This window comes from Vibrio sp. 947, assembly GCF_033339115.1.
Classification (GTDB): Bacteria; Pseudomonadota; Gammaproteobacteria; order Enterobacterales; family Vibrionaceae; genus Vibrio; species Vibrio alginolyticus.
The window spans coordinates 257471-315141 of the sequence record NZ_JAWOTX010000005.1 but is presented as its reverse complement, the minus strand read 5'-3'; the positions used below and the strand labels follow the sequence as shown (position 1 = coordinate 315141).

The following is a 57671-nucleotide window of genomic DNA, read 5'->3' as shown; positions in this document are numbered from 1 at the left end:
GATTTTCGTCGTAAAACTCAGCCAATTATTCGTTATCAGCTCGACGATATTATTGAGAATAAACAGGATAATGGCGTATTTGAACCTCTTGGCGCGATTGCCGGACGATGTGGTGATCGCCTCACGCTAAACGCAAACCAGGTCCCAGTGACGGTGTTACCAGATCTCATCTACCGCGCTATAACACTATCCGCCCAAAGTCGCGTGGATTACCGAATCACCCAAACAGGGTCACAAGCCATTCAAATTGAAGCGGATGTTCACCACCATCGGGTTATACATCAAGCCTTGATAAAGTTGTTTGACCAATTGCGGCTTGATCCTGTCAGATTTAGTTACCGCCCTGCGCCTATTTGGACGCCAATGAATAAACAACGACGTGTGGTGAACATATGCGGGTCTTAATCACCGGAGCCCGAGCACCAGTTGCACTAGAGTGGGCAACCATGTGTATGCATCATGGACATGACGTAATTCTCACCGATTCGCTAAAAAAACCTCTAGGATCGTTTTTGCGAGGCATTGAGTCTTATATACCCACCGCTTCGCCTCGATTTGCGTTTCCCACCTATCAACAGCAGATCCTAAAAATCATTACTCAGATGCGTATTGATATGGTGATACCCACTTGTGAAGAAGTGTATTACTTGGCTCATGTTGCCAAACAATGCCCAGAAGTAGATTTTTTTCTGCCCAATGTAGGACTACTCAATGCCCTGCACAACAAGTTGACCGTCTTTGAACAGCTTCAAGATTTGCCAGAAATTACACTTCCCAAAACTCGTTTGGTCGCTGATAAAAGTGAGATTGAAATTAATAAGAGAACCGTTCTAAAGCCCGTTTACTCTCGGTTTGGCGGGCAAGTCATAAGAGATGTGACGACTCAGTCTATTTCTGCCGCCACGATATCGCCCCTTTACCCTTGGGTTCAGCAACAAAAAGTCCATGGGACTCCGGTGTGTAACTATGCCATTTTTGAACATGGTGACCTTAAAGCACACCAAGCTTATGTGCCGAAATACTGTGTAAACGGCTCGGCCGCCAGTGCTTTTCAGCCGATCTCATGCAAACGACTAGATACATTTATCGCAGCTTTTGGTAAACGTCATACTTATCATGGGCAAGTGTCGTTTGACTTCATCAAATCACAAGATGAACTCTACGTGATTGAATGTAACCCAAGAGCCACCAGTGGTTTGCACCTACTCTCGTCTCGATGCAACCAACTGCTTCCTAATATGGAGTTTACCAGTCCTTCCAAGCAGCGATTGCATCATTTAGGTCCAATAACACTCATCGCGGAAGGTGGATTATCCCTGTTCAAGGCTCAAACTTGGCAAGATTGGTGGTCTGGAGTGAATGTGATGCAACAGCATAACTTACCGGCCGGGAGCCAAATCCGGAGTATGTTTGAATTACTCCGGTTAGCTAGGCAGAACAAGACGAAGTGGAGCGACGCTTCTACCGTTGACATTGAGTGGAATGGAGAGGCATTGAACTCATGACACTTTCCTCTCAAGAATGGCATAAAACTTTTTTCACTCTTATGCAGTCGAATCCCATTGATGAATGCACAGCAAGCTTTGGTTGCTACTATATCGATGATGTTGCCATTCCCTACTCCGTAACACCAAAAATACCAAACAACTGTTATGCCGTGTCCCCTATGACACTGCTTAGTGGCTACGCCGAAGAAGAGCTTCACAAAGTCAAAAATGTGGCTGTTCGATGGGTATGTAAGCGACTTATTAATATGAATAAACCAGTCTTATCATTGGCTGGATTGGATCAAGTCCAAACGCTCAACAATCAGTGCTTGTCCACCAATATGTATAGCGAACAATGGGAATCCTTAAATCTCGATAAACTGCGCCGCGTCGCACTCGATCAATACCCCACCTTTCCCTTGGTGCTTCGCTCCCTCAACCAGCGTCAGCATTCACACTTAATTCAGCGATTGAAGCAGCCAAAATGGCAAAGCTTGGTAACACGACAAGTGTATTTACTTGATGATTGGCAAGCGTTCAGCTTCAACCGAGATTTAACGAAAGACTTCAAACTGCTTAATGATAAAGATTGGCAGTTTAGGCCACTGACCACTGATGAAGAGTTTCAGCGTGCCAAAGAGTTATATGACATGCTTTACCTTGATAAATACAGCCTCAATAACATCCAGTTTTCAACCCAATATTTAAAACAGGTGAGCCAGAACAAATTAGTACATTTAGTGGGACTGTTTTATCAAGAAGAGATGCTGGCTACGTTGGGCATTGTAGAAATTGATAATGATATGACTTGCCCAATTTTTGGCTACGATACCAATAAGCCACAACGCCTCGCATTGTATCGTCGAATATCGGCCTATACCATCCGCCATGCAATGATATACCAGCGTCGCTTTAATATGAGCTCAGGCGCTCCGGCTTTTAAACGCAACAGAAAAGCCCGGCCAGAAATTGAATTTAGCTATGTTTATATTGCGCACTTACCTTGGTACAAACGCATAATTTGGAAAAGCTTGTGCTGGCTCACTCAGCACTTTTATCGCCCTTTGTTGATGCGTTTTCAGCTATAAACCGACATCTATAATCAGGTAAGCCTGCGTACACAGTCTCAATCGATAAAAAAGCCTGCGACGTTCGCAGGCTTTTTATAATGGAGCTGTGTGAGGTAACCGTTTTCTACGGTGTGTAGTATGTTGCTGCGCCAGGGCCTACTGGTAAACCAAATACGAATACCCATAGGTAGAACAGCACACTCCAACCTACAATGAAGCAGATTGAGTAAGGTAGCATGGTCGCGATCAGCGTACCGATACCTAAGTTCTTCATGTAACGAGTCGCTACGGCAAGAATCAAACCAAAGTAGCTCATCATTGGAGTAATGATGTTTGTCGTCGAGTCACCAATTCGGTAAGCAGCCTGAATCGTTTCCGGTGCATAACCAACAAGCATCAACATAGGAACAAAAATCGGAGCCGTTACTGCCCACTGTGCCGATGCCGAACCAATCATTAGGTTGATAAAGCCACACATCAGGATGAAGGCAAAGAACAACATTGGGCCAGTTAAGCCAATTTCTTGCAGGAAGCTAGCGCCAGCAACCGCGAATACCTGACCGAAGTTAGTCCATTTAAAGAAAGCAACGAACTGAGCCGCAAAGAAAACTAATACAATGTACATGCCCATAGAAGACATAGATTTCGCCATTGCATCAATTACATCGCGATCCGTCTTCATCGTGCCAACAACTTTACCAAACACAAAGCCTGGAATAGCAAAGAACACAAAGATGAATGCCACGATACTTTTCAGGAATGGTGAACCTGCAATTGTACCTGCATCAGAACGTAGAATGCCGTCTTCTGGAACAACCGTCCAAGCAAGCAGCGCTGAAACAACCAGTACAGCAACACCTGCTAGTTTTAGGCCTTTCTTCTCAATGTCTGTTAAGCCACCCATTTTGTCGTTCGACAAATCTTCTGAGGCTTCTTCTTCACTGTATTTGCCAAGCTTTGGCTCAACAATTTTTTCAGTAACAAACGCACCTGTGATTGCAATGAAGAATGTCGACACAAACATGAAGTACCAGTTAACTTCTGGACCAACAGTGTAAGTTGGGTCAATCATTTGCGCCGCCGTTTCAGTAATGCCTGACAACAGCGGGTCAACCGTACCAATAAGTAGGTTTGCTGAGTAACCACCAGATACACCAGCGAACGCCGCAGCAAGACCGGCAAGTGGATGACGACCTAAAGAATGGAACAGCATTGCAGCCAGTGGAATAAGTACCACATAGCCAAGCTCTGATGCCGTATTTGAAATGATACCCGCGAAAACGACCGTCACTGTTACCATGCGTTGTGATGCACCCATGACTAAGCCACGCATTGCTGCAGATAGCAAGCCTGAGTATTCAGCAATAGCAACACCCAACATCGCAACCAATACCGTACCCAAAGGTGCAAAGCCGACAAAGTTTTTCACTAGATTGGTAACGATTAGTTCAAGGCCATCAGCGTTAAGCAAGCTAACGACATGAATCATGCCATCCGCGGCACGACCTTTTGCACCCTCAGGACGAGGATCAACTACGGAAACTTCGAAGTATCCTGCAATACCCGACATCACCAGAATGGCTAAACAGAAAATGGCAAATAGTGTGATCGGGTGGGGTAATAAGTTCCCCAAATATTCGACAGTATCCAAAAAGCGCGTAAACAGCGGCTTCTTAGGCGAGTTTTGTTTAATTGAATCAGATGAACTCATCTGTTCCCTCCTTGTTTTTATTCCTATGCAAATGTGACAAAAATGTCAAAAAGCGTGCGAAGGGTACTTGAGTAGAAGGTCAAATAAAAGCCCTAAATGTTACAAACTGTGACGAATGGAGGTATTTATAACCAACATTGAATAAAAATGTAGATATTTCATCCATGTAAGATAATTAACTCAACATTATCAATTAAACAAAACCATAAGTTAGATATATGCAGGTTGATTACTTTTGCACAGCTTTGAATCTCGGGTTCGTTTTACAAATGACATAAAGACGCCCTCTCCGTTTTACAATCTGGCAATCCGGATGACGACTTTTTGCACTTTTTAATGATTTTACTACCTTCATGATTTATTCCTTTTCGCTCTTAAATTGACCAAAACGACGGTTGAAGTTCGCAATGCGACCTTCGGTTTGTACAACGCGCTGTTTACCGGTGTAGTACGGGTGAGAAGCTGACGACACATCTAACGTAAAGTAAGGGTAAGTTTTGCCATCTTTCCATTCGATGGTTCTCTCCGTTTTCAACGTAGAACCAACGACAAAGTACTTATCTGCACTGGTGTCGTGGAACACCACAGGACGATATTCAGGGTGGATTCCTGGTTTCATAATACTTTTCCTTTCAATTAAATTGTTATGTTATAACATTTTAATTAATAATCATTATCAACAAGAAAAGCAAGAGAAATTTGTGATACTTTTCATCTCAATGAATTCTTAGAGATGTCCACCATGTATTCCATCGAACCCATCGGCGTCATTGAGACACCGTACAAAGAAAAGTTTGCAGTTCCGCGCCAACCACGCTTAGTACCAGAGGCTAAAGCACGCGTAAAACTGTTAGGTGCAGCAAATAGCCCTGAAGCAGTGCGTGGGCTAGAACAGTTCTCTCACGTTTGGTTGTTGTTTCTATTTGATCAGAATCTGGAAGCTGGTTGGAAACCAACTGTACGTCCGCCACGATTAGGCGGCAATGAACGAATTGGTGTCTTTGCCTCGCGCTCGACTTTCCGTCCAAACGGAATCGGAATGTCAGCCGTTGAAGTGAAAGGAGTCACTAAGCAAGGCGATCATATCTATCTTGATTTAGGCAGTGTAGATCTCGTGGATGGGACACCGATTGTGGATATTAAGCCTTATATCCCCTATTCGGATTCTATTTCGGAAGCACAAGGCGGATACGCAGACCAAGAGCCAGAAAAGTCACAAGTCACCTTTTCTGCTCAAGCATTAGCAACGATAGAAAATCGATCCGATACTGACTATGTAAGATCAGTCATTGAACAAGTTCTGGCACAAGATCCTCGCCCTGCATATAAGAAAAACAAGCCGGACGACAAAGAATATGCGGTAAATTTGTTCGACTTGAACGTAAAGTTCACAGCAACAAGCAACTTAATAACGGTTACCGCTATTGAAAGCTTTTGACAAACGCAATTGGCTGATATTATAGACGGCTAACAAATTTCCCTTTAGGGAACTCCCATACTCCTGCTTATTCAAGCTTGAGTATCTAACTTAAATAAACGGATAAATTTAATGCGTACCAGTAATTATCTTCTTTCTACTCTGAAGGAGACTCCAAACGACGCTGAAGTAGTGAGCCACCAGCTCATGCTACGTGCAGGTATGATCCGTAAGCTGGCTTCAGGTTTATACACCTGGCTACCTACTGGTCTACGTGTACTGCGTAAAGTCGAAAACATCGTTCGTCAAGAAATCGACAATGCAGGCGCAGTCGAAACTTTGATGCCCGTTGTTCAGCCGTTTGAACTATGGGAAGAGACAGGCCGCAGCGAAAAGATGGGTCCTGAGCTACTTCGCTTTACTGACCGTCATGTTCGTCCGTTTGTACTTAGCCCAACCGCTGAAGAAGTGATCACTAGCCTTGTTCGCAATGAAGTGAGCTCTTACAAACAGCTTCCGCTAAACCTGTACCAAATCCAAACCAAATTCCGTGACGAACGACGCCCACGTTTTGGCGTAATGCGTTCACGTGAATTCTCAATGATGGATGCGTACAGCTTTGACATTGATAAAGACGGCCTACAAAAGTCATACGACGCAATGCACGATGCTTACTGTAAAGCATTCGATCGCATGGGTCTGGATTACCGTCCTGTACTTGCAGATAGCGGTGCTATCGGTGGTAGCGGCTCTCAAGAGTTCCACGTACTGGCTGAAAGCGGCGAGGATATCATCGCATTTTCTAGCGAGTCAGATTACGCGGCAAACATTGAAAAAGCAGAAGCACTAGCTCCAGCCTCTGAGGCTGCGGCACCAACACAAGAAATGACGTTGGTTGATACGCCAAACGCGAAAACAATCGCTGAATTGGTTGAGCAGTTCGAACTACCAATTGAAAAAACAGTGAAAACACTGTTTGTGAAAGCATCTAACGAAGTTGATGCGCCAATCATCGCGCTTATTATTCGTGGTGATCATGAACTGAACGAAGTGAAAGCAGAAAACCTTCCTCAGGTTGCAGCTCCGCTGGAAATGGCATCTGAAGAAGAAATTCGTGCGCTTATCGGTGCAGGCCCTGGTTCACTAGGCCCTGTTGGCCTTAAACTGCCGTTCATTGTTGACCGCAGCGTTGCGGTAATGAGCGACTTCGGTGCGGGCGCGAACATCGATGGCAAACACTACTTCGGTATTAACTGGGGTCGTGATGTAGAGCTTGGTCAAGTTGAAGACCTACGTAACGTTGTGGAAGGTGACCCAAGCCCATGTGGCAAGGGCATTATCCAGCTTAAGCGTGGTATCGAAGTTGGCCATATCTTCCAACTAGGTAACGCTTACTCCGCAGCGATGAACTGTGGTGTACTGGGTCCTGATGGTAAGAACGTCATCCTAGAAATGGGTTGTTACGGTATCGGTATCACTCGCGTAGTAGCGGCTGCTATTGAACAAAACCACGACAAATACGGCATCATCTGGCCAGATGCAATCGCACCATTCCAGGTAGCGATCGTTCCAATGAACATGCACAAGTCAGAAGAAGTGAAAGAAGCCGCTGAGAAATTGTACGCTGAGCTAACAGCAATGGGCATCGAAGTGCTATTTGACGACCGTAAAGAACGCCCAGGCGTAATGTTCTCTGACATGGAGCTTATTGGTGTACCGCATACCATTATTATCGGTGACCGCTCAATGAAAGAAGGCAACTTCGAATACAAGAACCGTGCTACTGGTGAGAAAACAGCAGTCGCAATGACTGACATTGTTGAGCACGTAAAAGCTCAACTAAAGTAAGCACTCGACGAGTTCGCATTTGAAGTAGTTTCAAATAGTTAAAAAGGGTTGGCTTCGGTCAGCCCTTTTTTATTACAGCTCAACATCCTCCCTCCACCTTTTTCGAACTATTCACTTTGTTAATCTTTGGTTCAGCTTCTTGCTATTAAACTGATTTCATCATCTAAAGGAGGTCAGTTATGGATTTAAAAAGTCTTCTAAACCAAGCACTCAAATCAGACTTACTTAAGCAAGGTGCAGATGCATTGGGCAAACAAACCAACAACATCAAATCCTCATCAAATTCAAGTAGCCTAAAAACGCTAGGAACAGGTGCTGTAGTCGGAGGCCTCATCGGTATGCTGATGGGCTCGAAGAAAAGTAAAAAAATGACCAAGAAAATAGGCTCGGGTGCATTAAAAGTCGGTGGCGCTGCTGCGCTTGGAGCATTAGCCTACAAAGTTTATAACGACTGGCAAGCCAAACAGTCCGGTCAAGGTGTTCAAGAAACCTTTGACCCCGATGACAGTAAACACAGTGTCTTAATTTTAAAAGCAATGATTGGAGCTGCAAAAGCTGATGGTCACGTTGATGAAGAGGAAATGGCGCGCATTGAACAAGCTCTCGCGGGTATGGGCGTAGATGAGCACGTTCGTCACCTCGTTCAGCAAGAGTTAAACAAACCGCTTGATCCTGCTGAAATTGCTAATCAGGCGACCTCTCCTCAACAAGCGTCAGAAATTTACCTAGCGTCTTTGATCGTCGCTGATGAACAAAACTTTATGGAAAAAGCGTATCTGCAAGAACTAGCAAAACAACTTCAACTTTCACCAGAAGTCACTCAGCAGTTAGAAGCACAAATGCAGTGATTAAATCTCGCTCAAGCAAACCTTCAACTTGAGCCAAAACAACTCTGTACTTTGAGTTTCAAATCCGCTGTGTGTATATTGAGATAAGTTATCATTTAGTGGAAAGAAAACATGCAAGTATACGGCTGTTGTGAACTGGTTCGTGAGCTTTATGCTCAGATTGGTAGTGGCGATCAAGCTTATATTCCCCAAGCAATTTCATGTGCAGTTAAAGCACTGAACGATGTTGCAGCGGATGAGTCCCTGCCTAAAGAAGTGCGTGAAAAAGCGGCATTTGCTGCGGCAAACCTACTGATTTCAGATTTTGAGGATAAGTAATGAATCTAGCGAACTTTGAATCCATGGATCCTGTCATGCTGATGAGCATTGTGAATATGAAGCTACGCGACGACTTCGGTGGTGACTTAGATAAACTGGTGGCTTTCTTCGATATCGAACGCACAGCACTGGAGACAAAACTGGCTTCTGCTGGTTTTGACTTTCTTCCAGAAGCAGGACAATTCCGTTAATCAACACCATTCTTGGCGGATAACCGAAACGAGAATAACCAATATCAAAAAGGGCTTGATGAGTTACCATCAAGCCCTTTTCTTTTATTCGATAGGCGTCTCGGTTAGCCAAATGAAGCCCAGATGACTGTCGCCACAAGAATTGGACATACAAACTTCACATACGCAGGCCATAACTTACCAAACCAACCTTGCGTAAACTCCGGGCAACCTTGCTCAAGTTCTTTGATTTTTGAGTTGCGATTCCATACCCAACCACCAAATAAGCAGAATAAGAGCGCAGCGGTTGGTTGTAGATATTGAGTAGCAACCGTCGCGACCATACCAAACAGAGCGCCAAAGTTATAAACAATCACCACACTGAACAAGGCAATGAGACCACCTAAAACCCAGCTCGTTGCGCTGCGCTTAGTATTGAAGCGCTCACTCACTAAAGCCACTGGACACTCTAACATTGAAATGGAGGACGTTAGCGCCGCAATCGTCAGTAATAAGAAGAACACAATAGAGAACAATTGACCAAGCAAACCTAAGCTATCAAACATCAATGGCAATACGGTAAATACCAACGTATCAGAGCTTAATAGAGAGCCATCTTCTGCATAGATCTGAACGCCCTTTTGCATTGCCACAAACATCGCTGGCATCACCACTAATCCTGCAATGAAAGCAACGGCAGTATCTACCATGGTCACGTTCATCGCCATCTTTGGTAGGTTCTCTTTCTTACTCAAGTAAGAGCCATAAATCAGCATTGAACAGCCACCGATCGTAAGCGAGAAGAAGCCCTGCCCCATTGCGGCAAGAATCAACTTGCGGTCCCATACCTTTTCGAAATCCGGTACCAAGTAATGCTTTAGCCCTTCCATCGCACCGTTTTGCGTCATGATGTAAGCAAACAGTAGAGCAAACAGAACAAACAATGCTGGCATCAAACGTGTGGACCACTTCTCAATACCTTGTTTTACGCCACCTTGTACGATGAGAATCGTCAGTACATAAAAAGTAATGGTTCCGAACAAGTTACGTTCAACACTAAAGCCCTTTAGCCATTGAGTTGCAGCTTCTAACCCCATTAGATCTGTGATTGCACCCAGTAAAAAGCAGATCAACCAACCACCAACAATTGAATAAAACGCTAAGACAGCGCTTGGTACGCTTAAACCAATCCAACCCACAATGCCGCCGAGCTTTTTACCGGTAGGGTTATCTGTGATTGCACGCATACTGTCTACAGGGTTGGCTTGACCATGGCGACCAATCGCCATTTCAACCACCAGCATCGGAAATGCGACGATAAGAATCATCACCAAATAAACTAACAGGAAAGCACCGCCACCATTACTGGCTGCTTGAGTTGGGAAGCCCCAAATATTGCCAAGGCCAACTGCGGCACCTGCGGCAGCTAAGATGAACCCGAGACGAGAGCCAAAATGCTCGCGAGGCTGAGAAGAGGTTTGCTGTGTCATACTACTCACACAAAAATATCATTGAACTAGCTAACTAGTACACTATAGCAATATTCACTATTCAACAAGAGCACCTCGGTTAAATCCTCGACAGTTGAAACAATTTGTAGTCATTCAGCTTGTAAATTTTAACGTACATCTCATATTCATCATCCCATCATCCCATCATCAAACCGTTATTTGCCATCAAATCGACTGTATCACCACGCAAAAACCACTGATTCATTCATCGTGAAGTGAGCCGAAAAATAATGAGCTCGACTGTAAGAGGCGAATAGTTCCTCGTGATATTGTGTCAAAAAGCAGAATATTGTTCTTCGCTTTTTCCCCATTATGTCTATTTATCAGCTAGTTATTACTCTGTTCTCATTTATATCCATGACTCAAGGAGAGAAAAATGAAGGTCACTCTACTTCACGGAGCTGTGGTTGCTGCACTCAGTGTTAGCTATCAAGCTCAAGCCTACAACTGTCAAAGCCTACCCGACTGGGACAGCACTGCGACTTATACATCGGGCGCTTTAGTAAAAACGCAAGGAGCCGCTTATGAGGCTGCATATTGGACGCAAGGCAATGATCCCGTGACCAACTCAGGATCTTGGGAAGCATGGAAAGCGTTAGGGCAATGTGATGGTGGAAGCAACAATTTATCACCAACGGTGTCGTTCTCCTCTCCAATAAACAACGCACAAATTCCCGAAGGCAGTGCGATCACTTTGTTAGCCAACGCGGCAGACGAAGATGGCCAAATCACACAAGTTGAGTTTGTCGCAGGCAACCAAACGGTTGCTGTGGTAACTCAAGCACCATTCGAAGCTTCTTGGACTGCTATTGAAGGGATCTCGCAATTGACCGCAATTGCGACAGATAATGAGGGAGCCGTTAGCACCACGACGATTTCTATCCAAATTCAACCACAAGTCGAATTACCACCACCAAGCATTTCATTGACCAGCCCAGTAGGCACAGAAGTGCTTAATGTAGGCGATAACCTAACCGTAGCCGCTCAAGCTGACGATATTGATGGTGTGGTCACACAAGTTGAGTTCTTCGTAAACAATCAATCTGTCGCCATTGATACTAGTGCACCTTACGAATATCAATGGACCGCGAGTCCAGGTACATACTCGTTCAAAGCACAAGCGACTGATGATACAAACCTCGCAACGATGAGCCAAGAAGTAGCGCTGGTTATTAGTAATGCAGAAACCGGAACAGGCGGATGTGCAGATGCAGTACCTTATGTGGCAGGCACAAGTTATCAAGCTGGCGACCTGGTTTCTCACTTCAACCAAAAATATCGTTGTGATGTTGCTGGTTGGTGCTCCTCGGATGCGACATGGGCTTACGAGCCTGGTGAAGGGCTATACTGGCAAGATGCTTGGAGTGGCCTAGGTGCTTGTTCGACACCACCGCAAGTTACCATTACGGCACCAACGGATGGACAAGTCGTGCTCGCTGGCAGCAATAACGAAATCACGGCAAATGCAAGCGATGCTGATGGCACAGTCACGCAAGTTGAGTTTTTTGCGAACAACACTAGCTTAGGGGTCACCACTCAAGCACCATATTCCGTTACTTGGAACGCCACACTTATTGGCGCTAACCAGCTTAAAGCCGTTGCAACCGATAACGACAACAATACGTCAGAATCTGTTGTGAACGTAAATGTCAGTGATAAAGATTTAGTCATTTCCCTTACTTCGCCTAGCTCAGGTCAAACGGTTGGCTTAGGCAAAAATCTCGCATTGAGCGCCGATGCAACGTCTTTAACTTCAGGTATTAAGCAAGTTGACTTTATGGTCAACGGCGCCGTTGTCGCCACAGATACGACTGCACCTTACTCTGCGAACTGGACACCAGCCGCAATCGGACAGTTTAACGTAAGCGCTCAAGCCGTCGATCTTGCTGGAAGCACCGCATTATCTGACGCAGCAGCGGTGACAGTTGTAGAGCAGACAGAAAAACGTCATAAACTGATTGGTTACTGGCACAACTTCGTGAACGGTGCGGGTTGCCCAATCAGACTGGCAGACATGGCTGATGCTTGGGATGTGATTGATATTGCCTTTGCTGAAAACGACCGAAACAGCGATGGCACAGTGCACTTCAACCTGTATTCTGGCGATATTTACAGTGATTGTCCTGCACTCGACCCAACGCAATTCAAACAAGATATGGCAGCATTGCAGGCGAAAGGTAAGAAGTTCGTTCTATCTCTTGGAGGCGCTGAAGGCACTATCACTCTAAACACTGACCAAGACGAAGCGAACTTTGTTTCTAGTCTAACTGGCCTTATCGCTGAATGGGGCTTTGATGGTCTCGATGTGGATTTAGAGAGTGGATCTAACCTAGTGCACGGTTCACAAATTCAAGCTCGTCTTGGTCGTGCTTTGCTGCAAATTGAGCAAAACATGGGGGGCGATATGTACCTAACCATGGCACCTGAACACCCTTATGTTCAAGGCGGTTACGTCGCTTACAGCGGAATTTGGGGAGCGTACATTCCAGTGATCAACGATACTCGCAGCACGCTCGACTTGCTTCATGTTCAGCTATACAACAACGGCGGTCTACCAAACCCGTACCTACCAGGCAGTGCACCAGAAGGCTCTGTTGATATGATGGTCGCTCAATCTAAGATGCTTATCGAAGGTTTTGAACTAGCCGACGGCACTCAGTTTGCGCCATTGCGTGATGATCAAGTCGCGATCGGTTTACCTTCAGGCCCAAGCTCGGCAAACTCAGGTCAGGCTCCGACACAAAATATTCTTAGTGCGCTAGACTGTTTAACCAAAGGCACATCCTGTGGCACCGTTAAACCAGCGTTCAACTACCCGAATTATGCTGGCGTAATGACGTGGTCTATCAACTGGGATCAGCATGATGGTTTTAACTTCTCAAAACCTGTCGGCGATAAGCTCACCAAGATGAACGCGCAATAAGCAACCAAAGAACAAGCGAGTAAAACGCAAATATCGTCTTGTTTCCATTACTTATTCAAGTATGTAAAAACGAAAAGAGAGCACAATCGTGCTCTCTTTCTTTATCTCATCGAGTTTTTACTTTTTAATGAGTAATTAAATCGTAAATACTCGGTAATCTTTTAGCTCAGGGATTTTCTTCAACAAATCGTCTTCTTGCCCTGCCATGTCATCCAACGAGTCACACAAGTCTTCTGCTTGTTGCTCTACCTCTTTCGAATGCTCAGCTAAACGCTCTTCTACTTTCGCGCTGAGTTCAGCCATACTCTCTGATAATGCAGTGAGGTTTATCCCTCCCTCTTCCTTCATTTTTTTCGATAAAGCATCCAACGAACTGGCTAAAAACTCTTTATTGAAGATCTCTTGTGCTTTTGCAAAGTCTTTAGTCCACCCTTGTGTCATAGACTCAAAACTCTCCGCCGGCAGGATGAAATCACCATCTTTGTAGTAACGTGATTCAACATCAGCGAAAAAGTCCTTTACTGCGACTTTTACATTATCAAACGCACCAGGTGCATCGAGGCTTTCCGCAACATCATCAATAATATCATTCGCAAGCGCTAAACCATCACTCGCCAATTGCTTTGCTTGTGGAATATACGCGTTCATTTTTTCGCGATAGTCTTCAATTGCCGCTTTCTGGTCAGAATTGAGTTCAATTAGCTCACCTTTGATGAAGAGGTTGTTATCCTCATCCACGACGGCTTTATCACCTGTCGTTTGGCGAATTTCCAAGCTTTGCCCATCCATACGGACTTCATTATTGATGTCCACACGACACTGCGCTGCATAACCAGTAGCACTGACCATCAGCAATGAGAGTGTAAAAAGCTTTTTCATGTCATTCTCTTTTATTTAACATTACTCGTGTTAAACATAACACTGAGTGATACATGAGATGTCAGCAAATCGTCACGACTTCGTAACAAGTTGTTTTATCTCCTATTTTTACGTCAACCTCATCACCTTCTTCTTTTCCGAACAACGCTCGACCAAGAGGAGATTTTGCTGTTAAGACAAAGACTTCCTGAGCCTGATATTGAACAGTCAAACCACCAGAGCAAGGGCCTACAAAGAAGTGCTTTTCAAGCAAATTCTCATCTGCGAGAACAACGTAAGCGCCAACACCAACAGGCGCATTCTTAAAGTCGCGAGTCACTAAAGAACGATATTGACGCAATTCCTCTTCACTATCTTGGATTCGCATGGCTTGTCCATGAGCAAGATACGCGGCTTCAAGTGCCAATGTATCGTACTTGTGCTCGGGAACAGTTTCTTCATCTGTCGCGGCATCGATCGCTCGCTGAGCCGATGCATGGGCAACTTGAAGTTTTTCTTCCAGATGTTGGATGATAATTTGGACTAAGTCAGCTTTGTTCATACTTTTAGGACGCGCGTTTAGTATTCGGGGTGTGTTAATGTAGCCAAGTTTACCATCAAAGAAAGGTTTCCCTATTATGCAAAGTGACTCGCTGCATCAAACACTTCAATCTGTATTTGGTTTTGACTCATTACGCCAAGGTCAGCAACCCGTTATTGAAGCCGTTATGAATGGTTACTCTGCTGCGGCAATCTTTCCTACAGGCTCGGGGAAGTCACTCTGTTATCAACTACCTGCAACCATATTACCCAACCTTACGTTGGTGATCTCTCCGTTGTTGGCGTTAATGAAGGATCAACTGAGCTTTTTACAAAGTAAAGGAATCGCTGCCGCTTCTATCGATAGCAGTCAAAGTAGAGAAGAAGCACAAAAGGTCATGGCTGGCGTGAAGAATGGACAAATCAAAATCTTGATGATTTCTGTTGAGCGACTAAAAAATGAGCGTTTTCGTGAATTCATTCGCCAAATACCGATTTCTTTGATGGTCATTGATGAAGCGCACTGTATTTCCGAATGGGGGCATAACTTTCGTCCAGATTATCTCAAACTACCGCAATATCAACGTGAACTGAACATCCCACAGTCTTTACTTCTCACCGCAACGGCAACGCCTGCAGTTATTGAAGACATGCAAAAAAAGTTCGATATTTCCAGTGAACATATTACCGTTACAGGCTTCTACCGCTCTAATCTGGATATCTCGGTGATCCCGTGTGAGGAAACAAAGAAACAAGAACAGCTCAGTGAGATCATCGCCTCTTCACCTAAGCTTCCGACCATCGTATACGTGACGCAGCAGCAAACAGCAGAACGAGTAGCAAAGTCATTAATCCATATTGGCATTAACGCTCACGCATACCACGCTGGCATGAAAAGCGACGTTCGTGAACAAATCCAACAGCAGTTCATGGATGGCCAAATTGACTGTATTGTTGCAACGATTGCATTTGGTATGGGGGTCGATAAATCTGATATTCGACGCGTCATTCACTTCGACTTACCCAAATCAATCGAGAACTACGCACAAGAGATTGGACGTGCAGGCAGGGACGGGCAACGCTCGGAGTGCATTCTGCTAGGCAATACGTCCGGCCTAACGGTGTTGGAGAATTTTGTCTATGGTGACACACCAGAATTTACGTCAATTAACTATGTAGTCGAGCAAGCGAAAGAACATGCTCCACAATGGGAGGTAGTGCCACTGCGTTTGTCGCGTGAAAGTAATATCCGCCAATTGCCACTCAAAACCTTGTTGGTTTATTTGGAGCTACATAACGTCATTGAAGCAAAGTACAGTTACTTTGCGGAATATCGGTTTAAGTTTTTGCACGATCAGCAATTTATTGTGAATCAATTTCAAGGCGAGCGACGTCAATTTGTGGAGGCTATTTTTTCCTGCTCACAAAAAGCCAAAGTGTGGTGCCAAGTTGATCTAGAAGCGCTATGGATGAACTATCAATCGGAACGCAGCCGAGTTGTCGCAGCGCTCGACTATTTTCACCAGAACGGCTGGATAGAACTAGAGAGCAAACAACTGACGGACGTGTACTCAGTTATGCCAACCAAACAGAGCTCGGATGTTTTAATCCAACAACTGTATGAACTGTTCCAATCCAAAGAAAGCAAAGATATCGAAAGAATCCACACCATGCTGCACTTGTTCCAGTCCGAGCACTGTTTGAGCTCACAATTGGCGAACTACTTTGCGGATCACGATGCACCAAAGCAATGTGGTCACTGCTCCGTGTGTCGTGGTCACGTCGCCACATTCACAGCACCAGAACCTGAAGATATTGAACAATCTCAAGTATCGATATGGGCGCGGGAGTTTATTCAGCTTTCCCCATCGGCCATCAGTAATGATGCCGTTGCTCGCTTCTTGTGCGGAATCAGCACTCCTTTGATTAGCCAGCTAAAAGCCTCAAAGCTAGCAGGTTATGGTGCAATGGCAAATGTAAGTTTTGAGCAGGTATTAACGCAGGTAGAAACGGTAAGGGCCTAAAAAAAGCTCAATTGACGCGCTTGGTCTTCGGGCTTGAGCATCACGTTCAAGCCTAAAAGGCGAATTTCCCGTCCATTTTGGCGTTTAAGAATATCTCTTAGCAAGATCTTGAAGTCCTCAAGCTCTAATTGCGGATGGATGTGCTCAATTGTTGTCAGTTGAAAGTCGGCAAATTTGACTTTAATACCTTGTTTAATAATCGACTTATCTGGGCTTGCACGCTCTAAACGTTTCTCGAGTTCAGGATAAAGTTTCTCCTCAATCACTTGCCAACATTCATCATAGGTTGCGATGTTCTGGCTGAATGTCCTTTCCACACCGACGGACTTTCTCTCGCGCTCAACAACGACTTCTCGATTATCAATTCCATGGCTTCGCTGCCATAAGGAGGCACCCTGACGACCAAACTGCCTCAACAACTCTCGATAGTCACTGTTTTTAATGTCCTCACATCGATAAAAACCGGCTTGGTGGAGCTTCTCAAGACTGACCTTCCCCACACCAGGAATGTTCTCTAGCGGAAGACTATCGATAACCTCTTGGACTTTCTCTGGCGGAATCACAAACTGACCGTTGGGCTTGTTCATGTCTGACGCGACCTTGGCAAGAAACTTTATCGGAGCAATGCCCGCCGATGCCGTCAACCCAAGTTCACTCCAGATATCGCGGCGAATTGACTCTGCGATCAACGTAGCGGAGCCACGGCAAGCTGTCGAGTCCGTGACATCGAGGTATGCTTCATCCAATGAGAGAGGTTCAATGATAGGCGTATAACGCTCAAAAATAGCACGAATCTGCTGAGAGACTTGCTTATATACATGCATTCTACCGGGCACAACCAACAAATGAGGACAGAGTTGCAGCGCGCGCGCCGTTGACATTGCACTGCGAACACCATATTTACGCGCATCATAATTACAGGTGCTAATCACTCCACGCTGCTTTTCATGTCCGCCAACAGCGAGTGCAATGCCACGGTAACTGGGGTTATCTCTCATCTCTACGGCAGCATAAAAACAATCCATATCGACATGAATAATTTTTCTAATTCGATCTGACATAGCCATCAAAGCACTGTTCAAAAAAACAGTATAAATCAAATCTACCTGAAGAGAAATGGGCGTGTTTAAGCGAACGTCAATCTCGAAGCATTACGTCCAATTGATCGACTAATTCGGCCCAATCTGCATCTTCTTCGATGGCTTGTTTTAGAAAGTTCGCCTGTGACATCGTCCAAAAGCTAGCTTCATGTAAAGGCGCAGAATCTCTTTTGTGTCGATGTTGATTAATAAAATCTTTCATTTCTTGAGGAGAGCTACCGAGGCCCAGTTGTTGAAATAGCTCAGCCATACCATGTTGATGCATTTCCATACTACTTTCTCCCTACGTTAGCTAAACATAATTATATAACTAAGACAGGAATAATGATGTGATGTTAACGGATGCGTGTCAAACATTTGAGTAGTTGTTCTACTTTTGGTTGACATGTGTTTTTTGATGGCGATAAGTTTAATTTTAGTTATCATTGATTTTAAACAATTAATTTTGGGGACTGCGCTTGAGTAATAAGATTCTGGTTGTTGAAGATAGTCGTGCATTTAAAAACTTTCTTTGCCAAACAATAAGCCAAGCTGGTTATGAGGTCATCGCAGCGGAAAGCTACGCGGAGGCAAAGAACTTGTTATCTTCAGCACAGGACCTCTTCTGTGCGGTTTTAGACTATTGTTTACCGGATGCTCAAGATGGCGAGATTATTGACCTCGTTTTGGAACATGGTCATCGTGTCATTGTTTTAACGGCTCGATTTCAAGAAGACACTCGCGAAAAGATGCTTGCAAAAGGTGTCCTCGACTATATTTTGAAAGACAGCATGGCGTCCGTTTCCTATCTATTACCACTCCTCAAGCGACTAACCAACAATCAACAACACAAATGTTTAGTCGTTGATGATTCACACACCGTAAGAAGACACATTGCCCAACTTTTGGAGCATCAATATATTCAGACGTTGGAAGCTGACAATGGGCAAAAAGCCCTAGAGCTTGTCGAGCAAAATCCAGATATCACTCTCGTTTTAACCGACCATGATATGCCCGTTAAAGATGGCATTACTATGGTGCGTGAATTACGTCGGAAGTGGGATAAAAATCAATTAGCCATTCTCGGCTTGTCGGGTAGTAACTCTAAGACCATGACGGCTAGGTTTCTAAAAGCAGGGGCCAATGACTTTTTATACAAGCCATTTAATCAAGAAGAATTTTTTTGCCGTATTCACCAACTGTTAGATATCAAAGACGCAACATCTGAACTGTTTAAAATGGCAAATCAAGATGCGCTAACGGGCTTATGGAACCGCCGCTTTCTGTTTGAGCAACCCCATGTAGAAAACGCTCAAAGAAACATCGCGATGCTTGATATCGATTTCTTTAAGCAAGTAAATGATACACACGGACATGAGGGCGGCGATGCAGTGTTAGTCATGATAGCGAATATTCTAAAAATCTATTTTCCAAATGATATTGTCGCTAGGCTTGGTGGCGAGGAGTTTTGTATTCAAGCCAGTGGCGACTATGACGGCTTTCTAACACGCTTAGAACAAATGAGACAGCGCATAGAAAAAACGCCAATAACTTATTTGGACAAAAACATTCTTGTGACCGCGAGTATTGGTGTAAGCAACATCGAGGGGGAGCTGGAACAACAAATAAAAGTGGCGGATGAGCGACTTTACATGGCCAAAGAGAACGGACGTAACCAAATCATTTCTTCGTCCTAATGACTATCAGTGTGGTCTTGCTCTGTAACATGAGAGAAAGAAACAACAAAACACGGTATTGGGCTCTTTCTCGGACATCTGAGCTTTGGTTAGCTGCCTAAAAATAAAGCTCAGCAGAACGCTGAGCTTTATCACTTTCTTAGTACGATTAACCAATACTAAGCAATTCTATCTTTTTCCCACGCCGCCAATTTCTCAGCACGCGCAGCCTCGCGCGCTTCACGTTTTTTACGCGCATCGCAGGGTTCTGGACAATTACACACTTTTTCGATGCCAACTGCCCCTAAGCCACCACAGCTACCTTTCACGACTTTCTTTTGGAAAATGTATCCGACAGCCATTGCAGTGATTACCGCGACAAACACAGCAAAGGTAATTAGAAATGTATTCATAAAAACATGCTCACTTCTGTTGTTATTTCTTCATGAATGGCTTGTATGCTTCCGAAGCCAACTCTTTAAAACCATCTTCCGTTTTCACAATCATGAAAACAGGAATATTATTTTCGTTCGCAATTGCCATGCCTTTGTCTTCACCTAGCACCATAAGACCAGTTGCAAGACCATCAGCAGTCATCGACGATTTATCTAATACCGTTACAGACACCACTTTATGATGAATTGGTTTGCCTGTTCGTGGATTAATAATATGAGAGTATCTCACACCATTACTCTCAAAGTAATTACGATAGTCACCACTTGTTGCAATTGCCATGTCGCCTGGTTCAATAATTTCTTGAATTGAACGTTCATCAACGGTCGGTTTTTCAATTGCGATACGCCAAGGCACACCTTCACGATTGACACCTTTGAGACGCATTTCACCGCCAACTTCGACCATAAAGTTCTGTACCCCTTCAGATTGAAGGTAGTCAGCAACCACGTCAACCCCCCAACCTTTCGCAATCGTCGATAGGTCGACGTACAAGTTAGGAAGGTCTTTGGACAGTGTATTACCATCAACAGATAGGTGGTGAATACCGGTATTTGCTTTGCGAGCAGCGAGTTCTTCATCGGTTGGAACTACATCTGGACGAGCTTCTGGACCAAACCCCCACAGGTTAACTAGAGGGCCGACCGTCACATCCAATGCACCTAAAGTAAGACCGTTAAGGCGAATTGCTTCTTTCACTACCGTTGCAGTTTGTGTCGAAACTGTAAATGGCTCGCTCGTTTGATGCTGATTAAAACGACTTAACTCTGAGTCGTCACGATAGGTCGACATTTGGTCATTAACCTCTTCCAATAAGCGATCAATTTCTGTCTGCATCGCTTTTGGCGTTGGAATACCATCTTGCTCGATATACTTGATGTTGTAAGAAGTCCCCATGGTAGGGCCACTTAAATGAATTTGATCGGCAGGCTGCTCACAGCCAGCCAAAATCAATAGAGAAGCAAATGCAACAAGCCACTTTTTCACTTGTTAACTCCCAATGTTGTTGAATTGATATGGGAAATAGGATCAATCCTTTCAATCCGATTACCTATATCAACTGTTGAGTATCAGTTTTATGTCTATAAAAAATAATGGCTAGCTCTCTTGGAGAGCTAGCCATAGATTCAATCACTTGGAGGAATTAACCACCGAAGTCATCTAGTAGGATGTTTTCATCCTCTACACCTAGATCTTTTAGCATGCCGATTACAGCAGCGTTCATCATAGGTGGACCACACATGTAGTATTCACAGTCTTCTGGCGCTTCGTGATCACGTAGGTAGTTCTCGTAAAGAACGTTGTGAATAAAGCCAGTGTAACCATCCCAGTTATCTTCTGGAAGTGGATCAGACAGTGCACAGTGCCATACGAAGTTGTCATTCTCAGCTTGTAGCATATCGAAGTCTTCTACGTAGAACATTTCACGCTTAGAACGTGCGCCGTACCAGAAAGACATCTTACGCTTAGAGTGCAGACGCTTAAGTTGGTCGAAGATGTGTGAGCGCATTGGAGCCATACCAGCACCACCACCAACGAATACCATTTCTGCATCTGTATCTTTCGCAAAGAACTCACCAAATGGACCAGAAATAGTACACTTGTCGCCTTCTTTTAGAGACCAGATGTACGAAGACATGATGCCTGGTGGTACGTCTGGGTTGTTCGGCGGCGGAGTTGCGATACGAACGTTAAGCATGATGATACCGTGCTCTTCTGGGTAGTTAGCCATAGAGTATGCACGAATGGTCTCTTCATTAACTTTAGACTCGTAACGGAAAAGGTTGAACTTCTCCCAGTCTTCACGGTATTCCTCAGGAATATCGTAGTCTGCGTATTTCACGTGGTGAGCAGGAGCTTCAATCTGGATGTAACCACCAGCACGGAAAGGTACTGATTCGCCATCTGGAATTTGTAGCTTAAGCTCTTTGATGAATGTCGCTTTGTTATCGTTAGAGATAACAGTACATTCCCACTTCTTAACGCCGAAGATTTCTTCAGGAAGCTCGATATCCATGTCAGTTTTCATTGCAACCTGACACGCTAGACGCTCACCTTCACGCGCTTCACCTTTAGTAATATGGTCAAGCTCGGTTGGTAGGATGTCGCCACCACCTGATTTAACTTTTACGCGACACTGACCACATGAGCCACCGCCACCACAAGCAGAAGATACGAATACGCCAGCACCTGCTAGAGCACTCAGTAGCTTACCACCTGGTTGTGTAACGATCGCCAGAGAAGGGTCATCGTTCACAGAAATTGTAATGTCACCTGTTGGTACAAGCTTAGACTTAGCGAAAAGAATCACTAGTACTAGTGCTAGTACGATCAGAGTAAACATCACTACACCAAGAATAATGTCCATTGACTATTCCTTAATTGTTGCGGTTTACCCGACTTACAGTTGAACACCAGAGAAAGACATAAAGCCTAACGCCATAAGACCTACAGTGATAAATGTGATACCAAGACCACGTAGACCTGGAGGTACGTCAGAGTACTTCATCTTCTCACGGATACCTGCAAGAGCAACGATTGCTAGCATCCAGCCCACACCAGAGCCGAAACCGTAAACGATCGATTCAGCAAAGTTGTAGTCACGTTGTACCATGAAAGATACACCACCGAAGATTGCACAGTTTACTGTGATCAGCGGTAGGAAGATGCCTAGCGCGTTGTACAAAGGTGGGAAGAAACGGTCTAGGACCATCTCTAGAATCTGTACAAGTGCTGCAATTACACCGATAAAGGTGATGAAGTTTAGGAAGCTAAGGTCCACGCCCTCAACTAACGCGTTCTCTCTCAGAACTAGGTTGTATACCAGGTTGTTCACAGGAACAGCGATAGTCAGAACTACCACAACTGCAACACCTAGGCCGAAAGAGGTCTTAACCTTCTTAGATACGGCAAGGAAAGTACACATACCTAGGAAGAAAGACAGAGCCATGTTTTCGATGAAAATCGATTTAACTAACAGACTAATGTAATGTTCCATGACGTCCTTACTCCTTCGCTTCTACTTGTTCTGGTTTCAGAATACGGATTACCCAGATAAGGAAGCCGATTAGGAAGAATGCTGATGGTGCTAGTAGCATTAGGCCGTTAGGCTGGTACCAACCACCGTTGCTCACTAGAGGTAGAACTTCTAGACCAAATAGTTTGCCTGAGCCAAATAGCTCACGGAAGAAACCTACAGTGATAAGAACGAAGCCGTAACCTAGACCGTTACCAATACCGTCAATAAGAGATGGTACTGGCGCAGACTTCATTGCGAATGCTTCAGCACGACCCATTACGATACAGTTAGTGATAATCAGACCAACGAATACAGATAGCTGTTTAGAGATATCGTATAGGTAAGCTTTTAGCACTTGGTCTACCACGATTACTAACGATGCGATGATTGCCATCTGAACGATGATACGCACACTGTTAGGAATGTGGTTACGGATCAATGAAACAGAGAAGTTAGACAACGCAGTTACAAATGTTACCGCTAGTGTCATTACAAAAGCTGTTTCTAGTTTAGTTGTTACTGCAAGAGCAGAACATACACCAAGAACTTGTAGCGCGATTGGGTTGTTATCCAATACTGGCGCTAGAATGCTCTTTTTAACGTTTTGTGCACTAGACATTAGTTAAGTTCTCCGTCACGAACTTTTGCTAGGAAAGGACCAAAGCCCATATCACCTAACCAGAAGTCAAATGTGTGTTGAACACCATTACTAGTGAGCGTCGCTCCTGATAGGCCATCAACACCGTGCTCAGAACCTTGCGGTGCGCCGCCTTTCACGACCTTAATCGCTGGCTGGTGATCTTCATTGTACAATTTCTTGCCAATGAATTGATCGCGCCATGAAGGGTTCTCTACTTCACCACCAAGTCCAGGAGTTTCACCTTGCTCGTAGTAAGTAATAGCAGACACAGTGTTACCATCAGTTTCAACGGCTACAAAGGCATACATCATCGACCATAGTCCTTTACCGTGCATAGGCAGGATAACTTTTTGGACTTCATCTTGATCTTTTACAAGGTACACCACTGCTGTATTCGCGCGACGACGGATATCAGCTACGTCTTCTTCTGGTGTCAATGCGATTGAACGTTCTGCATCTTTTGATGCTTCACGTTGATCGTACGTAGATGCATTACCCTCAGTAAAGTTACCTGTTTCAAGGTCTACTAGACGAGGTTCGATGTACTCAGCAAATAGCTCTGGTACTTTCTTACCGTTTGCGTCAATGCCTGCAACTTCAACGATCTTTGATTGCTTATCTAGGACAGCGTTAGCTTTTTGCTTATCACGCAGACCTACTGCTGCTGTTGATACGATGATTGAACAAACAAGGCTCAACCCGATAACAACACCCAGCGTCTTTTTAATGCTGTCGTTATTACTTGCCATAGCGTGCTAGTCTCCGCTTGATGTTCTTCTCAATCACTACATGGTCGAACAGAGGTGCGAATAGGTTCGCGAATAGAATCGCCAGCATCATACCTTCTGGGTACGCTGGGTTAACTACACGGATCATCACACACATTGCACCAATCAGGATGCCGTACCACCATTTACCTTTGCTAGTAAATGACGCTGATACTGGGTCCGTTGCCATGAAGAACATACCGAATGCAAAACCACCTAGAACTAGGTGCCAGTGCCATGGCATATTAAACATTGGATTAGTGTCAGAACCGATCACGTTAAACAGAGTCGATACTGCGATCATACCGATCATTACACCCGCAATGATGCGCCATGAAGCGATTCGCATGTAAACGATCATCGCTGCACCGATCATTAGAGCTAGAGTCGATACTTCACCAATTGAACCAGGGATGTTACCGATGAACGCATCCATCCAAGTGATAGGAGCGCCAGTTACTGTGTTAACTAGAGCACCGTTACCACCTTGAGCCCATTGGCTAAGAGCAGTTGCACCAGAGAAGCCGTCAGCTGCAGTCCATACTACGTCACCCGAAATTTGCGCTGGGTAAGCGAAGAATAGAAATGCACGACCTGCAAGTGCAGGGTTAAGGAAGTTACGACCTGTACCACCGAAGATCTCTTTTGCTACAACAACACCAAATGTGATACCTAGCGCCGCTTGCCATAGAGGTAGCGTTGGTGGAACGATAAGTGCGAATAAGATAGAAGTTACAAAGAAACCTTCGTTAACTTCGTGCTTACGCACCATACAGAACAACACTTCCCAGAAACCACCAACAATAAATACTGTTGCGTAGATTGGCAGGAAGTAAGTCGCACCTAGTAGCATCTTACTGCCAACACCCGCTTCCGCACCGATAGTGCCGCCAAGCATTTCTGTTAGCCAGTAGTGCCAGTTACCTGCGATAACTGTCGCTAGTTGGTCACCAGCGTACATGTGGTTAAGTGCTGCAATAGCTTGGCCACCTGCGTTGTACATACCCCAGAACATTGCTGGGAATACCGCAAACCAAACCATGATCATGATACGTTTTAGGTCAACGCTATCACGAACGTGCGAGCTTTTATTTGTTACGATACCTGGCGTGTAAAAAACTGTTGCTACAGCTTCGTACAGGGCAAACCATTTTTCGTGTTTGCCACCAGGCTCAAAATGATGCTCGATGTCTTCAAGAAACTTTTTAAGAGCCATGAAAATTACCCTTCCTTCTCGATAGTATCTAGGCATTCACGAAGTAACGTACCGTACTCGTACTTACCTGGACATACAAAGGTACACAATGCTAGATCTTCTTCATCCAGTTCAAGCGCACCCAGTGCTTGAGCACTGTCTGTGTCGCCGGCACATAGATCACGAAGCAGCAAAGTAGGCTCCATATCTAGAGGCATTACGCGTTCGTAGTTGCCAATTGGAACCATTGAACGATCACTACCATTGGTCGTCGTTGTCATATTGAACAACTGACCTTTGAATACGTGACCAAGGAAAGAGCGAGTTACCGAGAACTTATTCTTACCAGGCATTGCCCAGCCAAATAGTTCTTTTTCACGGCCTTCACGTAATACAGAAACCTGTTGATGGTAACGGCCAAGGTATGCGTGTGGACCAGTTGCATGTGTACCTGTTAGTACTGAACCAGAGATCACACGAACTTCGCCAGGCATCAGCTCGTTATCTGTTAGGTCATCTAAGCTTGCACCCATTACGGTACGAACTAGACGAGGGTTATTCACAACTGGGCCAGCTAGAGACACAACACGATCTGTGCATAGCTCACCAGTTAGGAACAGCTTACCGAACGCGATAACGTCTTGGTAGTTGATGCTCCATGCCACATTCTCTGCATTTACTGGGTATAGGAAATGCATGTGGGTGCCAGCAAGACCTGCTGGGTGAGGGCCATCGAAGACGTGTTCTTCTACGTTAGACTGTGAAGAACGTGGCAAGCTAGTGCCAGATTTACATACGTAAACCTTGCCTTCTGTCAGGGCTGAAAGAATGTCTAGACCAGCAATGAATGCTTCTTGTTGCTCATTAATGATCAACTCAGGCTTAGCTGCTAGTGGATTAGTATCCATTGCAGTTACGAAAATAGCCTTAGTAGAAGACTCGATTGCAGGAACCTTGCTAAACGGACGAGTACGTAAAGCGGTCCATAAGCCAGAGTCAACCAACTGAGTCTTGATCACTTCACGATCTAGACCTGAAAGTTGAGCGGCTTCGAACTTATCAAATGTCACCTGCTCTTCACCTGCCACTTCAATCACTACAGATTGAAGGACACGTTTAGCGCCACGGTTAACTTCGATCACTTTACCGGCTGCTGGTGCAGTAAATTTCACGCCTGGGTTCTTTTTATCTTCAAAAAGAACTTGCGCTTTTTTCACTTCATCACCAACGCGGACATGCATGGTAGGTCGCATGCCAACGTACTCTTCGCCAAGCAAGGCGACTTTTTTGATGGTCTTACCATCATTAATCACCTGGGATGGAGTTCCTGCGATAGGAAGATCCAAGCCCTTCTTTATTGTAATCATACGCACTTGCACTACTTTTATCGGGAAAAAGATTCTTTTGATTGCGTAACTTTTAGACACGACATCAGTGTCCGGTTTTGATGTTGTTTTAAACATCAAAATCGCAACATCCTATTAAAAATCTCGTCACAAGGAATACGCGAGATTTATCAGGTGCCGTAGTCTAGCATTTTTTAGGAACTTGATGCCATGATCAATCATTAGAATAGAGGGGTTATTTCGGTAGAATCAGGTCTAAAAGGTCAAAGAATAGTCATAACTTTGACCCATCGCACAAATGCCATATTCCATACATATCTTATGGAAAAGTGATATTCATCACCTGAAATATTCTGCAATTTCCATTCATTTGTTGAAACACTGTTAACACACTTTTTAACCAGAATTTGTTCCACGTTAACGTCCCTTAAGAAGGTAAAACGAAAAAAGATGGCCTTAAGCCACCTTTTCTCTGCACCTTTATATCTTGCGTTTTTAGTGACCACCACCCATACACATCGGGCTATCAGGGGCGCCATCTTGTTCACGCTTCCACTCTTCATCAGTGTATGTATGAATAGCTAATGCATGAATGTGGTTATCCAGTTCATCTGCCAAAATTTGATGAACTTGACGATGGCGCCCAATCAAACGCTGTCCCGCGAACGAATCACTCACAACAATCACTTTGAAATGACTCTCTGAGCCTGGTGGCACATTATGCATGTAGCTCTCATTAATGACTTTGAGATAGCTGGGTTGCAGCTCACTGTGTAGTTTCTTCTCTATGATTTCTTGGATCATATTCGTTCCTCATTGATGCGAATTCCATAAGTATATACCTAAGTAAAGCAGACATGCATCACTCAAACGTCACTCTCATTATTGACGCACTTTGTAGACATATTGTCTCAAGGCGCTCGACTCCATGAACATGCCTAGAGAGCAGCCATCACTGAACTCGTAAAATTTGACAGCTTTTTGTATCTCGACACGTCATCATTTGCGACAATAACACTTAATTTCTAAATCAACTTACATTTAGCTATGAAAACCGAACTGAACCTTCACGAGCGAAGCTTAACACTTCATCGTTTCCCAAAACGTAGTAACGAAACGCTACAAGCGTGGGATGCCGGTGATGAGTATCTTATTAATCATGTTGAAGAGCTTGCTTTGCCAGACAATCAAAACATCCTCGTGATTAATGACAGCTTTGGTGCCCTCTCCTGCTGGTTTTCGGAAAAACACCATGTAACGCTAATGAGTGATTCATTCATCTCACATAAAGGTGCACAGCAAAATCTCGAGCAAAACCAGTGCAATAAAGTAGCGTTTGCCACCACGATGGACCTCGTTCCTGCCAATATTGATCTCGTCTTGCTGCAACTGCCCAAAAGTAACCGCCATCTAGTGTGGATACTAAGCCAATTAAGAAAGGCGCTACCGGCTTCTTGCCCCGTCATTGCAGTCAATAAAGCGAAAGACATTCATACTTCGACGCTAAAACTGTTTGAAAAATACTTAGGCGAAACAAAAACATCTTTGGCCTGGAAAAAGCACAGATTGGTGTTTTCTCAAGCAACAGTTGAGCCTCCGATTGAAGTAATGCCTTTCACGACTTGGCGCGTTGATGGCGAAGATATCGAACTCAAGAACATGCCAAATGTCTATTCAGGAGAAAGTTTAGATTTAGGTGCACGCTTTATGCTGCAGCACCTGCCTCAAGACCCTTCGATAGACAATGTCATCGACCTCGGCTGCGGCAATGGTGTTCTGTCTGTTAAATTTGGTCAGTTGAATCCAAATGCTCGGCTAACATGTGTTGATGAAAGCTTTATGGCGCTTGAATCAGCAAAACAGAACCTACGCGACAACCTTGGTGAAAATAGAGACATACAGTGCATAGCGAACAATTGCTTGGACGGTTTTAAACACAGCAGCAGCTCTATGGTTATGTGTAATCCACCGTTTCATCAACAACAGGCAATCACCGATCATATTGCTTGGCAAATGTTCTGCGATGCTAAACAAGTATTAAGTGAAAATGGCCGTTTACTGGTTATCGGAAATCGTCACCTCGGGTACGACGCAAAACTCAAACGTCTGTTTGGCGATAAAAATGTGAAACTTATCGCTTCCAACAATAAGTTTGTGATTTTACAGGCTACAAAAAATCCTGCTAAATTAAGCGCAAAATAAGCTTTAGCAAAATAGTTAAAAGGAATAATAAAATGAGAAAATTGGTACTTGCGGCTTCGGTTGCGTTGCTTGCTGCGTGTTCAGCCCCTCAACAACCTCAGCTGAACCTGATGCCAGAAAGCACATTGAGCACCAATCCAATTGTTCAAGGCAAGACTTACAGTTTGACCAGCAAAGATGTACGTGCAGCGCAGTACGTGGCGTTGGTGGATAACGGCCGTTCGAACATTCTTCCTCTTCATGCTAAACAGAATTTACGTATTGCGTTAGAAGAAGCATTAGAGAAGCAATTCTCATCTCAAGGTTTCCATGCGGATCTAAACAGCAACAACGCGATTGAATTGAGCGTTCAAGAAGCGTTGGTCAACGTGAAGCATTCGGTGATGGAAAATGAGATGGATGCTAAAGTTGTGCTGGAAATCACAGCAGAGACACCTGAGGGCAAGCTAGTCAAAACTTATACAGGTACAGCAAAGCGCTCTGGCACATTGAGTGCTTCTGATGCCGATATTGAAGAGACATTGAATGATGTGGTGACATTGACGCTTAAAGAGATTGCCAATGACCCTGAGCTTCGTCAATACATGCAGGAGCGTTTCTAATGTTACGCAAAGCGATTCTGTCTTTAGCATTACTCAGCTGCAGCGTTTGGGCTGGACCAAAAGTAGCGTTTGAAACGACACTTGGTTCATTTACGGTTGAGTTAAACGAAGAGAAAGCACCTATCACTGTCGCTAATTTTCTGAAATATGTAGAAGATGGGAGCTACGAAGGTACTATTTTTCATCGTATTATCCCAGGCTTCATGGCACAAGGTGGCGGCTTTAACCAAGATATGCAGATGGTGAAAACATACGCGCCAATCAAAAACGAAGGAAATAATGGTCTAAACAATGACCGTGCTACCATCGCCATGGCACGAACTAATGCACCAAACTCTGCAACTCGTCAGTTTTTCGTCAACTTAGTCGACAATGACTTTCTCAACTATGGCGCTCGACCACCAGGTTATGCTGTATTTGGTGAGGTTACTGAGGGGTTCGACGTTATCCAGAAAATGGCTCAGCAGCCGACCACGACGGTAGGCCGAATGCGTGATGTACCAGAGACGCAAATCGTCATCACCAAAGCTACACTACTTAAATAGCCAAAACGATAAGCCCTTTGAATAATCGAAGGGCTTTCTCTTTCAACGGCTTCATTTTATTGGATTGATTTATGTCTTCATTACCTTCCATCACTTGGTTGGAAACGGTAAAAAGTTACCTCGATAAACGACTCATGTGGGTTTTCATGCTGGGCTGCTCTAGCGGCTTTCCGTGGGTTCTTATCGGCTCAAACATGTCAGGTTGGCTAAAAGATGCCGGCTTGACCCTCTCCGCAATTGGCTATTTTGGTAGCGTTTTTGCGGTCTATGCGATCAACTTTCTGTGGGCACCTCTGGTTGACCGCGTGAAGCTGCCAGTCCTCTTTAGACTGCTGGGGCAAAGACGTAGCTGGATTTTCTTTTGCCAAAGTATCGTACTCGTCGCTACCCTATTTATTGCCGGCGTTAATCCAGCGGAAAACTTGGTGTTTGCGTCACTACTCGCCTTGTGCATTGCAACGGCTTCAGCGACACAAGACATCGCAATTGATGCTTTTCGTATTGATACTTTCCCAAAGTCAGAAGAGTCTAAACTGCCTCAAGCTTCTGCAATGGCGGTCATTGGCTGGTGGACAGGTTATTCACTACCGGGTTATTTAGCGTTTGTTAATGCTGACAGTGTCGGTTGGAATGGTGTGTATTACGGGATGGCGGTGATAGTCGGCATTCTAATGGTCTTTACGATTTTAGTCGGTGAACCTAAGACTCAACGCGAACAACTTCAGTCTGCCGCTGAACAACGCCACAAAGAAGTGGTTGGTTCGAAAGTCGTAGCTTGGTTTACCGTGACTGTTGTGGAACCTTTCCTTGATTTCTTTAATCGCAATGGTGTCCGTGTCGCGATTACTCTGTTGCTGTTCGTTTTCCTATTTAAAATTGGCGAAGCGTTTTTGGGCAGGATGTCGATCGCGTTCTACAAAGATATTGGTTTTAGCAATGAACAAATTGGCTATTACTCCAAACTGATTGGTTGGGGAGCCACCATCTTCTTTACTTTTGTCGGAAGCATGTTCAACGTTAGGTTTGGTATTGTACGTGGATTAATGATCGGTGGTATTGCTATGTCTGCCAGTAACTTGATGTTTGCTTGGATTGCTTCGGTAGGCCCAAACGAGCACTTGTACTTAGCCACGATTATTGTCGATAACTTTACGACTGCTTTCTCAACTGTCGCTTTTGTTTCATTTTTGACGATTCTAACCGGACAAGCATTTTCGGCAACTCAGTATGCGTTGCTTGCTTCTCTAGGAAACTTCGGACGGACGACTCTTGCTTCTTTCAGTGGCGAGCTAGTGGATTATCTTAATGATTGGAGCACATTCTTCGTGCTTACCGCTGTCATGGTCGTGCCAAGCTTGATTATGTTGTACTCGCTACGACATTACTTTGATGCTCTATTGGAAAAAGCACGTCACAAGCATTAACGAAACATATAAAAAACCACCGAATTCGGTGGTTTTTGTTTTGCGAGATATAAGATAAGAGGTCTATGGGTATAACCCTTTACCAAACATATTAAATATACGTGCCACGCCTTGAGTAAAGATCATCGGCTCAGTCAATACGGTTAAACACAAGCAGTCTTCTCCGGCCTTAGTGTAAGGGCTGTGCTTCACTGATGCGTCTCTAATCATCAAATCGCCCTCTTCATATTGGCCATCCTCGTCACTAAATCCGCCATGCAGGATCAATGTAGACTCCAGGCCTTTGTGCGTATGTTGAGGAATTTGCACATCTTCCCCGATGTACATTAAGCTGACACGAGCGTCTTCCCCTAGGTCAATCTGAGCACTAAAAACCTTGCCTCCGTAACTTCTCCATGACCCTACGAGGTCAGAGAAACGCGCTAGAGTTTTAGGAAGAGCGAAACTTTTTCCTGCGACATTAACAGCAGCAGAGTCGCGGATCACGATATTATCAGTCGCTGGCTCCGCATTGATGATGTCATTAAACATGTCGTCAAATTCAGAAACATACTCAGAAGGTATGTCACTTACGATGTTCGCTTGACTTGCTTCGACTTGGTTCACATAAGCTCGGCACTTGGTGCATGTTTCTAAATGGGTTGCGACCACAAGACCAGAAACCGCATCAATGCTTCCCGAAGCGTATGCTTCTAACAAGCTGTTATCTGGGTGTTTGTTCATAGTTGCTCCGTATGCATTGAATGCCTTAGCTTTTCTACTGCAAGCCTCAGCCTGGATTTTACAGTACCGAGGGGTATATCAAATAATTCCGCGACCTGTTGATGAGGTAGCTCTTCAAGATATACCGCTTGTAAAACATCTCTCTGGTTTTTCGGTAATATATCTAAAAACTTAACCACCTGTTCTTTCAACATATCTTGTTCTGGTGAATAGTGATCAACAAGATCAGGTGGATAATACTCTGACGGCCAAATGTCATCAGAATGAATGTGTAATTCCTTACCTTTCTGTTTTCTCAGCAAATCAAAACAAAGGTTTCGGATTATGGTATATATCCAAGTCGATAACGCGCTCTTTTCACCATCATAGAGGTGCGCTTTCTGCCAAACTGTCGCCATGGTCTCTTGCACCATCTCCATAGCAACTTGCTCATTACCAACATGTTTGTAAGCGAATTGCTTCAGCTTGGGTGCGTAAAAACGGAATACAAAAGCGAACGCATCTTTGTCTCGAGCCTTCACTTTATCCATGTAATCGTTCCAATCACTGCGCCCCAGTTTTTTCGGGCTATCACTCATCATAATCGGCCTTAATTTGTGGGAGGAGTCTCCTCCTCCCATTCGTCCTAATCGGTCACGTCATCGACCAACAAGTTGAAACCACCGTTGTTCCCATCATCAATGGCAACGACTTGGTACACAACACCGTTCATTACATTGACTGGTGCTGAGTCAACCGCAACAATACTTGGGTTACCAGCCACTGTTACCGTTACATAATATGTACCTTCAGCGACATATAATCCTTGTACGCTATTTTTATACGCAAAATTAGCAATAGTTGGATCACTTCCATCTATTCCTGCACTCGTAGTGAGGTAAATATCCACCATTTCCGCTATAGGATTAGCCGCAGCGTGTGTCACATTCAATGTCGCGCTAGTCGCCACAGCGCGTCTCATATCTTCAATAACCAGAGCTTCGATATCAATCGCTGGGCTAACAACACCGACTGCATAAACACTGTAATCCATTCCACCTGCAACCATTAACCCGTCAACATCTATGATCGGATTGGTTGTTGTGCCATCCACGTAAACGTCAATATCGTAAGCGCCAGCAGCAAGATCCAAATAACCACGAATCTCTTTGAACGCTAAGTCGGCAAGAGGAGCGAAGGCCGCCCCGTTAACGTTAACATCGACGACTGGCGCTCCATCGACAAGGTGTCCGACTCTTACTTCAGCTTGGCTGCCCATATCTTCAATTATAGAAGAGCCCGAACCGTCCAACACCAAGAGTTTGACAGGTGACGTGCTATTCGAATCTCCTGTGCCGATAGCGGCAATCGTCAAGTTGGAATTAGCCGCAAGAGGTACTGTGCCGGAGTCAAAAGCAACGCTGTCTCCTACGGCAAGTCGAACTTGATACTCACCAGCTGGGATGTTCAATACGTCGGTAGAAGCTTTGTAAGCAAGGTTAGTTATTGGAGTCGCGCTAGCAAGAGCAACACCTGGCTCAGTGACATAAAGATCAACAGCAGGAACGCCTGAAGCTGCATGAACAACTTGAACATCTAGACTATTGGCATCAGCCATTGAATCGGCGCTGCGAGTCACAACTAAAGGCTCAACTGGGTTTGGCGAACCATCGGCATCGCCAACAACGAACACGTTATAATTGAGGTCGGAATCAAGATCTAGTTCTGTTTTAGGTATTACGGTCGCGGTTTCATTACCTGGGAGCTGAACATCGACCTGAATCGAATTCATCCCCTCTCGCAATTTAACGTAGCCAGATCCCACACCATAATCAACATTCGTTAATGATGGTTTATCGTTGATCCACACATTTGCAAGCGGCGCGTCAGAAGACGCGTGCACTGCTTGTAAATTGGAATACTCGATAGTGTCACTGTCGGAGCCACACGCCGCCAGTCCTAATGCCGCCGCCATAGTTAGCGCAGCTCTGCCAAATCCTTTCATATCCTTGCCTCTTTGTTAGTCGGGGCTTCTATGGCTTCTGTCAGAAATTGCAACGCAGGAATGCAGTTCTCTGCGCCAACGAGCTGTTCGAACAGATTGCAGTCTAAAGGAAGTAATTCAAGCCAGCGCTGGGTCACCCAAGCTGAGTCATCGTAAAAACGATGCTGGTAGAGGTTTCCAAGTTGAGGAAACTCTTTATAAACATGGGATAACTGCTGGCTTAAATAGAAGAAATCTGGTGAGTTGTCTGGATGTTGCCAATTGTCTAACCATTCGACCTCTGCATGGCGTAAGCCGTCCGCATCTGCACGAACTCGTTTGACAACAAAGCGTTTCTCACCAGCGACTGTAATACCAAGAAGACCATCACTGAGTGTTTCAAAATCAACGATCCTGACCAAAGTTCCGATAGATGAAACATTTCCCACGTCTTTAGGGTCACCTTCACTACCTACTAGGCAAACTCCAAAACCCACATTTTGTAGGCTACATTCCTTTACCATTCGCTTATATCGTGGCTCAAAAATGCGCAGATTCATTTTACCCTCAGGGAGTACAACTGAAGTGAGTGGGAATAACATGACTTCTTTCATTCAAACGTCCTCTTTGATTCACGGATACATACGAATCCCTTATCACTCCGATCACTAACGATTTATGTTGGTTAATCGACTGGCTTAAAAAGTCATAAAATCGCTTACGCAAACGATCCAAATCACACATTTATTGCAATCAAATGCAACAAACAAAAAGTTCCGTAAATAAAGATAATTTCGTGACACAACTCACCAAAAACGTTCAGTTTTGCACCCTTTATCACTTTCATTTGGGATTTTTATCGCTATTATTCCCGCCAATTGGAAAGCGCAGCATAGATTGCGTGTTCTGAATCATTACAAACATAGAGAGTCCCCTTATGCGTAAATCACTTTTAGCTCTTAGCCTTCTAGCGGCTACTTCAGCTCCAGTTATGGCGGCAGATTACTCTGACGGCGATATCCACAAAAACGATTACAAGTGGATGCAGTTCAACTACATGTACTCAATTGATGAAATGCCACGAGTTAAAGGCGCTGACGACAACGCTCACGATTACCTAGAAATGGAATTTGGCGGTCGCTCTGGTATTTTCGACCTATACGGTTACGTAGACGTATTTAACCTAGCGACTAAAGATAACCAAGATAAGTCAATTGAGAACGGCGCTCCTGACAAGATGTTCATGAAATTTGCACCACGTATGTCTCTAGATGCCGTAACTGGTAAAGACCTATCTTTCGGTCCAGTTCAAGAGCTATACATTGCATCTCTAATGGAATGGGGCGGTAACAACGGTGGTGTAAACAACCAGAAAATCGGTTTAGGTTCTGATGTAATGGTTCCTTGGTTAGGTAAAATCGGCCTAAACCTGTACAGCACTTACGATGGCAACAACAAAGGTTGGAACGGTTTCCAAATCTCGACTAACTGGTTCAAACCATTCTACTTCTTCGACAATGGTTCATTCATTTCTTACCAAGGTTACATTGATTACCAATTCGGTATGGATGATGATGCTGGTAACAAATTTGGTACTACCGCGTCAAACGGTGGTGCAATGTTCAACGGCATTTACTGGCACTCAGATCGCTTCGCGGTTGGTTACGGCCTGAAAGCATACAAAGAAGTATATGGCGTAAAAGACGGTCTACAAGTTGCTCCAGGTGTTGAGCTAGAATCGACTGGTGTAAGCCACTACCTAGCTGTAACTTACAAGTTCTAATTGAACCACTAAGTTTGCTCAAAAATGGCGCCTTTCGGCGCCATTTTTATTTGCTTTCCTTTTTTCCCTCATTATCCTTGCAGCAAACCTTTTTAATGAGAGCGTTTGGTGAATATCCTTATCCTCGGTCCAGGTGCGGTGGGCTCACTCTGGGCAACAAAATTTAAGCTTGCCGGGCACAATGTTTCATTGTGGGGAAGAAGTTCAGAGAGACAACAACCACTTCAGTTGGATGACACACCCGCAATCGTATTCAGTAATCAAGATATTTCCTCCGTAAATCAAGCGGACCTCATTTTGATCACGGTAAAAGCTTGGCAAGTGGAAGACGCCATTCAGCCTTTGCTCCCTCATATCAATACAGACACGATTATCATGCTGATGCACAATGGTATGGGTACTGCCTCTGCCTTGGAGAAGGTTGTGCCAAACAATCCGATAGTGCTCGCAACAACGACGCACGGCGCATACAAACCAGATAACCAACACGTATTGCATACCGGTCACGGAACAACGCAAGCGGGTGGTTATAATGACAAAGGAATGCAGTGCACTTTTCTGAAAGATGTTATGCATAATGCCCTTCCAGAGGCCATTTGGAATCCACACATCCAATCTGCGTTATGGACTAAGTTAGCGATCAACTGCGCGATTAACCCACTGACTGCGATTCTCCAGTGTAAGAATGGTGAACTTGCGAAGCCCGAGTTTAAGATACAACTCGAAAGCATCACTCAAGAACTGGTTGAAGTAATGAGTAAAGAAGGTATTGCTATCGAGTTTCGCTCTCTTTTCGATACGGTAATGCAAGTGGTGAACGCCACAGCTGAGAACTATTCTTCAATGAGACAAGACGTATTCCATCAGCGTCGAACGGAAATTGATTTTATAACCGGATACTTGTTAAAGGCTGCCAAGAAACATCGCATCAATACGCCTGAGAATTTAAAACTTTACCAACGCATCAAACAAATAGAACAAAGCTGGACAGAACAATGAGTAAGAAAATCTTAGTACCAATCGCTCCAGGCACCGAAGAAATGGAAGCCGTCACCGTCATCGACATGATGGTTCGCGCGGGTTATGACGTTACAGTAGCGAGTGCTGCTTTTGATGGCTCATTGACGATGAAAGCTTCTCGCGGAGTCACATTAACGGCAGATTGTAAGCTGGTCGATATCGCTGATGATGAGTTTGATGCCATAGCGCTTTCTGGTGGTGTTGGTGGTGCAGAAATTTTCCGTGATAGTACGGTGATGATAGAAATCCTTAAGCAGCACATCTACGAGGGAAAATTGGTTGCTGCTATCTGCGCATCACCGGCGTTGGTATTGCAACACCATAATCTTTTCCCACAATCACTGATGACCTGTCACCCGAGCTTTCAGTCACATATCCCGGAAGAGAAGTGGCGCAGCAAACGCGTGACCTTTGATATCAACCACAACCTGATCACTAGTCAAGGTCCGGGTACAGCTTTAGAGTTCGCGATGGAAGTAATCATTCAACTCTCAGGTAAAAAACACGCATGGTCAGTTGCTGAACCAATGATCCCTCTGCCTACTCTGCACTACCACAAGCTTGGTGAAGAATAATGTTTGACGTAAATGCTGTACGTGAGCAATTTCCCGCTCTAAATCAATCCGTCAACGATACGCCCTTAGTGTATCTAGATAGCGCAGCGACAACGCAAAAACCGCAATGTGTGATTAATGTCATCAGTCATTACTACAGTGCGCAAAATGCCAATGTTCACCGTGGCAGCCACAGTTTAACGGCTAATGCCACCAGCCAATTTGAAGCGGCACGAGAACGAGTGGCAAGCTTTATTGGTGCAAACAGCTCTAAAGAGATCATTTGGACACGGGGCGCAACCGAAGCACTGAACTTAATTGCTCAAACCTACGCCCGTAGCACGTTACAACCAGGTGATGAGATCTTGATTAGCGAGATGGAGCACCACGCCAACATCGTGCCCTGGCAAATCGTGGCAGAGCAAACGGGTGCTAAAGTCATTAAAGTTCCGATGACATCAGATTGCCAGTTCGACATCAGTGCATTTGAGGCGCTTCTGTCTGACCGCTGTAAACTTGTTGCTTGCGCACAAATAACCAACGTAACAGGCACACGCCAACCTATCGAAAAAATCACTGAACTGGCGCACAACGTTGGCGCGGTTGTTGTAGTTGATGGCGCGCAAGGCATCGTACATGAGCAACTTGATTTATCGACATCAGATATCGATTTCTACGTTTTCTCAGGTCACAAACTTTATGCACCAGCAGGCATTGGGGTTTTATACGGCAAGCTTGAACTTTTGGAAGCCATGCCACCATGGCACGGCGGCGGTAAAATGGTTGAACGCGTTTCTTTCGAAAAAACGACGTTTTCTGCACTTCCTGGAAAATTTGAAGCGGGCACACCAAACGTTGCGGGCGCGATTGCTCTAGCGAAAGCCATTGAGTGGTACCAAGGTTTTGACCATCACGAAGTAGAGACTCATCTCCATGCGCTTCAGGATAAGGCCTACCAAGCACTAAGCGCTTTGGATGACATTCATATTCTAGGCTATCAACCGAATGCCTCTGTACTGACGTTCGTCATGGACGGCGTTCATCACCAAGATATTGCGACGCTGCTCGATCAACAAGGCATTGCGGTACGAGCAGGACACCACTGCGCTCACCCATTGATGGATGCGCTAAATGTGAAAGGCACGGTACGCGTCTCTTTTGGTATTTATAACACGACGAACGATGTGGAAAGACTCATCGCCGCCGTAGAAAAAGCCGTCGACATGCTATAACGCCAACGGTTTGATTTGGAGTAACCAACAAGGTTACTCCATCTGCCTATCCAGAGTCGCCACGCAATTTCTGCCATTTCTTTTCGCAGCATAAAGCGCTTTATCTGCATGCGCATACAAACGTTTGGTGGTTTCATTTCTGCCTATTTCCACCACGCCTACACTCACCGTGACCGGAATTTCAATCTTTTCAAATTCGAACTGACAATTTTGAATGTGGGAACGTACTTCCTCTCCTACCTCTTTCGCCGCCGACAGAGAAGTTTCTGGCAAAATAATCGCAAACTCCTCCCCTCCGACTCTTGCAAAAATTTCGTCTTTGACGAGTAAGTGAGAAACCAAATCAGCTAAGGTCTCTAAGACATAATCCCCCGCATCATGACCACGTTTATCATTGATGACTTTAAAAAAGTCCAAATCAAACAATAACAACGCGGAGTGATAGTTCGGCTCTTGAGCTTTAATGACCTCTTCTGTGAGCTTTTCGAAAAAGACACGTCGATTGTAGATGTTGGTAAGAGCATCAATTTGGCTTTGATGGCGAAGAAGGGTTTCAACTCGGTGGCGATTGGAGATGTTGCGTGTAAGAATAAGGACAACGCGACGACCTCGGTATTTTATAGCGAGTGGGCAGATCTTGCCTTCGTAGTATAGGTCGCCTCTTGGCCCACTGTTAGCATCTATTCCCTGAATGCTGTCGGCGCACATCTTGTACTCGACCGTCACAATACTGTCTTGTTTCAGTGATCGATTGATCTGCTCGATAAACCAGTCAGCTTTATCTTTCTCGAGTACGCTGTGCAGCGTCTCACCTATCAAATTGCTTCCATCGTGATAGGCTTTTTTATCTGTTCCTCCAAAAACATCAATATAGATACCATCTTCACTCAGAATAAAAGTGGGGTCTGGCATTCCGGATAACACGTCTTGCGCATGTTCCAAGGTGAATTGCATATAGGGAGGTTCCTAGCATTTGTATCTAAGTAACCCAATCGCTTCCAAGTGTGTTTCCACATTGGGGAATAGGAGCGGATGGGGCATATGTCTATTATCTAATATAGACAAATTTTAAATACAATTGAGTTTATAAAAACCAAGTGGGCAATATAATGAACCAGGATCAATAGAATGGTTAATTAACGCTAAAATAGTCGACCATTTGCATACTTTTTATCCATATGCAAAAAATATCTCAACTCAGATACAAAAAACGCCAAACAGCTGGGCTATTCGGCGTTTTTTAAGAGTTGGAAAAATAACTCGTTACACGGCGACTTGCTTAATCTGCTCTACAATAGCTTTCAAGCCATTACCACGTGACGGGCTTAAATGGGAGACAAGCCCCAGCTGATCAAAATAAGCATCAATATCAAATGCTTGAATTTGATCGGCCGTTTTACCGTCATAAGCTGCCATTACCAAGGCAATCAATCCACGGACGATACGCGCATCGGAGTCCGCACAAAAATGCCAAACGCCATCTTGCTCTTGGCTCACTAACCACACCAAGCTTTCACAACCCGAAACGGTAACTTGTTCTGATTTCAGCTCTTCTGGCATTTTTGGCAGCTTTTTACCCCACTGAATAACCTGACGGTAACGATTTTCCCAGCCTTTAAATTGCTGCATAGTCGCTACAATGTCTTCGCTGGTGATATCTGTACCAAATGGAGAAACGGGAAAATCTGTCATGATGCGCTCTTCTTCTAGTTTACTGCTTATATTTTGAAATCAACTTCTCAACGATTCGCGATACCGCGACAAAGCCAAACGTTGCAGTTACGACAGTCGCCGCACCAAAACCGCTAGCGCAATCCATACGTTTTGGACCTTCCGCTGTCGACTTCACACCACACACTGAACCGTCTGCTTGAGGGTACTTCAGCTGCTCGGTTGAAAACACGCAATCAATACCAAACTTACGAGCCGGATTCTTAGGGAAGTTATGATGACGACGCAAGGTGTCTTTGATTTTCTTCGCTAGAGGATCTTGGATCGTTTTCGTTAAGTCAGCGACCATGATCTGCGTTGGGTCAACCTGACCACCAGCGCCCCCCGTGGTGATCACTTTGATCTTGTTGCTGCGGCAATACGCCAACAAAGACGCCTTCGCTTTTACGCTGTCAATCGCATCTAGCACGTAATCAAACTCTTTGCTTAAGTACTCATGTTGATTGTCTGGCGTGATGAAATCATCAATCAGATTGACTTTACACTCTGGGTTGATCAATTTGACACGCTCGGCCATCACTTCAATTTTGCTTTGGCCAACGGTGCCCGTCATCGCATGAATTTGGCGGTTAATATTCGTGACACAAACATCATCCATATCAATCAGAGTCAACTCACCGATCCCAGTACGGGCCAGCGCTTCGACCGCCCATGAACCCACGCCACCAATACCAATAACACAAACGTGTGCAGCGCGAAGAATGTCCACTTCACTGTTGCCATAAAGACGACGAGTGCCGCCAAAGCGTTGATTGTAGCTGTCAGATGCTGGGGTATCGAGTTCACGCATATTGAAGTCCAGATGATCGATAGAAAAACAAAGAGTGCGATTTATACGCACTCTTTGATGAAATGTCTAGATAAGAGGCGGTTCCTCTTTCTTGGATGGCTATTGTAGCTTTTCTGGCGGCAAAGCCCAAGGCGCTTGAGTTGGTGAGTTTTCCAGCCCAAGTTTCCAAACTCGACCAAAATGCTTGTAGTGCCCTGCTTCCGTTCCTGCTCTCGCACCAATGCCATGATACAGATCCAAATGGTTCTGTTTTACAGCACCACCAGTGTCTAAAACGATCAGCATTCGCAGTTGATGCGCACCACTCCACGTACCATCGGCATTCAGCAGTGGCACTTCCGCCAAGATTGGAGTCCCCATTGGTAAGATAGAACGGTCACCCGCGACCGCGGCCATTGGTAACAAAGGAATACCAGCCGACCCCGTTACTGGCGCTTCCGCTTTTGGCGCAAAGAAGACGTAAGAAGGGTTTTGCTCCAACAACTCGCGTACTGTTGCGTCGTCGTTGTCCATTACCCACTCTTTAATCGCTTTGAGAGACATTTTTTCACGCGGCACTTCACCACGTTCAATCAAAATGCGGCCAATACTAACGTAAGCTTTATTATTTTTCCCTGCGTACGCGAAGTACTCCAACGTATCATCATCTTCAAAATGCACATAGCCACTGCCCTGCACTTCCATCATAAACGGGTCAATACGGTTAGGCGCATAACCTAGCACTAAACCTTGGCCATCTAATGCCCCGTTGTAGATCTCCGCACGAGTCGGACAATCTGATGAGCAGTTTGGCTTGCCATAAACTGGGTACTTAAAAATGTCGTTTGGTGTATGACGCAGCTCCATCACGGGAGAAAAGTATCCGGTAAACAGCACATTACCTTTTTTATCACCACCACCCAATTGCGCGGCTTGAATGCCAAACGCACTCAACGCACTGGTATCTCCGCTCTGTTGCGCCCACTCACTTAATCGTTGATATAGCGGTTGGTATATCTTCGCCATGGATGGTGACTTTATCACCACTTGCTCAGCTTGCTTGTTAAATTCAGTAAAATCGCGTGGTTTGTTAGACTCAACCACATCCACTTGATTGAGGATCTGAGGAAACTCACCATCAAGATATTGCTGAGCACGATCATTTTGTTGAGCACAGCCAAAGAGTAGGCTCAAAGAGATAATAGGAAGGAGTTTTTTTAACACGTGTCTTTTCCGTAAAAGAGAATAGCAAAAGGATGGCAAACAAATGCATACGGTGCAATTGAAAAGCAACGACAAAATGTTTCAACGCTAAGCCAATCCGTTTACTCGTTGTGAATTCATTCAGTTAATACAACATGATAGCAGCGGAAGAATTACGGAATTGTCCGGATTATGTTTGAAAGTAAGATTTACTGATTGAGAGATGAAATTGTGATCATCCATGTGACTCACAGACGCAAGAGATCTCTGCTTAACAGACAAAGATAAAAACGACTATCTTACCGCAATCCTTGCACGCCCCTCTAAACGGAATACAGGTAGATAATGTGCATTGGCATCCAGCTTCATTTCTGCATGCTGCTTACCCACAAAATTGAAGTTCCGCTCATTTGAACCCACTCGATACGAAAACGAATCCCCATCGAATTCAAAACTGGTCGCCACTGTAGAACCATTTACGGTAACACCGCGCTCACTCAACACAAATTCTTCACGAGCATAAGGCGCAACATCTTGCTCAACCCAGCGACCATAAATTGTCGATTTGGGAATGGGCGGATTAATGGTTCGAGTAATCAAATCACTATACAGCATGCACACGACAACGGTTCCAACTATCGCTATAAGCATGAGAGAACGCTCTAGCCACTTACGAAGCATTGATTTAGATGACGTTTTTGACAGATTTGAAGCAGTGATCGCAGCATTCTTATTAACAGCAGAAGACATGAGGTTCACGTATTGAGGAAAGACGCCACCATTGTAACCTTCCCTCTTAACGGGACCAAGAACCTACCTCAATATGTTTGTGCTTTATTCCAAAATTTCACCTTGCCACCAAGTGAATAAAAAGGCATTATTTTAACATAATTAAACAAAGGAATGGCTGTAGTGAAAATTCGTAGTACTGCTCTCGTAAAAGGATTCCGTCAATCAACACCTTATGTCAATGCTCACCGCGGAAAAACCATGGTGATCATGCTGGGCGGAGAAGCCGTCGCACACAAAAATTTTGGCAATATTATTAATGATATAGCACTCATGCACAGCCTCGGAATCAAAGTCGTGGTGGTGTATGGTGCACGTCCTCAAATTAATCAGCTGCTAGAAAAACAAGACCTCACTACGCCTTACCACAAAAATATCCGCATTACGGATGAATCGGCTTTATCTGTTGTTATGCAAGCTGCCGGACAACTTCAGCTTGCGATTACTGCGCGCCTATCAATGAGCCTCAACAATACTCCGATGGCAGGTACCCAGCTCAATGTCGTTAGCGGAAACTACATCATTGCCCAACCACTCGGCGTTGATGATGGTGTGGACTATTGCCATAGTGGACGTATTCGCCGCATTGACACCGACGCGATTAATCGCACGCTCGACCAAGGCTCTATTGTGCTACTTGGCCCCATTGCGAGCTCTGTGACTGGCGAGTGTTTTAACTTACTTTCTGAAGAAGTCGCGACACAACTGGCGATAAAGCTGGGTGCGGATAAGCTGATTGGTTTTTGCTCCGAACAAGGTGTCATTGATGACAACGGTAATGCTGTCGCCGAGTTACTGCCAATTGAGGCGGAGCATGTCATCAAAATGCTCTCTGAAAATACGTCTCCTGACCTAGATTACAACACTGGGACACTGCGCTTTCTTAAAGGCTCTATTGCCGCTTGCCGTGCCGGAGTACCTCGTAGCCACTTGATCAGTTATAAAGTAGATGGCGCCTTAATTCAGGAGTTGTTCTCTTTCGACGGTATCGGTACCCAAGTTGTTATGGCGAGTGCTGAACAAGTGAGGCAAGCTAATATTGACGATATTGGCGGTATCTTAGACCTCATTCGCCCTTTAGAAGAACAAGGTGTACTCGTTAGGCGCTCTCGAGAGCAGCTAGAGCAAGAGATAGGAAAATTTACCATCATCGAAAAAGACGGCTTGATTATTGGCTGTGCTGCCCTTTATCCATACCCAGAGGAACGTAAAGCTGAGATGGCTTGCGTAGCGATTCACCCTGACTATCGTGATGGAAACCGAGGTTTGTTACTGCTCAACTACATGAAACATCGTTCTAAATCCGAAACCATTGATCAGATTTTTGTCCTCACGACACACAGTTTGCATTGGTTTAGAGAGCAAGGTTTTTACGAAGTCAGTGTCGACTATTTGCCTGGAGCCAAACAAGGGTTATATAACTTCCAGCGTAAGTCCAAAATCTTAGCGTTAGATTTATAGCTTAACCTTAAATCAGGGAGCGAAACTTAACGTTCCACTATACCAACTAACCTCAAAGGGCAGGATTTAGTTCATTAACGCTCAACCCTGCACATCGAGCTTGTTTAGGAACGAGTTTGTTTAGGAACGAGTTTGTTTAGGAGTAAGGCCACACATAACCCCTACTCCGGACTAGCGGGTCATCATGTAAACCCAACTTAGACATGCGCAAACCATTGCTTGATTTTTGTTCCAATTTTATCTTTTAAATATACATTTGGTTGGCTATACTCTGCTCGCTAGTGATTGGTTTTTAACCAATACGAATGGATCTAGGTGATGTAATGTAGCCTTCACCCTAAAATACTGGGCAATTGAAAAACTAGTTAGCTCCGTATTGCACACCAAGGACAGTTGTTAATCTGACTTTAAATAAGCCGAGACGAGCACTGTTATGAGAACAATCATTTGTAATTCGCTTCAAAGCTTCTGGGATATGGCTGACAATCAGTTTTTAGAAGGCCTAGACGTCCACTGTGTTTTCCCCGTAAATGACGCTATCCGAGATTTTATTCTTGCTTATCAACAGCAATACAAAATACGCAGCGTGTCTTTTACCAATGCGTTTGCAAAACATGCATAAAAGAAGACCGAGCCATAAGCTCGGTCTTCTTTTTACGTACGTAATTAATTCAAAACAAAATCATAGCTAACAAAGATGCAAAAATAGTGACTACGATAAAGATTAAAATAGTCCAGTACACTAGCCCAATACTTATGAACCACTTTGGGCAAACTCTACGAATATCTGTTAGCTTTCTTTTTTTGGCCAACTTAGGAAATGCAACTGCGGCAACAAGAGCTAATCCATGTATTAAGGCCCCAAAGTGAAATCCAGAAACTAAAGCAAGCTCAATATCTGTATAGTGCTCACTAGTATACGCATAGTGCTTTACTTTTTGCGGCGTGATAACAATAAGCAAAATACCTACTATCAGGTACCAAAAAACTAACAAAGCACCTGCAACAAAAAATGTAATAAAAGAAACTTCTAATAACTGCAAACTTCACCGACCTTCTATTCCAGCTCTCAAGTAATAGACATCCAAACCACCATTGGGCCTAAAGTGATCATAGCTAGAAGCAATAAAACGCTTATATAAATACGGCAAATTCCGATGAATAGACCGGAGCAAACTTGATGAATATCAGCAAAGCCCCTTCTCCTCGCTAAAGTTGGTAAAGCGACCGCCGCAACTAAGCCTACACCATGTACTAAAGCACCAAAGTGAAAACCCGAGACTAAAGCTAACTCTACTTCTGAATAATGTTTCGGATAAAAAGCAAACCGCTTCACCTTTAGTGGTATAAAAAATATAAAAATTGCTCCGATAATAACGAACCATAAAAACGTACCTCCTCCGGCGATAAAGAAGGTTAGAAAAGACGAGTCGAGCAATCCCATATTCAGCTGCCTTTGATATGTGAATGAGAAAGGAGAAATATATCGCTAAGAAAGAGCCTTACTCAATAACAATCCATTTTGCATGAAAACGAAATGGCAAATATAAGACCCGCCACAAAGAATCATCTTCGAAAATGTCACAATCACAAGTAAAAATTAATTCGTAAGCCGCTTTACTAACCCACTCGCGCGAGTGGTTTTCACCTTAATGCCTCGCTTCAGAACATTGAGTTCGGCGTAAAGAGCTAAACGCTTTTTCGCGCGGGTAATGCCTGTGTAAATCAACTCACGGGTTAATATCGGGCTAAAGTCTGGTGGCAAAATCATCAGGGTGTAATCAAATTCACTGCCTTGCGATTTATGGATGGTCATAGCGTAAGCCGTTTCATGTTCAGGTACTCGGCTCGGTAAGACCGATTTCACACTGCCGTCAGGTAACTCAAAAAAGACTTTCAAACGCGGTTCTTCTTCAGTGTCATCTCGCATGCAAATACCAATATCACCGTTATACAAACCTAAACCGTGATCATTACGCGTAACCATGACGGGTCTGCCGTGATACCAAATTTCATCCTGAACTTGAATGAACTTGCGCGCCGCGAGCGCTTTCTCGATGCGCTGGTTTAGCCCAGCCACACCGAAGTCACCTTCACGGATCGCGCACAGCAATCGGCATTGGTTGAAGGTATCTAACACCGCTTTGGCTTTGTGCGTTAGCGACTCTGGCTCTCCGGTTTTAGGATCAGTTTCCTGTTGTCCAATGCGTTTGAGGTAACGACCGTATTCCTGCACCAACGTCTGCATCATTTGGTTGTAATGTTGACTACTTAGCGCGAAATGTTCGATGTCAGAAAAGTCACGCGCCCAGACGTTATCTACGCTCGCAGCAGAACCGGAGTTAACCGCTTTTGCCAACTGACCAATGCCTGAGCGAGCATCAAATCGGTAGCTCTTTTGCAGCATACATAAACTATCGGCAATGCTAGATGCACTGTTACCCGTATGGGCTAAAGTATCGAAACCCGTCAGTTTTGAGATGGCTGACGCCTGCTCTTTGCCATAACCCAATGCATGGAACGAACAGATATCACCCAACACGGCCCCGGCTTCAACTGAAGCAAGTTGGTCTTTATCACCTAGCAAAATCAGCCGCGCATGTTTCGGTAAGGCATCAACCACTTTGTACATCATTGGCAAATCGACCATCGACGCTTCGTCGATAACTAAAATATCCAAATGCAGTGGATTTTGCTTGTTGTGACGAAATTCTGCGCTATTAGGAATCGCACCCAGCAACCGATGTAAGGTGCTTGATTCAGTCGGAATTTTGGCTTTTAGCTCCGGAGAAACTGGCAGTTCTTGCACTGCTTTACCAATGGACTCGGTTAATCGCGCCGCCGCTTTCCCCGTCGGGGCCACCAGCTTGATGGTTAGATTTTTCTCTTGCGTCGCCTGTTCAATCAAAGCAGCAAGCAATTTGGTTACTGTCGTCGTTTTACCCGTACCTGGGCCACCAGAAATCACAGCAAATCGACGGGTTAACGCAACTGCCGCCGCGACTTTTTGCCAGTTCACGCAAGCCGAGAGTGGCACGAGTTCATCCAGTGTTTGTAAATCCTGAACCTTGCGCGCATTGCTAAGCACGGAATCAATGGCGTGCCAATCCAACGATTCGCTTGCGACCACATCAAGGTGGTCACACACCAATTGTTGACGCAACACTTGGTTGCTGCTTCCCGCTTCTACTGCTTTGCCTAACGCGTTAAACAGAAAATGGTATTGGCGTGCAAATAAATGGTTGAGCAACTCGGATAATCGCGCAAACTCTTGTGGTTGCAAGTTAACTGCGGCGCCCAGCTGATTGAGCTTTTCCGCCAGTGTCACTTCATAATGCCAATAGCGATGCAGATACAGACGCTCACCATCGAACATTAAAGGCAAGGCTTCTCCTTGCGCGCCGACCACGCTGGAATTTTGTAATACTTGAATCCAGTCTATGCCTTGCAACTGTGTATTAAGCGCCAATGCCGACTCACCAAACAGCCCTAGCTTACTGGCTAAATCCGTAGATTGCCCTTGTGCATCGAACAGAGACAGACAGATATGTCCTTTACCGAGCTCACTACTGACAACACCAGCGATAAACGCCAGTGCTTGGCTGTCCGACTGTTCATCATGTGTTTGAGAATCAATAAAACAGGCGAATTGGTAGTCGAGCTGACGAATAGCACCTTTGTGCGCCAAGCGTTCCAGCACTACCAATAGACTATCTTGGCCAGAATGAAGATTGCGATTTGTCGTCATTAAAGTAGCTCCATCTGCCCGGCTTGAGTTGAGCGCGTTTCAAGTGCTTGACCATCAATCAAACGATCCATCTCTTGTAAGAACTCTAAGGTTGGTTTCGCGGCAAAAATGCCGTGGTCACTCTGCCCATCCATACCGCGCAAGAACAAGTAATACACGCCACCGAAGTGATGATCATATTGATAATTCGCCAATCGGCTGCGTAGGAAACGATGCAGTGCTAACGCATAAATCTGGTACTGCAAATCGTAGCGGTGATCCGCCATGGCCGATTTCAGAGCCTCACCATGGTAGTGCGTCACATCGTCGCCAAGATGATTCGATTTCCAGTCAAGCACGTAGTATTTACCTTGATGTTCAAACACCAAGTCGATAAAACCTTTGAGCATGCCTTGCACGGTTTGGAAACCTAAATCCCCCGCTTTCGCCGACAACGGATCGTGACGTTGAATGACTCGGTTTAACGCCGGTGCAGACAAAACTTCAATCGGCAACAAAAATTCCATCTCCACCAAACGTTGCGACGGTGCTTTTTGATTCAGCAGCAAAGACTTACCATCCAACGGCGTAGCGAGTACGGTATCAATCAGTTGCTGTAAAATGGGCAACCACTCTTCATCGAGCTGTTCGCTTTCCATCAAGCCAAGGATGATTTGTGTATTCTCTTCCGTCGTGGCTAGTTGAGTAAATTCAATTTCCTCAAACAGGCTGTGCAGGAACGTACCCGGACGCGCACCACGAGGGAAGGTAAAAATAGAACGCTCTGGCTCCACCAAATCCGCTTCGTCTTGTTCTTCAGATGAGTCGATATCAAAACCCGTAATCTCAATCGTGGCATCATGCTCGGCGTGATGAGAGCCTTGCTTGACCAAGCCAGAATAACTGGTGATGCGCCAGTTTCTATCGATAGGGTTTTGCAGCTCATTCGCGCTAAGATCGTGTATTTCTTCTTGTGGCGATACGTACTTCTCTTCGAGTTGCTGCGGCGGATCGGCCACAACGACACAATCAAGCTCGTCTTGTTGCTTTGTTAAACCTTGGTGCAAATCGTTAATGCCACCTTCTTGACCATTCTGAATCAAATAGCCAATCGCACTGCGGTGTACGCCAGTTGGCTCTTTGGTCGAACGACCATTGCGCAAAGGCGAGGCTCCAATAAAACACGCATAAACAGCACGCGTTAGTGCCACGTATATCAAGCGTAAGTCTTCCGCCAAACGCTCTTTATCCGCTTGCTTCATGGACGCATCGTTGCCAGTGATATCCAGTACCGTGCGGTCATTGGCTGCATCGTAATATTTGGCTTCACTGGCTTCTCGATAGCTGAACACAAACGGCAGAAACACGAGGTCATACTCCAAGCCTTTTGATTTGTGAATAGTTACGATCTGCACTAAGTTACGTTCCGATTCTAAACGTTGGATTTGGTCATCACTGCCACCCAAACCGTTTTCCGCATCACTGATAGACTGAGCGAGCCAACGCAGCAGACCGTGGTCGCTATCCAGTTCATTACTGGCTTGTTGAAGCAGTTCACCGATGTGCATTAAATCGGTAAGTACTCGCTCACCATTCTCACCCTGTGAACTAGCACCTTCTTCTAGTAATCGCTCGGCAATATGGCGTTTGCTGATCACCGCGCGCAACATCGGCAGCACACCACGTTGAACCCAAAGTTTGCGATATTCTTTGAATTCGTTTACGGCGTTTTCCCACACCACTTCATCGTTATTAAGTGCATCCAAACTTGCTGCGTCGAGGGCAAACAGCTCAGAAGCAAGACTTGCACGCAGCGCACGGTCATTTTCTGGAGTCAGCACCGCTTGCAGCAAACGCTGTAAATCCTGCGCCACCGAACTGGTAAACACACTGTCTCGGTTAGACAGATACACGCTGGCAATGCCTTGGTCTGCCAGCGCTTGTTTGACCATTCGACCTTCACTACCTGTTCGAACCAACACCGCGATATCGCCCGCTTGAACCGCTTTCTGTTTTTCGCCATTCACCAGACACGCTTGCCCCTGTTGAGCCTGCGTCAAAATGGTTTGGATTTGGCTTGCGGTCGCCTCTGCCATTCGAGTCAAATACTCGCCTTTTGGTAGCGGTTTATCGTCCGCTTCTTGCAACCAATAAGTCAGCGCTGGTTGCTTTTGGCCACCCATAGTCCAAATGCGTTTTTCGGCATTGGGACTGTACTTAACAGGTAAGAACGGAATATCCGAATCATAGATAAATGGACTGTCTGGCAAAGCAAATACTTGGTTTACCGCCTGCACCATATCTGCGCTAGAACGCCAGTTGGTTCCTAACGTGTAGTGGGCACTTACTTGGTTACGCGCTTTGATATAAGTGAAAATGTCTGCGCCACGAAAGCCATAAATCGCCTGCTTGGGGTCCCCGATCATAAACAAACCACATTCCGGGTTGTTCAGATAAATACGGCTGAAAATACTGTATTGAAGCGGGTCGGTATCTTGGAACTCGTCAATCATTGCGACAGGATACAAAGTACGAATACGCGCCGCTAAAAGCTCGCTTTCGTCCGTATCGATAGAAGCAGAGAGTTGCGTCAGCAAGTCATCGAAAGAGAGCCACTGTTTTTGATTTTTCGCGTTGGCCAGCATCACACGACAATGCTCAATCGCATGAACAAGCAGTGGCGCTTTTAAGCTGATTGGATTGGCAAGAAATGTTTCAATGGCTTCAAATACCGCATGCTGCGGCGCACTGCCTTTCGGTGTTTTTTCCAACAAGACGTTTTGCGCGAATTTCTCCAGCTTGTCTGGATAATCGTAACCTGTGGTTTCCGTTGCTGCCCAAGCGTTTACCGCCTCCAACCACGTCGGCAGAGACTTTTTGGTGTAGCTGCGTTTGTTAATATCTGAATCTGAAATCAGCGTTAAGAAGTCATCTTGGCTTTCTCGCCACTGTGCTTTTAATTCATCAATTTTTTTCAAATTTTCAGTATGAAGATCAGCCAAACTGCCTTTCATTGCTGGAACAGAAAGGCTTAACGGCGCACCAGTTAAGTAATTGCTGATGTCAGACAACAACGCAGATGGAGAGCCCCATAGCTGGCGAATTTCTCCAGCCACGGTAAATGGCAACGGGTAGAAATTGCGACGCCAGTAATCGGCTACAACTTGCGCTTTTAGGTGACTTTCATCGGTCACAAACTCGTTATTAAATCGGCTGCCAGATTCAAACGCATTTTGCGTTAGCATACGTTGGCAAAAACCGTGAATGGTGTAGACCGCCGCCTCGTCCATCTGACGCTCTGCCTGCAATAAAATTTCTGCGGCTTGCTTGTGATCGTCAAACTCATTAAGCAAAGGTTGGATCACCGGATCGGAACTCTGTCCACGCGCAAACGCGATTCGCGCGTCATGGATCCTTGCCCTGATACGATCGCGTAATTCCGCAGTTGCCGCTTCGGTAAAGGTTACGACCAGGATTTGGTCGACCGTAAGCGGTACGCGATGTCGAGTTTCCGCGCTGCCGTGACCAAGCAAAAGGCGCAGATATAAACCTGCAATAGTGAAGGTTTTACCTGTACCTGCTGATGCCTCGATTAACCTCGCACCATGCAGAGGAAACGTCATCGGTTCTAGTGGCGTTGGTTGAGGTTGCTCTGTGCGGTCTAACGTATGTAGAGGACACTCTGCACCTGACATTTGATCCATAACGCTGAATCTCTCCGGATTATTTACTAGGACGTATCACCTAATAAATGTGATCTATAGTTAAAAATTCTATTAATATGTTTAACAAGTTGGATAATTTAGAGCTTTGTGAGATCTTTCTCACGGTTATCCATAAGACGTACCGTTAGTATGCGCCCCACGAGATAAGCCAAACCTTTTTGGCGACACAACTCAAATGAATTAAACAAAAGTATCATGGTCCCTCTGACCTTGTGGCCGTACAGCGAACGCCCTACAAAAAATAATGATTTTCTGACGGCCACCCTACTCTTCCTTCTCTTTATCCAACTTTCTTTATCACGCTTTTACATCATCAGCGTCTTGAACCGCTAAGCGCGCACCTTGCAGTACTAATGCTGTCAGCAAACGAACTTCTGAGGCCAACTCATCATTCCAAGCAGGCCAAATTCGAGAGATGTACGCATTACTGCCTTCGCCCGGGCTCATGAAGCCATCATTGAATGCGTCAGCCATTTTCTTCAAAGATTTCTCTTCGTCATCGACCCACTGACCGCGGCTAAAGCCCGCTTCAACACAAGCCAACGCCGTTTTCGGGAAATAAGGCATAGGCTTAGTCATGCCTTCGAAGAACAAGCGAACCAATTCAGTCAGTAGCTGTTTGGCATACTGCGCATCGGCAATTTCTGGGTAGATCAAATGCAGCGCGCCTTCTTTACGATCGTAACCAATGATGTGGGTTTTCTTAGCATGACCCGACGCCGACATGGCAAGGTGATCGATCCACGCTGCAAGGTAATCCTGCGATCGAATCTTACCGCTTCGATAGCGAATCAAACCGGATTGGTAGCATTGAGTTAGCCAACCTGTTAGGCGAACGTTTTTCTCTTCGCCTTCATTTCGCTCAAACAAGGAATCAAACGTCAGGTCGATTTCCAAATCGTCTTGAGGCGCACCAGATAAAAACGCCAGTTTATCCACCAGCTCTTCCGCCTGAACTCGGTTAGTTTCAAATTCGATATCACCAAACGCCCCCACCGGCAGTTTGCCTTGCGCGCGCTGTTGACTCATAAAGTGTTTAAGCACCTCTGTTTTTTTCTCTGGCTGCATCAATGTCGTTTCAAGCAAGGTTTCTAACAGCTCATCACGCATTTGATAGCTTTCCAAACCACCTAAAACAAAGGGTTCGTCGTCTTCCATCACCGGTAGCGGCGGTTCAAAGATTACTTTTAAACGACGATTGAAAAAATACTGCACAGGTAAGCGCCAGAAACGTTGCAACTCGACTAAGTCGAGCTCAAGTGGGAACGTCGCTCCTAACAGATAGTCGTCTAATGCCCGATTAAAATCACGACGAACATAGCCTTGCGATTGACTACTTTGAGTCAATGCCGCTGGAATCCACTCTTTCGCGTAGCTGGCGTGCATGCCTTGGAACGCACTTGGGCTAAACGGCACCATGGCGTGGGTATTCACTAACGCATTTAATAAGTTGTCGCCAGACTCATCAACGGGCAACGCTTCATCACCACTTAGACAATAGTTTTGGTGACAGTATTCCATCAGCTCAGAAACCAGAACCGAAGGCACTCGCTCGGTGTTGTCTTGGATTGAACGGCCAACATAACTGATGTAGAGCGTTTGCTGTGCAGACAACATCGCTTCGAGGAATAGGTAACGGTCATCATCTCGGCGCGAACGGTCGCCCGGTTTGGTTCTTCCTGTCATCAAGTCAAAGCCTTCTGGCGGCATGGAGCGTGGGTACACGCCGTCATTCATCCCCAGTAGACAAACGGTTCTAAACGGAATAGAGCGCATCGGCATCAGGGTACAAAAGTTCACTTGACCAGCAAGGAAGCGCTGGCTGACTCGTGTGCCAGATAATTTGTTTTGAAGGTATTGGCTGATGATCGACGGCGATAACGCATCATCAAATGCGGCATCAGCTAATTGCTCTTTGAGTTGGCTGAGCGTATCGCGAATGGATTTGAGCGCCATTTCGCCTTCTAACTCAACCGAGAAGAAGTCATCCAGCAGTGAAACCAAAGTCTCTCGCCAACCATCGATAGTTTGAACATGAGAAAGTTTGCTTCGATAAGTGCTAATTTGTTGGATAAAGTGTGCCAACTTGCCCGCCAGCTCTGCGCCCATGCCTTGCACTTCGTTGTACGGAGACAAACTGCCTTGCTCGGTTTCAAACAAGCCTGCGGATTCTGGCATCGCGTAGCCAAGCAACATGCGTTGAATACCAAATTGCCATGTGTTTTGACGAGTTTCCGGCAGTTCAAATTCGCGTCCGGTATTGGCGTCCAACCCCCAGCGAATTCCCGATTCCTCAACCCATTGTTTAGCTTGTAAGAAATCACCTTCGCTGAGTTCAAAACGCTTTAATATCGCCGGAGTTTCCAGAAGTTCGAGTAGTTCTGATGCCAAACAGCGCGTATTGGGTAAGTTCACCAACTGCATAAATGCGGCCAGAATTGGGCTCTCTTGATCGGCGGTTCGGTCAGAAATCGAATATGGAATAAAACGCTCACCCGGCGCGTTACCAAAGACCGCCTGAATCGCAGGGCTGTAAGCGTTGATGTCCGCGACCATCACGATAATATCGCGCGGTTTTAACGTTGGGTCAGCATCGAACATCGCCAACAGTTGATCATGCAGCACTTCCACTTCACGCATCGGGCTGTGACAAGCGTGTAGGCTCAGTGATTTATCACCCAAGCTAACCACTTGTTTGTGATGACTGTTTTCAATCTGTTGGTCATCTTGATGTTCTTCAAGATTGAGAATATCCGCTTGCAATTGATGGAGCAGACTGTCGCGCTCAACATCAACAAAGGCTTCAATTTCATGAGATTCCAGCTGAGACAACAGATACATATTGTCGCGCCCGAGTTTACCCATGGATGCCAACAGACTGTTTCCGACCACATCGGTGTGCAGCTCATCGATCACATTATCTTCCAGTGATCCTTTCAGTTGCTCAGTTTCACCTTGCACTTCCGAGTGATCGTCCTGCCACACAACGTGCTGACGATGTTTCGCCGCCAAACGAGCCAGATATTTGCGATCTCGAACTTCACCCCAGTAATAACGACACGGGTTGGTGAACATCAGATGCACGTCGATGTGTTCACCAATTGCTTTTAGCGCATCCATATAGCGAGGCGGCAACGAAGAAATGCCAAAAACAAACAAACGCTTGGGTAAATGGTCAAAATTGCCGTTAAAACTCTCTAACGTGTCGATAAAGTGCTCATAAAGGTTGGCACGGTGATATGGAGACTGTCCTAATGACACAGTGTGATCGTACAACGCTTGCCATAAGATCGGCTGCCACGGATGCTCATCTTCCAGCTCTGGCACACTCAGCCCAGCTTCCCAACTTGCGATCCACTCCGGACGATACACCAAGTAACCATCGAAAATATCGGCAATTTTCTCAGCCAGCTGATACAGCTTAGAGTGATCACTGTCATCTTTGAGGTACTGCGCTAACGGCGAAAACACGTCTTGGTTGAGAAGCCCCGGCAGCAGATGCATCAACTTCCACGTCATCGCTTCTTTGTTAAACGCACTGCGTTTTGGCACGTCTGGCAACACCTGCGTAAACATTTCCCAAATGAAGGTAGCAGGAAGCGGAAAATCAATGTTCGCGGCAACACCAAACTCTTTGGCCAATTCCATTTTTAGCCACTGGGACATGCCCGGACTTTGAACCAGAATTTGTTCTTTTTCGAACGGGTTTTCCAGCGGACTGATTCGAATCAGTTCGACAAGGAGTGACTTAAGAACGTCAACTTGGTTGGAGTGATAAACAGTAAACAAATTGGGGATACCGAGCGCCGATTGAAACTGTTAGCTAGCTTAGCACAGCCCCATTTAAACCCGCAGTGATCTCGCGTTCGGAAAAAACAAAAGGTTATATATCACTCAAATAGAGTATGAATCTTCTGAATTTTCACATGTCAATCAAGTCTGACACTTCCATACAAAATGTGACATTCGTCGCAACTATTCCATAATAAAAAACACTGTTTTATACTCCCTCTACCCATAATTTATAAACAAACAAAAAGTATGTTTCACAAACTGTCTTCCAACAGCGCTTGGCTGATTGCTTTTTTTGCTTGCTTTGCAGTGTACCTGTCGATCGCTTGTTATCCTTTTGTGTTGTCTAACAATCAGAATGAACCGCTAACCTTGTTGCAAGGTTACTATTTGGTTTCGACTCAATATGGCTGGCTGGGCTTGATCGCTCTTCCATTTATGTTGTTGAGTTTATTGCTCTCTTTTCTACCGACTCGAGCATTCAAAGGTATCGTGATCGCTATCGCGATCTGTCTATTGATCATGTTTAAAGTCGATATCCTCGTTTTTCAGCAATACAAACTTCACATCAACGCCCTATTAATCCGTATGTTTTTCGAAGGTGGCGGTGATGTCTTCGATATTTCTTGGATGAGTTGGCTTATCTTCGTCAGTGAAGTTGCCGTTCTGGTGATCGGGCTCGCCTGTACCGTTTGGGTAAGTAATAAACTGGCACAAAGCCGAGCTAAGTTCGTTTTGATCAGCGTTTGGTTTGCTGTATTGCTTAGCACGCAGATGATTCATGCGTACAAAAACGCACTTTACGACGATGAAGTCAGTCAGTTTTCGAATAACTGGCCACTTTACTACCCGCTGACGGCTCGTAAATTTATTTACAAACACGACCTAGTGGATGAGAACATTGCATCGAAGAACCGCGTAGAGTTAACCAACATTGAACGTAGCTCACTCAACTACCCGCTTGCGCCGATTCAAGTGCAAAGCAAAGAGAAACAGCCCAATGTTTTGTTTATCTTGGTTGACGCGTGGCGCTACAGTGATGCGACGCCGGAAGTCATGCCAAATGTCAGCAAGTTCGCCGAAAAAACGGTGAATTTCACACAACATATGAGCGGCGGCAACTCAACTCAAGCGGGTATTTTCAGCCTGTTTTACAGCTTGCCAGCAACCTACTGGGAAAGCTTTTACGCAAGTCAACGCTCTCCTGTGTTTATGGATACGCTGCAAGCAGAAGGCTACCGCATGGGCATTTTTGGCTCAGCACCGCTCACCAGCCCGCCACTCTCTCGCACGGTATTCAAAAAAGTGTCGGACTTGACCCTGAAACAAACTGGGGAAACAGCTGTCGAGCGCGATCAGCAGATAACAGACAAGTTCATCGAGTTCCAAAAGCAGGACAGCGACAAGCCGTACTTTGGTTTTCTGTTCTACGATGCCGCCCACGGCACGGTGTTTCCTGAACCTGAATTTGCGAAATTCAAACCATACTGGGAACGCGTTGACCACATTTTGCTCAACAACGATTT

53 protein-coding genes (2 of these 53 running past the window's edge) are annotated in these 57671 nt (G+C 45.1%); 22 read left to right on the top strand and 31 right to left on the bottom strand.

Annotated features, from left to right (window positions below; all coding sequences use genetic code 11):
- The 3 genes in view from R7Q39_RS09050 to R7Q39_RS09040 are tightly spaced (each overlapping or abutting the next) and all read left to right on the top strand, a layout consistent with a single transcriptional unit that may run on beyond the window.
- Positions 1–405, top strand: the 3' portion of a protein-coding gene (locus R7Q39_RS09050) for a F390 synthetase-related protein (RefSeq protein WP_390509493.1). Its footprint begins 864 nt before the window's first position; 405 of the gene's 1269 nt are visible here — the last part of the coding sequence; the start codon falls outside the window, past its left edge; its stop codon occupies positions 403–405.
- Positions 393–1505, top strand: coding sequence for an ATP-grasp domain-containing protein (locus R7Q39_RS09045; RefSeq protein ID WP_318076006.1), 1113 nt, complete (start codon positions 393–395; stop codon positions 1503–1505). Before R7Q39_RS09050 ends, R7Q39_RS09045 begins: the two co-directional genes overlap by 13 nt.
- On the top strand, positions 1502–2575 hold the full coding sequence (locus R7Q39_RS09040; RefSeq protein WP_318076005.1) for a hypothetical protein: 1074 nt from the start codon (positions 1502–1504) through the stop codon (positions 2573–2575). The genes R7Q39_RS09045 and R7Q39_RS09040 overlap by 4 nt, the downstream gene beginning before the upstream one ends.
- A 106-nt stretch (positions 2576–2681) precedes the next feature.
- Here R7Q39_RS09040 and R7Q39_RS09035 read toward each other — a convergent pair whose 3' ends face one another.
- From R7Q39_RS09035 to R7Q39_RS09025, 3 genes are all read right to left on the bottom strand, one after another.
- On the bottom strand, positions 2682–4268 hold the full coding sequence (locus R7Q39_RS09035) for an AbgT family transporter (RefSeq protein ID WP_005380301.1): 1587 nt from the start codon (positions 4266–4268) through the stop codon (positions 2682–2684).
- Positions 4269–4497: 229 nt separating this feature from the next.
- Positions 4498–4623: a type B 50S ribosomal protein L36 gene (gene ykgO, locus R7Q39_RS09030; protein ID WP_005380299.1), complete on the bottom strand. Its 126-nt coding sequence runs from the start codon at positions 4621–4623 to the stop codon at positions 4498–4500.
- Positions 4624–4626: 3 nt separating this feature from the next.
- Positions 4627–4887 carry a type B 50S ribosomal protein L31 gene (locus R7Q39_RS09025; RefSeq protein WP_206957671.1) on the bottom strand — a complete coding sequence of 87 codons (261 nt, stop codon included), beginning with the start codon at positions 4885–4887 and terminating at the stop codon, positions 4627–4629.
- Positions 4888–5010: 123 nt separating this feature from the next.
- Between R7Q39_RS09025 and tsaA the strand changes: the two genes are divergently transcribed.
- From tsaA to R7Q39_RS09000, 5 genes are all read left to right on the top strand, one after another.
- Complete coding sequence (tsaA, locus tag R7Q39_RS09020) at positions 5011–5706, top strand: tRNA (N6-threonylcarbamoyladenosine(37)-N6)-methyltransferase TrmO (RefSeq protein ID WP_206957672.1); 696 nt, start codon at positions 5011–5013, stop codon at positions 5704–5706.
- 111 nt (positions 5707–5817) lie between these two features.
- Positions 5818–7533 (top strand): proline--tRNA ligase, encoded by a 1716-nt coding sequence (locus tag R7Q39_RS09015; protein ID WP_130545993.1) that lies wholly within the window; start codon positions 5818–5820, stop codon positions 7531–7533.
- Between the two features lie 179 nt (positions 7534–7712).
- Complete coding sequence (locus R7Q39_RS09010; RefSeq protein WP_318076004.1) at positions 7713–8381, top strand: tellurite resistance TerB family protein; 669 nt, start codon at positions 7713–7715, stop codon at positions 8379–8381.
- 111 nt (positions 8382–8492) lie between these two features.
- Positions 8493–8699 carry a YaeP family protein gene (locus R7Q39_RS09005; RefSeq protein ID WP_005391765.1) on the top strand — a complete coding sequence of 69 codons (207 nt, stop codon included), beginning with the start codon at positions 8493–8495 and terminating at the stop codon, positions 8697–8699.
- Positions 8699–8890 carry a DUF4250 domain-containing protein gene (locus R7Q39_RS09000; protein WP_005380289.1) on the top strand — a complete coding sequence of 64 codons (192 nt, stop codon included), beginning with the start codon at positions 8699–8701 and terminating at the stop codon, positions 8888–8890. The genes R7Q39_RS09005 and R7Q39_RS09000 overlap by 1 nt, the downstream gene beginning before the upstream one ends.
- 104 nt (positions 8891–8994) lie before the next feature.
- On the opposite strand, the gene R7Q39_RS08995 is transcribed toward R7Q39_RS09000, so the two are convergent.
- Complete coding sequence (locus R7Q39_RS08995) at positions 8995–10359, bottom strand: sodium-dependent transporter (RefSeq protein ID WP_033905531.1); 1365 nt, start codon at positions 10357–10359, stop codon at positions 8995–8997.
- A 397-nt stretch (positions 10360–10756) separates the two neighbouring features.
- Between R7Q39_RS08995 and R7Q39_RS08990 the strand changes: the two genes are divergently transcribed.
- Positions 10757–13303, top strand: a complete 2547-nt coding sequence (locus tag R7Q39_RS08990) for an Ig-like domain-containing protein (RefSeq protein WP_318076003.1) — start codon at positions 10757–10759, stop codon at positions 13301–13303.
- 135 nt (positions 13304–13438) lie between these two features.
- Here the strand turns inward: R7Q39_RS08990 and R7Q39_RS08985 are convergent, their stop codons facing one another.
- Together R7Q39_RS08985 and R7Q39_RS08980 are read right to left on the bottom strand one after the other, a co-directional pair.
- A complete protein-coding gene (locus tag R7Q39_RS08985; RefSeq protein ID WP_053306726.1) occupies positions 13439–14182 on the bottom strand; it encodes a YggN family protein in 744 nt (247 codons plus the stop codon).
- A gap of 61 nt (positions 14183–14243) precedes the next feature.
- Positions 14244–14723: a GreA/GreB family elongation factor gene (locus R7Q39_RS08980; RefSeq protein ID WP_005391761.1), complete on the bottom strand. Its 480-nt coding sequence runs from the start codon at positions 14721–14723 to the stop codon at positions 14244–14246.
- Between the two features lie 76 nt (positions 14724–14799).
- Between R7Q39_RS08980 and R7Q39_RS08975 the strand changes: the two genes are divergently transcribed.
- Positions 14800–16725: an ATP-dependent DNA helicase RecQ gene (locus R7Q39_RS08975; RefSeq protein WP_262689181.1), complete on the top strand. Its 1926-nt coding sequence runs from the start codon at positions 14800–14802 to the stop codon at positions 16723–16725.
- On the opposite strand, the gene dinB is transcribed toward R7Q39_RS08975, so the two are convergent.
- Positions 16722–17786, bottom strand: coding sequence for a DNA polymerase IV (dinB, locus tag R7Q39_RS08970; protein ID WP_025768236.1), 1065 nt, complete (start codon positions 17784–17786; stop codon positions 16722–16724). The genes R7Q39_RS08975 and dinB overlap by 4 nt on opposite strands.
- 76 nt (positions 17787–17862) lie before the next feature.
- Entirely contained in the window at positions 17863–18096 is a 234-nt protein-coding gene (locus R7Q39_RS08965; RefSeq protein WP_005380277.1) for a DUF2789 domain-containing protein, read from the bottom strand.
- Between the two features lie 187 nt (positions 18097–18283).
- Here R7Q39_RS08965 and R7Q39_RS08960 point away from each other — a divergent pair, with 187 nt between their 5' ends.
- Positions 18284–19501 (top strand): response regulator, encoded by a 1218-nt coding sequence (locus R7Q39_RS08960; protein WP_005380276.1) that lies wholly within the window; start codon positions 18284–18286, stop codon positions 19499–19501.
- A gap of 158 nt (positions 19502–19659) precedes the next feature.
- Here the strand turns inward: R7Q39_RS08960 and nqrM are convergent, their stop codons facing one another.
- The 9 genes from nqrM to bolA all read right to left on the bottom strand — a co-directional run bounded on the left by nqrM (position 19660) and on the right by bolA (position 27704).
- Complete coding sequence (nqrM, locus tag R7Q39_RS08955; protein ID WP_005380273.1) at positions 19660–19893, bottom strand: (Na+)-NQR maturation NqrM; 234 nt, start codon at positions 19891–19893, stop codon at positions 19660–19662.
- A gap of 22 nt (positions 19894–19915) precedes the next feature.
- On the bottom strand, positions 19916–20920 hold the full coding sequence (locus R7Q39_RS08950; protein ID WP_005380272.1) for an FAD:protein FMN transferase: 1005 nt from the start codon (positions 20918–20920) through the stop codon (positions 19916–19918).
- A gap of 157 nt (positions 20921–21077) precedes the next feature.
- Positions 21078–22301 (bottom strand): NADH:ubiquinone reductase (Na(+)-transporting) subunit F, encoded by a 1224-nt coding sequence (nqrF, locus tag R7Q39_RS08945; RefSeq protein ID WP_005380271.1) that lies wholly within the window; start codon positions 22299–22301, stop codon positions 21078–21080.
- Positions 22302–22334: 33 nt separating this feature from the next.
- Complete coding sequence (gene nqrE / locus R7Q39_RS08940) at positions 22335–22931, bottom strand: NADH:ubiquinone reductase (Na(+)-transporting) subunit E (protein ID WP_005380270.1); 597 nt, start codon at positions 22929–22931, stop codon at positions 22335–22337.
- A 7-nt stretch (positions 22932–22938) separates the two neighbouring features.
- Positions 22939–23571, bottom strand: coding sequence for an NADH:ubiquinone reductase (Na(+)-transporting) subunit D (locus tag R7Q39_RS08935; RefSeq protein ID WP_005380269.1), 633 nt, complete (start codon positions 23569–23571; stop codon positions 22939–22941).
- Positions 23571–24341, bottom strand: a complete 771-nt coding sequence (locus R7Q39_RS08930) for a Na(+)-translocating NADH-quinone reductase subunit C (RefSeq protein ID WP_005380267.1) — start codon at positions 24339–24341, stop codon at positions 23571–23573. The genes R7Q39_RS08935 and R7Q39_RS08930 overlap by 1 nt, the downstream gene beginning before the upstream one ends.
- Positions 24331–25575, bottom strand: a complete 1245-nt coding sequence (locus R7Q39_RS08925; protein WP_005380265.1) for an NADH:ubiquinone reductase (Na(+)-transporting) subunit B — start codon at positions 25573–25575, stop codon at positions 24331–24333. Before R7Q39_RS08925 ends, R7Q39_RS08930 begins: the two co-directional genes overlap by 11 nt.
- 5 nt (positions 25576–25580) lie before the next feature.
- The gene (locus tag R7Q39_RS08920) at positions 25581–26921 is read right to left on the bottom strand and encodes a Na(+)-translocating NADH-quinone reductase subunit A (protein ID WP_005380264.1); all 1341 of its coding nucleotides are present in this window, start codon (positions 26919–26921) and stop codon (positions 25581–25583) included.
- Between the two features lie 474 nt (positions 26922–27395).
- Entirely contained in the window at positions 27396–27704 is a 309-nt protein-coding gene (bolA, locus tag R7Q39_RS08915; RefSeq protein WP_005380262.1) for a transcriptional regulator BolA, read from the bottom strand.
- A 243-nt stretch (positions 27705–27947) separates the two neighbouring features.
- Between bolA and R7Q39_RS08910 the strand changes: the two genes are divergently transcribed.
- The 4 genes from R7Q39_RS08910 (at position 27948) to R7Q39_RS08895 (ending at position 31673) form a co-directional block, all read left to right on the top strand.
- Positions 27948–29102: a methyltransferase gene (locus tag R7Q39_RS08910; RefSeq protein WP_005385302.1), complete on the top strand. Its 1155-nt coding sequence runs from the start codon at positions 27948–27950 to the stop codon at positions 29100–29102.
- 32 nt (positions 29103–29134) lie between these two features.
- Positions 29135–29704, top strand: a complete 570-nt coding sequence (locus R7Q39_RS08905; RefSeq protein ID WP_005380259.1) for a YajG family lipoprotein — start codon at positions 29135–29137, stop codon at positions 29702–29704.
- A complete protein-coding gene (locus tag R7Q39_RS08900) occupies positions 29704–30249 on the top strand; it encodes a peptidylprolyl isomerase (protein ID WP_005380258.1) in 546 nt (181 codons plus the stop codon). Before R7Q39_RS08905 ends, R7Q39_RS08900 begins: the two co-directional genes overlap by 1 nt.
- 71 nt (positions 30250–30320) lie before the next feature.
- A complete protein-coding gene (locus tag R7Q39_RS08895; RefSeq protein WP_005380257.1) occupies positions 30321–31673 on the top strand; it encodes an AmpG family muropeptide MFS transporter in 1353 nt (450 codons plus the stop codon).
- A 63-nt stretch (positions 31674–31736) separates the two neighbouring features.
- Here the strand turns inward: R7Q39_RS08895 and R7Q39_RS08890 are convergent, their stop codons facing one another.
- The 4 genes from R7Q39_RS08890 to R7Q39_RS08875 are packed head-to-tail and all read right to left on the bottom strand — an operon-like array spanning position 31737 to position 34973.
- Complete coding sequence (locus R7Q39_RS08890) at positions 31737–32396, bottom strand: ChrR family anti-sigma-E factor (RefSeq protein WP_005380256.1); 660 nt, start codon at positions 32394–32396, stop codon at positions 31737–31739.
- Positions 32393–32977, bottom strand: a complete 585-nt coding sequence (locus R7Q39_RS08885) for an RNA polymerase sigma factor (RefSeq protein ID WP_005380255.1) — start codon at positions 32975–32977, stop codon at positions 32393–32395. The genes R7Q39_RS08890 and R7Q39_RS08885 overlap by 4 nt, the downstream gene beginning before the upstream one ends.
- A gap of 44 nt (positions 32978–33021) precedes the next feature.
- Entirely contained in the window at positions 33022–34380 is a 1359-nt protein-coding gene (locus R7Q39_RS08880; protein WP_064354246.1) for a DUF4397 domain-containing protein, read from the bottom strand.
- Positions 34377–34973, bottom strand: a complete 597-nt coding sequence (locus tag R7Q39_RS08875; protein ID WP_064354247.1) for an LON peptidase substrate-binding domain-containing protein — start codon at positions 34971–34973, stop codon at positions 34377–34379. The genes R7Q39_RS08880 and R7Q39_RS08875 overlap by 4 nt, the downstream gene beginning before the upstream one ends.
- Before the next feature lie 323 nt (positions 34974–35296).
- On the opposite strand from R7Q39_RS08875, the gene R7Q39_RS08870 reads away from it, so the two are divergent.
- From R7Q39_RS08870 to csdA, 4 genes are all read left to right on the top strand, one after another.
- Positions 35297–36142, top strand: a complete 846-nt coding sequence (locus R7Q39_RS08870) for an outer membrane protein OmpK (protein WP_005391741.1) — start codon at positions 35297–35299, stop codon at positions 36140–36142.
- A gap of 108 nt (positions 36143–36250) precedes the next feature.
- Positions 36251–37141 carry a 2-dehydropantoate 2-reductase gene (gene panE / locus R7Q39_RS08865; protein WP_285384613.1) on the top strand — a complete coding sequence of 297 codons (891 nt, stop codon included), beginning with the start codon at positions 36251–36253 and terminating at the stop codon, positions 37139–37141.
- On the top strand, positions 37138–37737 hold the full coding sequence (locus R7Q39_RS08860) for a DJ-1 family glyoxalase III (protein ID WP_053304083.1): 600 nt from the start codon (positions 37138–37140) through the stop codon (positions 37735–37737). Before panE ends, R7Q39_RS08860 begins: the two co-directional genes overlap by 4 nt.
- Positions 37737–38948 carry a cysteine desulfurase CsdA gene (gene csdA, locus R7Q39_RS08855; protein WP_054574842.1) on the top strand — a complete coding sequence of 404 codons (1212 nt, stop codon included), beginning with the start codon at positions 37737–37739 and terminating at the stop codon, positions 38946–38948. The genes R7Q39_RS08860 and csdA overlap by 1 nt, the downstream gene beginning before the upstream one ends.
- A 33-nt stretch (positions 38949–38981) precedes the next feature.
- Here csdA and R7Q39_RS08850 read toward each other — a convergent pair whose 3' ends face one another.
- The 5 genes from R7Q39_RS08850 to R7Q39_RS08830 all read right to left on the bottom strand — a co-directional run bounded on the left by R7Q39_RS08850 (position 38982) and on the right by R7Q39_RS08830 (position 43401).
- Positions 38982–39902: a GGDEF domain-containing protein gene (locus R7Q39_RS08850; RefSeq protein ID WP_054728419.1), complete on the bottom strand. Its 921-nt coding sequence runs from the start codon at positions 39900–39902 to the stop codon at positions 38982–38984.
- Between the two features lie 309 nt (positions 39903–40211).
- Positions 40212–40640, bottom strand: coding sequence for a cysteine desulfurase sulfur acceptor subunit CsdE (csdE, locus tag R7Q39_RS08845; protein WP_025768227.1), 429 nt, complete (start codon positions 40638–40640; stop codon positions 40212–40214).
- Positions 40641–40659: 19 nt separating this feature from the next.
- Complete coding sequence (gene tcdA / locus R7Q39_RS08840) at positions 40660–41469, bottom strand: tRNA cyclic N6-threonylcarbamoyladenosine(37) synthase TcdA (protein WP_005391724.1); 810 nt, start codon at positions 41467–41469, stop codon at positions 40660–40662.
- A 99-nt stretch (positions 41470–41568) separates the two neighbouring features.
- A complete protein-coding gene (gene mltA, locus R7Q39_RS08835) occupies positions 41569–42672 on the bottom strand; it encodes a murein transglycosylase A (protein ID WP_005391723.1) in 1104 nt (367 codons plus the stop codon).
- Between the two features lie 273 nt (positions 42673–42945).
- On the bottom strand, positions 42946–43401 hold the full coding sequence (locus R7Q39_RS08830) for a DUF2850 domain-containing protein (RefSeq protein ID WP_213908243.1): 456 nt from the start codon (positions 43399–43401) through the stop codon (positions 42946–42948).
- A gap of 162 nt (positions 43402–43563) precedes the next feature.
- On the opposite strand from R7Q39_RS08830, the gene argA reads away from it, so the two are divergent.
- Both argA and R7Q39_RS08820 read left to right on the top strand, forming a co-directional pair.
- Positions 43564–44901 (top strand): amino-acid N-acetyltransferase, encoded by a 1338-nt coding sequence (argA, locus tag R7Q39_RS08825; protein ID WP_213916154.1) that lies wholly within the window; start codon positions 43564–43566, stop codon positions 44899–44901.
- Between the two features lie 433 nt (positions 44902–45334).
- Entirely contained in the window at positions 45335–45523 is a 189-nt protein-coding gene (locus R7Q39_RS08820; protein ID WP_005380230.1) for a hypothetical protein, read from the top strand.
- A gap of 49 nt (positions 45524–45572) precedes the next feature.
- On the opposite strand, the gene R7Q39_RS08815 is transcribed toward R7Q39_RS08820, so the two are convergent.
- The 5 genes from R7Q39_RS08815 to recC all read right to left on the bottom strand — a co-directional run bounded on the left by R7Q39_RS08815 (position 45573) and on the right by recC (position 56142).
- Complete coding sequence (locus tag R7Q39_RS08815) at positions 45573–45944, bottom strand: hypothetical protein (RefSeq protein WP_031780957.1); 372 nt, start codon at positions 45942–45944, stop codon at positions 45573–45575.
- Positions 45945–45970: 26 nt separating this feature from the next.
- Positions 45971–46345 carry a hypothetical protein gene (locus tag R7Q39_RS08810; protein ID WP_318076002.1) on the bottom strand — a complete coding sequence of 125 codons (375 nt, stop codon included), beginning with the start codon at positions 46343–46345 and terminating at the stop codon, positions 45971–45973.
- A 156-nt stretch (positions 46346–46501) separates the two neighbouring features.
- On the bottom strand, positions 46502–48649 hold the full coding sequence (gene recD, locus R7Q39_RS08805) for an exodeoxyribonuclease V subunit alpha (protein ID WP_318076001.1): 2148 nt from the start codon (positions 48647–48649) through the stop codon (positions 46502–46504).
- Positions 48649–52323 (bottom strand): exodeoxyribonuclease V subunit beta, encoded by a 3675-nt coding sequence (gene recB / locus R7Q39_RS08800; protein ID WP_318076011.1) that lies wholly within the window; start codon positions 52321–52323, stop codon positions 48649–48651. Before recB ends, recD begins: the two co-directional genes overlap by 1 nt.
- A 327-nt stretch (positions 52324–52650) precedes the next feature.
- Entirely contained in the window at positions 52651–56142 is a 3492-nt protein-coding gene (recC, locus tag R7Q39_RS08795) for an exodeoxyribonuclease V subunit gamma (protein WP_318076000.1), read from the bottom strand.
- 252 nt (positions 56143–56394) lie between these two features.
- On the opposite strand from recC, the gene R7Q39_RS08790 reads away from it, so the two are divergent.
- Positions 56395–57671: the 5' portion of a DUF3413 domain-containing protein gene (locus R7Q39_RS08790; protein WP_318075999.1), read on the top strand. 547 nt of this gene lie beyond the right edge of the window; 1277 of the gene's 1824 nt are visible here — the first part of the coding sequence; its start codon is at positions 56395–56397; its stop codon lies off the right edge, out of view.

Coding starts and splice junctions, on each gene's coding strand:
- R7Q39_RS08930 (WP_005380267.1), bottom strand. CDS start 24,341: ATGGCAAGTAATAACGACAGCATTAAAAAGACGCTGGGTGTTGTTATC.
- csdA (WP_054574842.1), top strand. CDS start 37,737: ATGTTTGACGTAAATGCTGTACGTGAGCAATTTCCCGCTCTAAATCAA.
- nqrF (WP_005380271.1), bottom strand. CDS start 22,301: ATGGACATTATTCTTGGTGTAGTGATGTTTACTCTGATCGTACTAGCA.
- R7Q39_RS08875 (WP_064354247.1), bottom strand. CDS start 34,973: ATGAAAGAAGTCATGTTATTCCCACTCACTTCAGTTGTACTCCCTGAG.
- R7Q39_RS08860 (WP_053304083.1), top strand. CDS start 37,138: ATGAGTAAGAAAATCTTAGTACCAATCGCTCCAGGCACCGAAGAAATG.
- nqrE (WP_005380270.1), bottom strand. CDS start 22,931: ATGGAACATTACATTAGTCTGTTAGTTAAATCGATTTTCATCGAAAAC.
- R7Q39_RS09000 (WP_005380289.1), top strand. CDS start 8,699: ATGAATCTAGCGAACTTTGAATCCATGGATCCTGTCATGCTGATGAGC.
- R7Q39_RS09015 (WP_130545993.1), top strand. CDS start 5,818: ATGCGTACCAGTAATTATCTTCTTTCTACTCTGAAGGAGACTCCAAAC.
- bolA (WP_005380262.1), bottom strand. CDS start 27,704: ATGATCCAAGAAATCATAGAGAAGAAACTACACAGTGAGCTGCAACCC.
- tcdA (WP_005391724.1), bottom strand. CDS start 41,469: ATGCGTGAACTCGATACCCCAGCATCTGACAGCTACAATCAACGCTTT.
- R7Q39_RS08870 (WP_005391741.1), top strand. CDS start 35,297: ATGCGTAAATCACTTTTAGCTCTTAGCCTTCTAGCGGCTACTTCAGCT.
- recD (WP_318076001.1), bottom strand. CDS start 48,649: ATGACGACAAATCGCAATCTTCATTCTGGCCAAGATAGTCTATTGGTA.
- R7Q39_RS08910 (WP_005385302.1), top strand. CDS start 27,948: ATGAAAACCGAACTGAACCTTCACGAGCGAAGCTTAACACTTCATCGT.
- nqrM (WP_005380273.1), bottom strand. CDS start 19,893: ATGAATACATTTCTAATTACCTTTGCTGTGTTTGTCGCGGTAATCACT.
- ykgO (WP_005380299.1), bottom strand. CDS start 4,623: ATGAAGGTAGTAAAATCATTAAAAAGTGCAAAAAGTCGTCATCCGGAT.
- tsaA (WP_206957672.1), top strand. CDS start 5,011: ATGTATTCCATCGAACCCATCGGCGTCATTGAGACACCGTACAAAGAA.
- recB (WP_318076011.1), bottom strand. CDS start 52,323: ATGTCAGGTGCAGAGTGTCCTCTACATACGTTAGACCGCACAGAGCAA.
- R7Q39_RS08830 (WP_213908243.1), bottom strand. CDS start 43,401: ATGTCTTCTGCTGTTAATAAGAATGCTGCGATCACTGCTTCAAATCTG.
- R7Q39_RS08925 (WP_005380265.1), bottom strand. CDS start 25,575: ATGGCTCTTAAAAAGTTTCTTGAAGACATCGAGCATCATTTTGAGCCT.
- R7Q39_RS08935 (WP_005380269.1), bottom strand. CDS start 23,571: ATGTCTAGTGCACAAAACGTTAAAAAGAGCATTCTAGCGCCAGTATTG.
- R7Q39_RS08850 (WP_054728419.1), bottom strand. CDS start 39,902: ATGCAATTCACCTTGGAACATGCGCAAGACGTGTTATCCGGAATGCCA.
- R7Q39_RS09040 (WP_318076005.1), top strand. CDS start 1,502: ATGACACTTTCCTCTCAAGAATGGCATAAAACTTTTTTCACTCTTATG.
- csdE (WP_025768227.1), bottom strand. CDS start 40,640: ATGACAGATTTTCCCGTTTCTCCATTTGGTACAGATATCACCAGCGAA.
- R7Q39_RS08975 (WP_262689181.1), top strand. CDS start 14,800: ATGCAAAGTGACTCGCTGCATCAAACACTTCAATCTGTATTTGGTTTT.
- R7Q39_RS09010 (WP_318076004.1), top strand. CDS start 7,713: ATGGATTTAAAAAGTCTTCTAAACCAAGCACTCAAATCAGACTTACTT.
- R7Q39_RS08880 (WP_064354246.1), bottom strand. CDS start 34,380: ATGAAAGGATTTGGCAGAGCTGCGCTAACTATGGCGGCGGCATTAGGA.
- R7Q39_RS09045 (WP_318076006.1), top strand. CDS start 393: ATGCGGGTCTTAATCACCGGAGCCCGAGCACCAGTTGCACTAGAGTGG.
- R7Q39_RS08810 (WP_318076002.1), bottom strand. CDS start 46,345: ATGGGATTGCTCGACTCGTCTTTTCTAACCTTCTTTATCGCCGGAGGA.
- R7Q39_RS09035 (WP_005380301.1), bottom strand. CDS start 4,268: ATGAGTTCATCTGATTCAATTAAACAAAACTCGCCTAAGAAGCCGCTG.
- R7Q39_RS08890 (WP_005380256.1), bottom strand. CDS start 32,396: ATGAACAAACACCCAGATAACAGCTTGTTAGAAGCATACGCTTCGGGA.
- R7Q39_RS09025 (WP_206957671.1), bottom strand. CDS start 4,887: ATGAAACCAGGAATCCACCCTGAATATCGTCCTGTGGTGTTCCACGAC.
- R7Q39_RS08885 (WP_005380255.1), bottom strand. CDS start 32,977: ATGATGAGTGATAGCCCGAAAAAACTGGGGCGCAGTGATTGGAACGAT.
- R7Q39_RS08920 (WP_005380264.1), bottom strand. CDS start 26,921: ATGATTACAATAAAGAAGGGCTTGGATCTTCCTATCGCAGGAACTCCA.
- R7Q39_RS08985 (WP_053306726.1), bottom strand. CDS start 14,182: ATGAAAAAGCTTTTTACACTCTCATTGCTGATGGTCAGTGCTACTGGT.
- R7Q39_RS08820 (WP_005380230.1), top strand. CDS start 45,335: ATGAGAACAATCATTTGTAATTCGCTTCAAAGCTTCTGGGATATGGCT.
- R7Q39_RS08995 (WP_033905531.1), bottom strand. CDS start 10,359: ATGACACAGCAAACCTCTTCTCAGCCTCGCGAGCATTTTGGCTCTCGT.
- dinB (WP_025768236.1), bottom strand. CDS start 17,786: ATGTCAGATCGAATTAGAAAAATTATTCATGTCGATATGGATTGTTTT.
- R7Q39_RS08980 (WP_005391761.1), bottom strand. CDS start 14,723: ATGAACAAAGCTGACTTAGTCCAAATTATCATCCAACATCTGGAAGAA.
- R7Q39_RS08965 (WP_005380277.1), bottom strand. CDS start 18,096: ATGGAAATGCATCAACATGGTATGGCTGAGCTATTTCAACAACTGGGC.
- R7Q39_RS08905 (WP_005380259.1), top strand. CDS start 29,135: ATGAGAAAATTGGTACTTGCGGCTTCGGTTGCGTTGCTTGCTGCGTGT.
- R7Q39_RS08895 (WP_005380257.1), top strand. CDS start 30,321: ATGTCTTCATTACCTTCCATCACTTGGTTGGAAACGGTAAAAAGTTAC.
- R7Q39_RS08900 (WP_005380258.1), top strand. CDS start 29,704: ATGTTACGCAAAGCGATTCTGTCTTTAGCATTACTCAGCTGCAGCGTT.
- R7Q39_RS09005 (WP_005391765.1), top strand. CDS start 8,493: ATGCAAGTATACGGCTGTTGTGAACTGGTTCGTGAGCTTTATGCTCAG.
- R7Q39_RS08990 (WP_318076003.1), top strand. CDS start 10,757: ATGAAGGTCACTCTACTTCACGGAGCTGTGGTTGCTGCACTCAGTGTT.